This window comes from Nostoc sp. CALU 1950 (assembly GCF_051172895.1).
Lineage (GTDB): Bacteria > Cyanobacteriota > Cyanobacteriia > Cyanobacteriales > Nostocaceae > Nostoc > Nostoc edaphicum_A.
Genome location: NZ_JBDNJQ010000008.1, coordinates 1 through 57671 on the forward strand (window position 1 = coordinate 1; position 57671 = coordinate 57671).

Annotated in this window: 50 protein-coding genes and 1 tRNA gene; 24 read left to right on the plus strand and 27 right to left on the minus strand. The window is 41.1% G+C overall.

The annotated features are described in order from the left end of the window. Together ABF638_RS03910 and ABF638_RS03915 are read left to right on the plus strand one after the other, a co-directional pair. Positions 1–1491 (plus strand): cobaltochelatase subunit CobN (locus tag ABF638_RS03910; protein WP_435020447.1); only part of this gene is annotated, 1491 nt, incomplete at its 5' end. A 9-nt stretch (positions 1492–1500) separates the two neighbouring features. Further along, entirely contained in the window at positions 1501–2631 is a 1131-nt protein-coding gene (locus tag ABF638_RS03915; RefSeq protein ID WP_069074622.1) for a peptidoglycan-binding domain-containing protein, read from the plus strand. Between the two features lie 130 nt (positions 2632–2761). Here ABF638_RS03915 and ABF638_RS03920 read toward each other — a convergent pair whose 3' ends face one another. From ABF638_RS03920 to lipA, 4 genes are all read right to left on the minus strand, one after another. Next, complete coding sequence (locus ABF638_RS03920) at positions 2762–3217, minus strand: Fur family transcriptional regulator (protein WP_012407750.1); 456 nt, start codon at positions 3215–3217, stop codon at positions 2762–2764. Between the two features lie 518 nt (positions 3218–3735). Continuing rightward, complete coding sequence (gene sigC, locus ABF638_RS03925) at positions 3736–4986, minus strand: RNA polymerase sigma factor SigC (RefSeq protein WP_435020450.1); 1251 nt, start codon at positions 4984–4986, stop codon at positions 3736–3738. Positions 4987–5675: 689 nt separating this feature from the next. Further along, positions 5676–6605: an NAD(P)H-dependent glycerol-3-phosphate dehydrogenase gene (locus ABF638_RS03930; RefSeq protein WP_181932194.1), complete on the minus strand. Its 930-nt coding sequence runs from the start codon at positions 6603–6605 to the stop codon at positions 5676–5678. A gap of 57 nt (positions 6606–6662) precedes the next feature. After that, entirely contained in the window at positions 6663–7541 is an 879-nt protein-coding gene (lipA, locus tag ABF638_RS03935) for a lipoyl synthase (protein ID WP_435020453.1), read from the minus strand. Positions 7542–7687: 146 nt separating this feature from the next. On the opposite strand from lipA, the gene ABF638_RS03940 reads away from it, so the two are divergent. Together ABF638_RS03940 and ABF638_RS03945 are read left to right on the plus strand one after the other, a co-directional pair. Beyond that, a tRNA-Pro gene (locus tag ABF638_RS03940) sits at positions 7688–7761 on the plus strand. A gap of 229 nt (positions 7762–7990) precedes the next feature. Further along, positions 7991–8305 (plus strand): YkvA family protein, encoded by a 315-nt coding sequence (locus tag ABF638_RS03945; RefSeq protein WP_435020455.1) that lies wholly within the window; start codon positions 7991–7993, stop codon positions 8303–8305. A gap of 115 nt (positions 8306–8420) precedes the next feature. Here ABF638_RS03945 and ABF638_RS03950 read toward each other — a convergent pair whose 3' ends face one another. Both ABF638_RS03950 and ABF638_RS03955 read right to left on the minus strand, forming a co-directional pair. Further along, positions 8421–8798, minus strand: a complete 378-nt coding sequence (locus ABF638_RS03950) for a GxxExxY protein (RefSeq protein WP_435020457.1) — start codon at positions 8796–8798, stop codon at positions 8421–8423. Positions 8799–8863: 65 nt separating this feature from the next. Further along, positions 8864–12070: a glycoside hydrolase family 15 protein gene (locus ABF638_RS03955; protein ID WP_435020459.1), complete on the minus strand. Its 3207-nt coding sequence runs from the start codon at positions 12068–12070 to the stop codon at positions 8864–8866. A 662-nt stretch (positions 12071–12732) separates the two neighbouring features. On the opposite strand from ABF638_RS03955, the gene mgtE reads away from it, so the two are divergent. The 5 genes from mgtE (at position 12733) to ABF638_RS03980 (ending at position 18501) form a co-directional block, all read left to right on the plus strand. After that, positions 12733–14085 (plus strand): magnesium transporter, encoded by a 1353-nt coding sequence (mgtE, locus tag ABF638_RS03960; RefSeq protein WP_435020461.1) that lies wholly within the window; start codon positions 12733–12735, stop codon positions 14083–14085. A gap of 160 nt (positions 14086–14245) precedes the next feature. Next, positions 14246–15262, plus strand: a complete 1017-nt coding sequence (locus ABF638_RS03965) for an aspartate carbamoyltransferase catalytic subunit (RefSeq protein ID WP_435020463.1) — start codon at positions 14246–14248, stop codon at positions 15260–15262. A 684-nt stretch (positions 15263–15946) separates the two neighbouring features. Continuing rightward, on the plus strand, positions 15947–16798 hold the full coding sequence (locus ABF638_RS03970; RefSeq protein WP_435020465.1) for a hypothetical protein: 852 nt from the start codon (positions 15947–15949) through the stop codon (positions 16796–16798). Between the two features lie 65 nt (positions 16799–16863). After that, positions 16864–17856: a pentapeptide repeat-containing protein gene (locus tag ABF638_RS03975; protein WP_435020467.1), complete on the plus strand. Its 993-nt coding sequence runs from the start codon at positions 16864–16866 to the stop codon at positions 17854–17856. A 204-nt stretch (positions 17857–18060) separates the two neighbouring features. Next, positions 18061–18501 (plus strand): pentapeptide repeat-containing protein, encoded by a 441-nt coding sequence (locus ABF638_RS03980; protein WP_181932182.1) that lies wholly within the window; start codon positions 18061–18063, stop codon positions 18499–18501. A 61-nt stretch (positions 18502–18562) separates the two neighbouring features. On the opposite strand, the gene ABF638_RS03985 is transcribed toward ABF638_RS03980, so the two are convergent. The 7 genes from ABF638_RS03985 to ABF638_RS04015 form a co-directional block, all read right to left on the minus strand. Further along, positions 18563–19903: a TldD/PmbA family protein gene (locus ABF638_RS03985; RefSeq protein WP_435020470.1), complete on the minus strand. Its 1341-nt coding sequence runs from the start codon at positions 19901–19903 to the stop codon at positions 18563–18565. A gap of 231 nt (positions 19904–20134) precedes the next feature. Then, a complete protein-coding gene (locus tag ABF638_RS03990) occupies positions 20135–21607 on the minus strand; it encodes a TldD/PmbA family protein (RefSeq protein ID WP_435020472.1) in 1473 nt (490 codons plus the stop codon). Between the two features lie 380 nt (positions 21608–21987). Next, complete coding sequence (locus tag ABF638_RS03995; protein ID WP_435020474.1) at positions 21988–22812, minus strand: glycosyltransferase family 2 protein; 825 nt, start codon at positions 22810–22812, stop codon at positions 21988–21990. Positions 22813–22851: 39 nt separating this feature from the next. Then, positions 22852–24156, minus strand: a complete 1305-nt coding sequence (locus tag ABF638_RS04000) for an NAD(P)/FAD-dependent oxidoreductase (RefSeq protein WP_435020476.1) — start codon at positions 24154–24156, stop codon at positions 22852–22854. A 95-nt stretch (positions 24157–24251) separates the two neighbouring features. After that, positions 24252–24608, minus strand: coding sequence for an EamA family transporter (locus ABF638_RS04005; protein ID WP_435020478.1), 357 nt, complete (start codon positions 24606–24608; stop codon positions 24252–24254). Between the two features lie 27 nt (positions 24609–24635). Beyond that, on the minus strand, positions 24636–25025 hold the full coding sequence (locus ABF638_RS04010) for an EamA family transporter (RefSeq protein ID WP_435020480.1): 390 nt from the start codon (positions 25023–25025) through the stop codon (positions 24636–24638). A gap of 203 nt (positions 25026–25228) precedes the next feature. Beyond that, positions 25229–25546 (minus strand): hypothetical protein, encoded by a 318-nt coding sequence (locus tag ABF638_RS04015; protein ID WP_435020482.1) that lies wholly within the window; start codon positions 25544–25546, stop codon positions 25229–25231. A gap of 1074 nt (positions 25547–26620) precedes the next feature. On the opposite strand from ABF638_RS04015, the gene ABF638_RS04020 reads away from it, so the two are divergent. From ABF638_RS04020 to ABF638_RS04030, 3 genes are all read left to right on the plus strand, one after another. Continuing rightward, the gene (locus ABF638_RS04020) at positions 26621–26776 is read left to right on the plus strand and encodes a hypothetical protein (RefSeq protein WP_435020484.1); all 156 of its coding nucleotides are present in this window, start codon (positions 26621–26623) and stop codon (positions 26774–26776) included. Positions 26777–27215: 439 nt separating this feature from the next. Further along, entirely contained in the window at positions 27216–29375 is a 2160-nt protein-coding gene (locus ABF638_RS04025; protein WP_435020486.1) for a Tex family protein, read from the plus strand. Between the two features lie 13 nt (positions 29376–29388). Then, positions 29389–29736 (plus strand): 2Fe-2S iron-sulfur cluster-binding protein, encoded by a 348-nt coding sequence (locus ABF638_RS04030; RefSeq protein ID WP_181932172.1) that lies wholly within the window; start codon positions 29389–29391, stop codon positions 29734–29736. A gap of 35 nt (positions 29737–29771) precedes the next feature. On the opposite strand, the gene ABF638_RS04035 is transcribed toward ABF638_RS04030, so the two are convergent. The 4 genes from ABF638_RS04035 to ABF638_RS04050 all read right to left on the minus strand — a co-directional run bounded on the left by ABF638_RS04035 (position 29772) and on the right by ABF638_RS04050 (position 32639). Continuing rightward, entirely contained in the window at positions 29772–30212 is a 441-nt protein-coding gene (locus tag ABF638_RS04035) for a hypothetical protein (protein ID WP_435020605.1), read from the minus strand. A 44-nt stretch (positions 30213–30256) separates the two neighbouring features. Continuing rightward, positions 30257–31111 carry a DUF72 domain-containing protein gene (locus ABF638_RS04040; RefSeq protein WP_435020488.1) on the minus strand — a complete coding sequence of 285 codons (855 nt, stop codon included), beginning with the start codon at positions 31109–31111 and terminating at the stop codon, positions 30257–30259. A 238-nt stretch (positions 31112–31349) separates the two neighbouring features. Next, on the minus strand, positions 31350–31739 hold the full coding sequence (locus ABF638_RS04045) for a hypothetical protein (protein WP_435020490.1): 390 nt from the start codon (positions 31737–31739) through the stop codon (positions 31350–31352). A 57-nt stretch (positions 31740–31796) separates the two neighbouring features. Continuing rightward, entirely contained in the window at positions 31797–32639 is an 843-nt protein-coding gene (locus ABF638_RS04050; RefSeq protein WP_435020492.1) for a hypothetical protein, read from the minus strand. Between the two features lie 302 nt (positions 32640–32941). Here ABF638_RS04050 and ABF638_RS04055 point away from each other — a divergent pair, with 302 nt between their 5' ends. Further along, the gene (locus ABF638_RS04055) at positions 32942–33142 is read left to right on the plus strand and encodes a hypothetical protein (RefSeq protein ID WP_435020494.1); all 201 of its coding nucleotides are present in this window, start codon (positions 32942–32944) and stop codon (positions 33140–33142) included. On the opposite strand, the gene purT is transcribed toward ABF638_RS04055, so the two are convergent. The 5 genes from purT to ABF638_RS04080 all read right to left on the minus strand — a co-directional run bounded on the left by purT (position 33135) and on the right by ABF638_RS04080 (position 38856). Beyond that, the gene (gene purT, locus ABF638_RS04060; protein ID WP_435020496.1) at positions 33135–34298 is read right to left on the minus strand and encodes a formate-dependent phosphoribosylglycinamide formyltransferase; all 1164 of its coding nucleotides are present in this window, start codon (positions 34296–34298) and stop codon (positions 33135–33137) included. The two genes, ABF638_RS04055 and purT, sit on opposite strands and share 8 nt — an antisense overlap. Positions 34299–34362: 64 nt before the next feature. Beyond that, complete coding sequence (locus ABF638_RS04065; RefSeq protein ID WP_435020498.1) at positions 34363–34845, minus strand: pentapeptide repeat-containing protein; 483 nt, start codon at positions 34843–34845, stop codon at positions 34363–34365. A gap of 100 nt (positions 34846–34945) precedes the next feature. Continuing rightward, positions 34946–36802, minus strand: a complete 1857-nt coding sequence (locus tag ABF638_RS04070) for an ABC transporter permease subunit (RefSeq protein ID WP_435020500.1) — start codon at positions 36800–36802, stop codon at positions 34946–34948. Between the two features lie 44 nt (positions 36803–36846). Next, positions 36847–37797 (minus strand): ABC transporter ATP-binding protein, encoded by a 951-nt coding sequence (locus ABF638_RS04075; protein ID WP_435020502.1) that lies wholly within the window; start codon positions 37795–37797, stop codon positions 36847–36849. 204 nt (positions 37798–38001) lie between these two features. Further along, a complete protein-coding gene (locus ABF638_RS04080) occupies positions 38002–38856 on the minus strand; it encodes a mechanosensitive ion channel family protein (protein WP_435020504.1) in 855 nt (284 codons plus the stop codon). A 422-nt stretch (positions 38857–39278) separates the two neighbouring features. Between ABF638_RS04080 and leuB the strand changes: the two genes are divergently transcribed. From leuB to accD, 4 genes are all read left to right on the plus strand, one after another. Next, the gene (gene leuB, locus ABF638_RS04085; protein WP_435020506.1) at positions 39279–40367 is read left to right on the plus strand and encodes a 3-isopropylmalate dehydrogenase; all 1089 of its coding nucleotides are present in this window, start codon (positions 39279–39281) and stop codon (positions 40365–40367) included. 90 nt (positions 40368–40457) lie between these two features. Next, the gene (locus tag ABF638_RS04090) at positions 40458–40718 is read left to right on the plus strand and encodes a hypothetical protein (protein ID WP_181932161.1); all 261 of its coding nucleotides are present in this window, start codon (positions 40458–40460) and stop codon (positions 40716–40718) included. A gap of 109 nt (positions 40719–40827) precedes the next feature. Continuing rightward, positions 40828–41676 carry a prepilin peptidase gene (locus ABF638_RS04095; protein WP_181932160.1) on the plus strand — a complete coding sequence of 283 codons (849 nt, stop codon included), beginning with the start codon at positions 40828–40830 and terminating at the stop codon, positions 41674–41676. 574 nt (positions 41677–42250) lie between these two features. Next, on the plus strand, positions 42251–43201 hold the full coding sequence (accD, locus tag ABF638_RS04100) for an acetyl-CoA carboxylase, carboxyltransferase subunit beta (protein WP_435020509.1): 951 nt from the start codon (positions 42251–42253) through the stop codon (positions 43199–43201). Between the two features lie 111 nt (positions 43202–43312). On the opposite strand, the gene ABF638_RS04105 is transcribed toward accD, so the two are convergent. Further along, positions 43313–44752 carry an MFS transporter gene (locus ABF638_RS04105; protein ID WP_435020511.1) on the minus strand — a complete coding sequence of 480 codons (1440 nt, stop codon included), beginning with the start codon at positions 44750–44752 and terminating at the stop codon, positions 43313–43315. Positions 44753–44978: 226 nt separating this feature from the next. Here ABF638_RS04105 and ABF638_RS04110 point away from each other — a divergent pair, with 226 nt between their 5' ends. Next, the gene (locus ABF638_RS04110) at positions 44979–46199 is read left to right on the plus strand and encodes an ABC transporter substrate-binding protein (protein ID WP_435020607.1); all 1221 of its coding nucleotides are present in this window, start codon (positions 44979–44981) and stop codon (positions 46197–46199) included. A 118-nt stretch (positions 46200–46317) separates the two neighbouring features. On the opposite strand, the gene ABF638_RS04115 is transcribed toward ABF638_RS04110, so the two are convergent. The 3 genes from ABF638_RS04115 to ABF638_RS04125 form a co-directional block, all read right to left on the minus strand. After that, positions 46318–47565 carry a tetratricopeptide repeat protein gene (locus ABF638_RS04115; RefSeq protein ID WP_435020513.1) on the minus strand — a complete coding sequence of 416 codons (1248 nt, stop codon included), beginning with the start codon at positions 47563–47565 and terminating at the stop codon, positions 46318–46320. A gap of 159 nt (positions 47566–47724) precedes the next feature. Continuing rightward, positions 47725–48645, minus strand: a complete 921-nt coding sequence (locus ABF638_RS04120; RefSeq protein ID WP_435020515.1) for an alpha/beta hydrolase — start codon at positions 48643–48645, stop codon at positions 47725–47727. Between the two features lie 83 nt (positions 48646–48728). Next, the gene (locus ABF638_RS04125) at positions 48729–51179 is read right to left on the minus strand and encodes an ATP-binding protein (RefSeq protein WP_435020517.1); all 2451 of its coding nucleotides are present in this window, start codon (positions 51177–51179) and stop codon (positions 48729–48731) included. 292 nt (positions 51180–51471) lie between these two features. Between ABF638_RS04125 and ABF638_RS04130 the strand changes: the two genes are divergently transcribed. The 6 genes from ABF638_RS04130 (at position 51472) to petJ (ending at position 55680) form a co-directional block, all read left to right on the plus strand. Beyond that, positions 51472–52380: a carbohydrate ABC transporter permease gene (locus ABF638_RS04130; RefSeq protein ID WP_435020519.1), complete on the plus strand. Its 909-nt coding sequence runs from the start codon at positions 51472–51474 to the stop codon at positions 52378–52380. Then, positions 52377–53213, plus strand: a complete 837-nt coding sequence (locus tag ABF638_RS04135) for a carbohydrate ABC transporter permease (protein WP_435020521.1) — start codon at positions 52377–52379, stop codon at positions 53211–53213. Before ABF638_RS04130 ends, ABF638_RS04135 begins: the two co-directional genes overlap by 4 nt. 168 nt (positions 53214–53381) lie before the next feature. Then, positions 53382–53597 carry a hypothetical protein gene (locus tag ABF638_RS04140; protein WP_435020523.1) on the plus strand — a complete coding sequence of 72 codons (216 nt, stop codon included), beginning with the start codon at positions 53382–53384 and terminating at the stop codon, positions 53595–53597. A 133-nt stretch (positions 53598–53730) separates the two neighbouring features. After that, positions 53731–54222 (plus strand): photosystem II cytochrome c-550, encoded by a 492-nt coding sequence (gene psbV, locus ABF638_RS04145; protein ID WP_435020525.1) that lies wholly within the window; start codon positions 53731–53733, stop codon positions 54220–54222. Positions 54223–54672: 450 nt separating this feature from the next. Next, positions 54673–55092 (plus strand): plastocyanin, encoded by a 420-nt coding sequence (gene petE / locus ABF638_RS04150; protein WP_435020527.1) that lies wholly within the window; start codon positions 54673–54675, stop codon positions 55090–55092. A 243-nt stretch (positions 55093–55335) separates the two neighbouring features. Continuing rightward, positions 55336–55680, plus strand: a complete 345-nt coding sequence (gene petJ, locus ABF638_RS04155) for a cytochrome c6 PetJ (RefSeq protein ID WP_181932149.1) — start codon at positions 55336–55338, stop codon at positions 55678–55680. Positions 55681–56021: 341 nt separating this feature from the next. Here petJ and ABF638_RS04160 read toward each other — a convergent pair whose 3' ends face one another. Next, on the minus strand, positions 56022–57551 hold the full coding sequence (locus tag ABF638_RS04160; protein ID WP_435020529.1) for a hypothetical protein: 1530 nt from the start codon (positions 57549–57551) through the stop codon (positions 56022–56024). Positions 57552–57671 lie beyond the last annotated feature (120 nt).

Consider the following 57671-nt stretch of genomic DNA (forward strand, 5'->3'; position numbering starts at 1 on the left):
AGCACAGACGCGATGAATCGCGTCTGTGCTGGAGGTGGAGACACAATGAATCGCGTCTCCACCTGGATATGCGATCGCCTACTCCCAGCTTTACAAAAAACCCACGAAGAAATAACCCACTTATTACACGGACTAGATGGCGGTTACGTCCCCAGCGCTCCATCTGGCGCACCCACACGCGGACGCCCAGAAGTCCTACCAACTGGGAGAAACTTTTATTCTGTAGATATTCGCGCCATTCCCACAGAAACAGCTTGGGATATCGGTAGAAAAGCCGCTGAAACCCTCGTAGAATATTACACTCAAGAACATGGTGAATATCCCAAAACACTAGGTTTATCATTGTGGGGAACAGCCACCATGAGAACAGGCGGTGATGATATAGCCGAAGCCTTGGCTTTACTCGGAGTCCAACCTGTATGGGATGGTGCGGCGCGGCGAGTAGTGGATTTTGAAATTTTGCCCCTAGCTATTTTGGGGCGTCCCCGTGTGGATGTCACCTTGCGAATTTCGGGATTCTTCCGGGATGCTTTTCCCAACTTAATTGACTTATTCGATCAAGCAGTATCAGCAGTAGCAGACTTAGATGAACCGCCAGAACAAAATCCTCTAGCCGATGCAGTTCGTCAAGAAACTGATTTGTGGACAAGCCAAGGATTAACTTTAGAACAAGCTGCGGTGCGATCGCGCTATCGCATTTTTGGTTCTCGTCCAGGTGCTTACGGCGCCGGACTCCAAGGTTTAATCGAATCGCAAAATTGGACAGATGACGAAGATTTAGCCCGCGCCTACATTAACTGGAGTTCTTACGCTTATTCTTCAGGAAGCGGTGCAGGGGAGCAGGGGAGCAGAGGGGGAGAAATTCTTCCTAACTCCCAATCCCCAATGCCCAATGCCCCATGCCCAATGCCCAATACCGAAGCCTTCAAGCAACGCTTGGCGCAAATGCAAGTTGTGCTGCACAATCAAGATAACCGTGAACACGACCTACTCGATTCTGATGATTATTACCAATTTCAGGGTGGCTTAACCGCAGCGGTGCGTTCTCTACAGGGAAAAAACCCCCAAACTTATTTTGGTGATAATTCCATACCCGCCCAACCACGCGTCCGCCAACTGAAAGAAGAAATTGCACGAGTGTATCGTTCTCGTGTAGTTAATCCCAAGTGGATTGCGGGAGTTATGCGCCACGGATACAAAGGTGCTTTTGAAATGGCGGCGACGGTAGATTTTTTATTCGCTTATGATGCAACAGCCAAATGTGTCGAAGATTATATGTATCAAGGCATAGTAGAGGCTTACTTGCTCGACCCAGTTGTGTCAGAATTTATTCAGCAAAAGAACCCTTACGCTCTGCGTGATATTGCTGAAAAATTATTAGAAGCACACAAGCGCAATTTGTGGGAGGATGTAAATATAGGAACATTAGAAGCTTTGAGGAACCTAGTACATCAAGCTGAAGCAGTTATCGAAGAAAAATCAATGGTGTAGGAAACAAATATGGAAAATCTTGCGTATTTGCACCTAGCTTTCGCCTACGAAGACAGCACACCCAGTGAATTGGTATCCCTCAGTTCTTTGTTTAACAAAGCAGCTGCGCCAGACTGGAAACGGCTTTCTGGTAGGGCTTGGAAGTATATGTTGCCCCTTGCTCTGTCCTTGTCAATTCTTGGCGCTGTGAGCAGTGTCATAGCTTTGGAAAAAGGCGATCAAGGCCCTTCTGTCAGAAATCTCCAACAAAAGTTAAAAACAGCAGGTTTTTACCAAGCTTCTGTTACCCAAGTATATGACGTATCCACACAAGAAGCTGTGCGGCGATTCCAAAAGGCTGCTGGTTTACCAGTGGACGGCATTGTTGGAGCAAGCACCCTGCGAAAATTAGAAAGTTGGCAAGCCAAAAAGCCCAGTACTACGACTACACAAGCGAAAAAAGCTACTGTTGTAAGTACACAAGCCAAAAAGCCTAGCACTACTAGTTCAGCAACTAGCCAGCGCCGTAATTCCAACTACCTTTCTAAAGGGGATGAAGGTGAAAATGTCAGGGTTTTACAAGAACGCTTAAGAGTCGCGGGCTTTTATTACGGGAACGCCACAGGAATATTTGGCCCAATTACCGAAGAAGCTGTCAAGCGGTTCCAAGATGCTTATAAATTGAGCGTTGACGGTGTTGTTGGCCCAGCAACATTAGGTAAATTGCCCGGAGTTGGCATTGGTAGTGGAGAAGAGGCTCCCAAAAAGGTAGTCAATCGAGATAAACTTCGTGTAGGCGATCGCGGTGAGCCAGTTAGAATTGTTCAAGAACAATTGATCCAGGCAGGATATTTAGAGGGAGAGCCAAATGGCTACTATGGCCCCTACACTGCCGATGCTGTAAGAAGATTCCAAGCCGCTAATTACTTGGCAGCAAGTGGCGTTGCTGGCCCAACTACTCGAGCTAAGTTATATAGCTCAGTTAATACTGCTAGCAAAAGCGAATTTAATACCCTAGAAATCCAAACGCGTCTACGGGAGCGGGGTTTTTATAAAGGTAAGCTGAACGGTGTGATGGCAGATGACACCAAAAAAGCGATTAAACAAGCCCAGGAGTTTTACGGCATCAGTCTCAAGGATCTTAAGAGCGGACGCTTTTAACATCCGCTTTGGCGTTGTTAGTATCACTTACCAACTGGTTGCTTACCTCCAGTAACAGCAAATTAAAAACTGCTCAAAATTCCATTTATTTGGTTAATTTGAGTAGTTTCGTTTTTTATCCACCCAAGTGCTAAAGCGGCATCAGCGCCCGTTGGCACTTGGGACATACTGCATGGATGGTCATTTGACAGTCCAGCAGATGGAAACCTTCTTTTTGAGCAGTTTTCGACCCAATTTTTAAAATTGAGTCATTTTTAAACTCAATAGTTGAGTTGCATCTAACACAAATTAAGTGATGGTGGTGATGGGGATAAGGCTGGTTGATTTCATAATGCTTATGTCCCTCGCCCAGTTCTAGTTCCCGCAAAATTCCCATTCTTGCCATCAACTTCAAAGTCCGATAGATAGTTGATAGACTGATCCCTTCACCATCAGTTTCTAGCCGATGATAAAGATCCTCCGCACTCAGATGTTCACCTTGCGGAAGTTCTTGAAAAATGTGTAAAATTGTTTCGCGCTGGGGAGTTAATCGCCAGCCTCGTTCGTTCAGTTCTGCCTTGAGTGAAGTAGTTGTGTAGACAGTCATACTAATATTTCTCAACAAAGCTCGTTAATTGAGAATATAACAAATCTTGGGAGCAATTTGCAACAATCATTGCCTATTGAGAATTTATGTTAAATATTTAAGAACAATTCATCAAATCTTGATCAAAATTAAAGTAATAAGCTGTAATACATTTAATTTGCATACAGCTAATAGTTAGGATACTTGTAACGATTGCATCCCTTGACTTTGAATTTTGAACGAGTGAATTTTAAATTGCTTATTTGATCCCCACCTTCGATATATCTAAGCAAAGTTCTGGGGAAATTTTTGTACCATTAAATGAAAATTATTTGCTACAAGTCTCTAAAAGGCTTTTAACCTGGGGATCGAGTCAGTCTTTTGTCCCTAGTCATTTGTCAAGTGCAGTTTTCTAATGACAAATGACCCTGCGGGTGACGCTCCTACGTCGCTAACGCTACGCTAACGCCAGTGCGGTCTTGGGGGTTTGCCCCATGACCGCACTGGCTCACTAATGACAAATGACTCTTGATCATTGCCTAACTTAGAGACTCCAAATAGTCGCGGATGAGGTTGCGGCGTTTGGGTTGGCGTAGCTTTTGCAAAGCCTTGGATTCTATTTGGCGGACTCGTTCGCGGGATAAATCGAGAGCGCGGCCAATTTCTGCTAAAGAGTAAGGATGACCATCTGCCAAACCAAACCGCATCAAGATGACATCGCGCTCCCGGCTAGTCAAATCTGACAGAAGATGATGCAAATCTCTTTGTAAAGATTCTCGCATTAACATCTCTTCTGGGGTTACACTATCAGTTTCGAGTAATTCACCTAACTCAGTGTCTTTATCTTTCCCTACCTTGGTTTCCAAAGAAACGGAGCGAGGAACCCGCAACAAAACTTCTCGGACTTGGGTCGGTGTCATTTCTAACTCAGTTGCTAAATCCTCTAGAGTCGGAGTCCGACCTTTTTCCTGAGCAATTTTGCGTTGAGCCTTTTTGATTTTGTTTAACTTTTCGGTGATGTGAACCGGTAGACGGATCGTGCGACTAGAAGTAGCGATCGCCCGTGTAATTCCCTGACGAATCCACCAGTAGGCATAAGTACTGAAGCGATAACCCTTAGTTGGGTCAAATTTTTCTACAGCCCGCTCCAAACCTAATGTACCTTCTTGGACTAAATCCAACAATTCCAAACCACGATTTTGATACTTCTTAGCAACAGACACAACTAAGCGAAGATTCGCCTTAATCATGTGTTCTTTTGCTTGGAGTCCTTGGGACTGAACTTGCTCCAACTCTTCTACTGTCAACTTGGCGATTTCAGCCCAGCGACGTTTGCCATTTGCCAAAGTCGGCCTAAGATCGGCTAAAACTATATCAGCAGTAGCAGCCCATCTTTCCAAAGACGGTCGATGTCCCAGTTCCGAAGTAAGACGTTCTTGAACTTCAATTAACCGGAGATAGGGCGTAATCACTTCATCCCCTTCCTTGGCGGCTTTAGCAAGCACTATCCGCATCCGCAAGTAGCGTTGGACTTTTTGAGCTTCTGAAACCTCTTCATCCCGCCCTAACAAGCGAACCCGACCAATTTCTTGAAGATACAGACGTACTAGGTCTGTACTCCGGCGGTTAGTGTTAGCAGCAAAGTTAGCGTTGTCAACAGAAGCAATTTCTAGCTCCTGTAAATCATCTACCGATAACTCACTGTCATCAACCGTGAGATCCGAGTCCAAAGCCTGGCGGGACTTTTTGGTGTTGTAGGGGGCATCTGCATAAAAAGATGTTGCTGGCATAAAGATCGTCTCAATGGCTCCAGGTAACAATAGATTACGGTCAGCTTAGATTACGGTCAGCTATTCAACTGTTGCTATTGTTCCCGTGATTTACGATGAACTAACATGGTTGAAGGTTCCATTACAATTTTTTTAGAAATTAACTGTAAGGGTTTTATTGGATACAGTATTACTGAACTTAATCGGCTGCTAAACTTTTGATTGAACCAATAGCTATTTAAATCCATAGCTAGGCTTTCAATATTTCAACTACTTAGTTAATATTTTAACCACCAGGGTTTTAAACAGTAACTTTTGCAACACAGTATAAACATCCTTCAGTGAATGTCATCTTTATAATTGGCATAGTCACATTTACATGGTGACTAAAGTAATATCCTGACGATTTACTAATTTTTTCTAAGGATTATTCAGGTATAAGTAGAACTAATAGATATCAGGTAAGTGATTAGTATTAACGGCAAAATTCTATCTACACGGAGATAGAAAACGTAGATAAATTATCAAATCCTCTCTCCGTGTTCCAGCGTCCTCTCAGATGTCAGCCTTCTTCTGCTAATTTCAATTTGACAGACTACATAGTTAGTAATCTGTCAAGCTAACAAAAGCCTGGTATGTAGTAAGCACTGAAGTGCTTAACACAAGGACTAAAGTCCTTACTACAAAGTTATTTACACATCGATAAATTGCTAGTAGTTGTACTCTGGCTTGATATCTCGCAACATCAGTTCATCAAGTGCTTGTCCGGGTGTGATTTCGCCTTGAAGTAACCGATAAACTTGCTCGGTAATTGGGACTGCTATGTTTTGTTGCTTGGCTCGTTGCATTAAAACCCGGCAAGTGTTTACTCCTTCAGCAGTTCCTTGTAAATTTGCGAGAATTTCTGTAAGTGACTTACCACCGGCTAACTGATAGCCAACTTGGTAATTGCGACTTAAGGGACTATTGCACGTTGCTAACAGATCCCCTAGACCCGATAAACCATAAAAAGTTTCCGTCTTTGCGCCCCAATTGTTGCCGATGCGAACCATTTCTGTAAGTCCACGGGTGACTAAAGCAGCTTTGGCATTTGTTCCCAGTTGTAAACCATCGCACACACCGGCTGCGATCGCAATCACATTTTTCAGTGTTCCCCCTAATTCCACCCCCAAGGGGTCGGGATTGGTATATACCCGGAAACGATGAGAAGAAAATACTAATTGCACTACTTCCGCAGCCGTGGGAATATTACTGGCTACCACCGTGGCTGCTGGTAATTCCATTTGAATTTCTTTCGATAAATTAGGCCCAGACAAAACAACTACTGCATGGTTAGGGAATATTGTTTGCCAAATTTGTGACGGCGTGCAGGTGGTTTCGGGGTCTAAGCCTTTCGTCGCCGTCACAAAAATTGCCTCTGGAGAAAGGGGGAAAGACTGGACTTGGGAAGCAACATCCCTCACACCAATCATCGAGATAGCGGACAGGATTATTTGGACATCTTTTAAAACTGCTTCTAGAGTTTGGGAACCTTGACGCGACCACACGCGCACCTGATGACCATTTGCGGCGGCGAGATTTGCTAGAGATGCACCCCAAGCACCCGCACCAAGAATTGCTACAGTTTTTGGATTAGTCATTAATCAAAAGTCTCCCCATCCTCTTAGCTCACCAATCTAAAATCTAAAATCTAAAATCTAAAATTGGCTGCGGGGATAACGTTCCATTAATTCCCTGACTTGTTCAGCATGATATGAACTTCTTGTCAATGGTGAAGAGACAACTTGTAAAAATCCGATTTCTTCGCCGAATGCCTTCCAAGCCGCAAATTGTTCTGGGTTGACAAATTCGTTTACTTGCAAGTGTTTTTGACTGGGTTGGAGATATTGCCCAATTGTCAAAATGTCGCAATCGACAGTTCGCAAGTCTTGCATGACTTGACGGATTTCGGCATCAGTTTCACCGAGTCCAACCATGATCCCGGATTTAGTGTATGTGCTAGGAGAAAATTGGCGAGTGCGCTGCAATAATTCTAATGTGCGATCGTAGTTTCCTTGGGGACGCACCCGGCGATATAGGCGTGGAACAGTTTCCGTATTGTGGTTTAATACTTCTGGCGCAGCTTGTAGAATCAACTCTAGAGCATTCCAATTACCGCACAAGTCAGGAATTAGCACCTCAATTGTCGTGTTGGGTGAAACAGAGCGAACTGCATCAATACACGCCATAAACTGAGATGCACCACCATCAAGCAAATCATCTCGGTTTACAGAAGTGATTACTACATGATTAAGGTTCATGCGGCGAACAGCTTCCGCCAGTCGTGTAGGTTCTGTGGGGTCTAGTGGTTTAGGTTTTTTCTCAAAATCAATATCGCAGTAGGGACAAGCGCGTGTACAAGCCGGGCCCATAATCAAAAACGTGGCAGTCCCAGCGTTGAAGCATTCACCAATATTCGGACAGGACGCTTCCTCACAAACTGTATTGAGGGCTAAATCCCGCAAAATTTCTTTAACGTTACCGATGCGCTCACGCCCAGGTGCTTTCACCCGCAACCAGTCTGGTTTTACAGTCACAATCCGCTTTTACCATTAGAGTTATACAAATTCAATCGTAGCAAGCAAAGCCTTGGATGAAGTGATCATATATATATAGATATAGATGTAATTCTGCTATTTGCCGCAGGTTGTGATATTGTTAATCTACAATGCCATTTTTATGACGGGATGTGGCGCAGCTTGGTAGCGCACTTCGTTCGGGACGAAGGGGCCGCTGGTTCGAATCCAGTCATCCCGATTTTTTGAAAGTACAGTACCTTGAATTATGGATAGCGCCGTAATTTCTGGTCTAAGGCACTTTAAAATTTAAATATTTTAACATAATTATAAATACTCCCCCTTATTTACTTATTTTTCTCTTTTGACAAATTATAAGTAGCGTCTTCCAGACAAACTAGGGCGGTTATTCACACCGGGAATTTTTAGCATAATTTGTCAAAATTAAAGATAACTAGGAGGTTCAAAATATGAAATTTTCAATCCAATCACTTTATACCTGGTATCGCGATGTGCTTCGTAACCCCAAGTACCGTTGGTGGGTAATTTTAGGAACGTTGGTTTATTTGGTCAGCCCATTTGATATTCTCCCAGATTTTATACCCGTTGTGGGACAGATTGATGATGTTTTTCTTTTGACCCTGCTAGTTAGTGAGGTGTCTGGGCTAGTAATTGAGGGCTGGAAAGCTCGTAAGGGTGATATGGGTACTGAAGTACCTAATACTACTGAGGGTTCTACCTCTAGTGGAAGCACTATTGATGTTGATGCTGTTTCTGTTAAGTAGTTTTAATAAAACCCCTGCTTTTGGAATCTGAGGTGGGGGATATTTTTTTCAACGCAAAGGGGCGCGGAGGGAAGCGCGGAGGTTCGCGGAGGATGAGAGGGAGTAAGAGGAGGGGTTAGAGGTTGTTGGCTACGCGTTTGATGCCTTCTTTGAGGTGGAGGACGTTAAAGTTGAGGAGAAGACCTAGTTTGCAGTTTGCTAGTTTGAGATAGGTTAGGAGTTGGACGGAGTGAATTGGGTGGAAGGACTCTACAGATTTAATCTCTACAATTACTTGGTTTTCGACCATCAAATCTAATCGATAAACACATTCCAATTGCACATCTTGATAAACTAAGGGCAATGGAATTTGTTTACCAACATTCAATCCGGCTTTCTTCAACTCATAATCCAAGCACTCCTCATAAGCCGACTCCAACAAACCAGGTCCCAAAGCAGTATGCACCCTCATCGCACACCCAATAATCACCCCACTCAACTCATTCTCTCTCATCCTCTGCGAACCTCTGCGCTTCCCTCCGCGCCCCTACCCTGCGGGAAGGCGAAGCGCCTTTGCGTTTAAAAATCCTTCACAAATTCCGTCAAGAACCTGAACGCCTTCAAAATATAACTAGCGCAATCTCTAGGAGAAGTATTGTAAAACGATCGCCACGCACTCGCCTTATCTTCATCATAGCGATCGCTCCGTTGACTATGATTCTCTAACCATGCCAATCGCACTGCATGGCCAATTAACACATCCAACACGATATATTCTTCAATTTGCAGGTTGGGATTGTTGGCTGCGATCGCAGCTAATTCGATTAATGCTTCAATATTAACTTGGCGGTATTCTGGAGCCTCGATTTTATTCAGCAAATGCTCAACCAACAGAGCAAAATTTCTTTCTCCCGCTGTCATTTCCGACAGCATTATCTCACTATCTAAACGATTGCGGCGCTCTAGTTTATCGCCAATTACTAGACCCTTGCAATGTTGCATTAATAGCCAAATTTCCTTAAAAAATTCTTTTGGTACACGCCCTGTTGCACCTTCTGCTTGGCGAAACCGCCGCCAACCACCTGATGGGACTTCTATTCCTTCTGCAATCGCTGGTAACACCACCCAAGCAATATCACTTTCTTTTTGCTTGACGTGCAGTGATTCTTGCTGGCGTAATAGGTTACTCATGCCAGTATATCCAGTTAATACCTGACGCAAACGCATTTTCACTTCAAAGGGTGAAAGTTGCATTAAGTAATCGTAAGCTTCATCTTGAGTAACGTGTAATTCCCGCGCTAGTTCGCTGGTTATTAATAAGATGAGATAGCCGACTCTTAGCGTCAGTAGTCCCTGAAAGAGTTCGGATTCTGAGCGAATTAAGATACCAAGATAGATTAAAATCTCTTGAGTTAGGACGCGATCGCGAATATCCTCACGACAAAAATGATTAATTTTATCGGCAATTTCATCGTGGGACATCGGTACGGTAATCAAGGACGCTTCACTGTAAGCTTTACCCACAGCAATTTGCTTACCTCGCACCAAAATACTCGTGACTGCATCTGATAGGCTGATATCAACCATTTGGCGTAACCCAGCAGCCCGCCGTACCACTGCCCAAATACCTAAATCTCCAGCTTTGGTGTAAACTTCATCTAGTAAATCGCCTACGGTGACGCGATATCCTGGGCCGCCGTACCCTGTATCAAATTCCATTCCCTGTAAGCGAGTTAAGGTTTGCAATAACTCAATTTGTTCGTAGATGTTCTCTGATGAGCGCAAATGAGAAAGTAATAACCCAAAGTTGGTTTCACACTCCATTTGAAATTCTTGGGTATGTCCTAAGCGCCAGTTTTTCTCAGGATGATAGGCTAGATAATAGCAACGTGGGCTAGCATTTTTCACTGGCGATCGCGAGAATTCTGCATTGGGGAGAAAATCAATTCTTTGGATTCCAGCTGTCAACATTAGCTGATTGAGCCGCCCTAATTTAACTCGCACACCATTACAAACACCATCTTTTAGTTCTTGCATTAGTTCTAGCAATGCTTCCGAACCACTTTCTAACATGGTGTGCGTTAACATTAAAGTCAAGGTAGGACGCCCTAAATCGCTCCAATATTTTTGAATATAAGCTAATTCGCTTCTAATTTGATCTAACAGAAAATGGTAATCAATAGTTAGATAAAACTGCTGAGAGTCAGAGAATGAAGGTAAAAATACAATTGTTTCACCACTAATCCGAAAGATTCTAGATGTTGTCAAACTCCGCAGCCGCCGCACTGGCCGCCCAGTTAACCCAAGTTTGTCGTTACGTCCAATTTGCGTATAAATAGCTGAAAATTCTCCAGCTTTTCTCACCTGAATAGGTTCTACCTGTGCGGGTGTTTGTGCTTCAATTCCATGAACTTCTAGTTTCGTTTGTAAATCTTCGTCTTCTGCTAATAAGGCAATTTGTACCAAAGATTCCCTCTGTTTTCCCACACACAAATGTCTTCCTAAAGGGTCGATATCACCAACCGCTAGCAACCCTTCACTCAACATTTCACCGAGAAAATATAAACTCTGCGCCCACACCAAGGGAATATTTTCATTGGGTAAACGTGGTTGCGTTTGAGGTGCTAACTTTTCTGCTTCTATGTTTTCGTCTGGAACATAATAAAGTTCTGGCAATAAACGCAAACCATTTTGTTCAATGAGTAATGATTCTAAAAGCTCTTGGTATTTTTTAACTTGTTCTTGCTCACCGCGAAATAATCCATCTAGAACTAAATAAGTGAAAAATAATGGCCATTCGCATTCAATATGCTCAAATTGCTTGAGTTCCCACGGTTCGTAGTGCAAGCGCTGATGATCTTCTAAAACGGTTTGGTGTCCATCACGCAAAAAGCGTTTGCAGCCGTATTTACCTGCGAGTTTATTGATAATATCGTTTAAAGTGCGATCGCGTAACTCTAAATCTTCCACTGCAAAGGCAGGATAACTAATAATACTCAATAGCGCCGCATCAATTTCTTTGGAACCAGATTCTCTCGGTAACAGGGATTCTAGGGTAATCCGGGCGCGGGCAATTTCATCTGGTAGCACATGAATCACCGATGCTTGACTACCACGCACACCAAACAAATCCAGTCCGTTGATAGCTTCTAAAGCAGCTTTTGCCATGCCTACGGAACTAGCATTTAACTCAGCACTACCCCGATTAATTTTATTCCCACGTTCCCAAATGCCATAATCTGGTGTGCGGTAAGCTCGTCCAATGTAGTAAACCAAATTTTGGACAAAATTTACTTCATCAATGGTATAAATTATTTGCAATCCCGCAGCAGTCATTTGCCCCAACATCAGCAAAAATATAGATGTGGCATCAAGTTGCAAATGTCCCCATTCGTCATCACCAACAACAATGTCACCGGTCGCGGTATTATATTTGGCGTGCAATCCATCTAGTAGCGACTGAGTATGTTTAAATGTCTCTACTTTATGAGCCTGTCGCATCATCGCAAACAGCAACCCGCGCATCAGTTTGATCACACTGTGTTCTAGTTCATAAGTGCGTCCCTGATCGTCGTCAATCTTACGGTATGCAAGTCCTAAACCCCAAACTGCCAAAATGCTGTAAACGTTGTCTCGCACCCAGGCATCAGTATAATCGCCGTGGGCTGTAATCGCTGTACTCGCAGGTAATAAACCAGTAATCGGATTTTGCCGAGTCAGGATGATCGTTTTGATTTGCTGGTAGTAATAGTCCAAGCGAGTTAGCAATTTGGTAGATGTTTTCATGGTTTGGTTCAGAACAACTTGCAAAATTCGACCCTGTGACTGTGAAGTGAATTACCTAAATCAAGCCAGAACAAACTCTGTAATGGTTGATGGGACAACAGCTAAGGGTGGTGTGAGTTTATTATTATCTCCTGTTAATACGCCTCTGGGTACTTAATTTTAGCGATCGCCCAATTATTAGAGAAATGGCGATCGCTAAAGCTCAAACACATTACCGCAACCATGAAGTAAAACCTGCCAACCCATTTTTGATTCTCCGTCGTCCAGGTGACTATGCATGAAGTTGCTTGATACTAAAAATTACTTAATAGTGTTGTAAATATTTTAACTGTATAAAGTTTGTGAAAACAATCGTTGATTGGCAAGACACATAGCTTATAGCAGTAGTAAAATCTACTTTAAGTTACACGTAAATTACCTAAAATGCAGGGCAATTAAATTACTCATGACTGAGGAATATCACAGATGCTGAATGCTAAGATTCAGTATCCACCGGAGAGTGCTATTCCGGGTTAGGATGATGACTAGCGATGCCTTAATTTAGATATCGATATTGAATTGTTGAAATTTTATGGGCAATAGTCCACCAGATGGCAGTATCAACCTCCTCTGAGCTGGCGAGGAAGTCTCCCAGCGCGGGGGAGACTTTGGAGATATATCTCATGCTCACACAAGATATTCGTGATTTGCTGACTGATACTACCGATTTAAACCAGTTAAAATGGGATTTAAATCGCTTGCAACCTGTGGATGTGGGAGAATACATTACACAATTGCCTGAGAAACAACGCGCGATCGCATTTCGTTTACTCAACAAAGCTCAGGCAATTGATGTATTTGAATATCTGCCGACAGAGGTGCAGGAGGAATTAATTAATTCTCTGCATGATGTCCAGGTAGTGCAACTTGTAGAAGAGATGAGTCCCGACGAACGGGCAGAATTATTTGATGAACTACCTGCTGGGGTCATCAAACGGTTATTACAAGAACTTAGTCCAGAACAAAGGCAAGCAACAGCAACTATTCTCGGCTATCCAGAAGGCACAGCTGGGCGGGTGATGACAACCGAATATGTCCGGTTGCGCCAAGGGTTGACTGTAGGTGAAGCCCTAAGTAAAATCCGCCGTCAAGACCAAGACAAAGAGTCAATTTACTACGCTTACGTCACAGATGACAACCGGACGCTGGTAAGAGTAGTTTCACTGCGCCAATTGCTGTTTACCTTTCCCGAAGTTTTCATCAAGGATATAGCTAGCGATCGCGTCATTAAGGTGAGAACTGAAACCCCTCAAGAAGAAGTGGCGCGAATCATGCAGCGCTACGACTTAATCGCTATCCCCGTAGTTGACCGAGAAGACCGATTGGTTGGCATCGTCACCATTGATGATGTCATGGATATTTTGGAAGAAGAAGCCACAGAAGATATCCAAAAACTGGCGGGTGTCAGTGGTGATGAAGCAGCTTTATCTTCCCCCTTACTCACCATCCGCAACCGCTTGCCTTGGCTGTTGGGCATCATGGCAATGTATATTGGTGCCGCCAGTGCGATCGCACCTTTTCAATCTGTAATTGCCGCAGTACCAGTTTTAGCAGTAATCATGCCAATTTTTTCTAACACTGGTGGTACTGTCGGTATTCAATCATTAACAGTGACAATCCGCGGCTTGGGAGTGGGCGAAGTAACACCCAAAGATACCTTGAAAATTCTCCGTAAGGAACTTCTAGCTGGTTTAGGTACAGCCGTAGCTTTAGCCATAACGATGATGCTACTTTCCTTAATTTGGGCGCGGCCCCAAGAGCGATGGGTGGCTTTAATTGCCGGCATGGTAATGGCAACTAATACAATTGTGGCCGTTACACTCGGCACTTTACTACCAATGGCTTTGACACGCCTGAAACTTGACCCAGCCTTGGTTAGTGGCCCGTTAGTGACTACAATGCTAGATACAATTGGATTTTTAACGTTCCTCAGCCTAATTTCTCTAGCTTTAAACGTTTTCCATTTACCAACTTGAAAGGATTGGGCATTGGGCATGGGGCATGGGGCATGGGAAATAGGCAGAGGGGCAGGGTGCGGGGGGCAGAGGGAAAAACTCTCCTCCCCCGCTTCCCCTGCTTCCCCTGCTTCCCCTGCCTCCCCTGCCTCCCTTCTCTTGTCCCCACTCCCCAAATTCTATGCCTACTACTACCACTTGGAATCGTCATCACATTCTTTCCCTAGCTGACTTCACCACCACTGAATACGATACTGTTTTGCAAACTGCTGCCAGTTTTCAAGAGGTGTTATCACGGCGGACGAAGAAAGTGCCAACCTTGCAGGGACAGGTGGTGGCGAATTTATTTTTTGAATCCTCTACCCGCACTCGCAGCAGTTTTGAACTCGCAGCCAAACGCTTAAGTGCAGATACGCTGAACTTCGCCGCAGCCACATCTTCTATGACTAAAGGAGAAACAATTCTCGACACGGCGAAAACCTATTTGGCTATGGGAACTGATATTATGGTAGTCCGCCATCGAGAGGCAGGAGTACCAAATGCGATCGCAGCTGAAATGGATCGTCTAGGTGTAAAAGTTAGTGTCCTCAATGCTGGTGATGGTCAACATGAACATCCTTCCCAAGCACTGCTAGACTTATTTACCATAACTACTCTAATTGACCCATCTAGTCCCCGACTAGAACTTTTAAAGGGGAAAAAAATTGCCATTGTTGGAGATATTCTTCATTCTCGCGTGGCGCGATCGAATATTTGGAGTTTAATTGCCAGTGGTGCCGAAGTGCATCTCGCAGCACCACCCACCCTCTTACCCAAGTTATTTGCCGAGTATATCTGTGAAGAGTCAGAAGTCAGGAGTTATTCCCCCAATCCCCAACTTTTTCTCCACTGGCAGCTAGAACCAGCTTTGCAGAATGCTGATTTTGTCATGACTTTGCGCCTGCAAAAGGAACGGATGACGGCTCATTTGCTGCCAAGTTTGCGAGAATATCATCAACTATTTGGCATTACACGCGCAAAGCTACAACTTTGTAAACCTAACTTCAAAGTTTTGCATCCAGGCCCAGTTAACCGTGGTGTAGAAATAAGCTCTGAGTTGATGGATGACCCAGAATTTAGTCTCATTCAATCGCAAGTTACCAGTGGTGTCGCCGTTCGCATGGCTCTGCTGTATTTATTAGGTAGCGGCAAGGCTTAAGGAATTTAACAAGTCAGTTTCTAACTTGGGTGCATCGGCTTAGAGTATGAATCTTCTCACTCTAAGCCAATGCACTTGCAATACTTGTCGGTTAAGGGGAAAAGGGGAAGGGGAAAGGGGAAAGAAAAAACCTTTAACCTTTAACCTTTAACCTTTTCCCAAACCCTATTCCGAGTTAAAAATGCTTAACCGAGCAGTATTGGATGCACTTGCTACTCGGAACTGATTTTATACTGTGTGCCATTAATTTTACTTTTTTACTTAGTACTAAGCACTGTTTCTCTGAGAGGCAATGACCATAAGGATTTGGCTGTTATGCCAACCCCAATCAGCAACGCCAAACGAGGGCAAAATGGTTGGACATGACTACACAACTTAGATGAAAAGGGTATAACATAAGACCAGCCCTTTTAAAGTAAGTAGAAATTATCGAAAGTAAATTCCTCTCTAAACCTCTTTTCTATGTCTTCTCTGTCTTAGAAAGCCTGATGCCTGCGACAGACTGCGCCAACCGAGGTTTTCCCTGCCCTGAGATTTTCTACTGTGCCTCCGTGGTTAGATAAATAACTTATAAACTAATTTCTACCCAGAGAATGCTCCAAGAAAAAGAGATTTTACGAGTCACCTTGAAAGGGCTAGTTCTACCATTTTTGACTATTTGATACCTGTGCCGGAGATTTGCCGATGAAAACTATATCTAGCCTTGATACAGTAACTAAACATTTAGAAAAGCATGAAAACTCGAAACGGATTAAAAAATTAATCTACTCGGCTTGTAAAAATATTTGGGAGAATGATGAAGAGACGCTAGATAAGTTTAAATTACAAGAATTAATTCAAGAATTATGCAGGCTAAATCCAAGTATAAATAATTTAAATTACAGTTTATCTAAAGTTGTAAAAACCCTTAACAAACAAGATGAATATGCTTTAATAGCCAGTGTTATTTCTCATGAAATGCAGAAGCTATATATAACCCCTGATGAATCAACGGGAATATTATTAAATCAACCTCGGAAAGAGGAACAGATATTTTATAATTCTGGACAAATATCATCAATTTCTATAGATAAATCCCCAAAAAGTCAAACTAAACATCAATATAATCAGTTTGATTTACGGCAAAATATTATGAAGTATACGAACCCACTTAGGGCTAAGATAGTCCTATTTTCTGCACTTTACAAAAGATTTACTTTCAATGAAGAAGACTGGTTGAAATTGAAGGCTGAAAAACTTGATGATTTATTGCTGAGATTATTTGATACTTGTCCAACTATTACAGAGCTTGAATCTAAACTAAATAGTGCTGTTATATCTCTAGGGAAACCGGATGAAAACATTCAAGCAGCTAGTGCAATCATCCAATCTATGCGAGGTTTGTATGGCAATATATCATCCAGCCCTAACGGATATCAACCATTTAATACTGATTCATCTCCAGAAACAAGAGCACTAGTTAATCCTCATCATCAAATTGCATTTAATGATGACAATAATACCTGTCAATTTATAGTACCCCCTACCAAAGAATAATGGCAGTTTTTGACTATTGCTGATCGGAAATTTGGAAAGATTGTGATAATTGATAGGGGAAAAATATGGATGCCAATGAACTTCTTAAGCGATATGAAAATGGAGAAACAAAATTTATTGAGGCAAACTTAAATGGGGTAAATTTGTTTGGTGCAGACTTAATCGGTATAGCTTTGAATAAGGCAGATTTAGGTAATGCCATCCTAATTTTTAGCTATCTAAATCGGGGAATTCTGAATAAGGCAAATCTAGTTTGTACAAAGCTAAGTGGCGCGAACCTAAATCAGGCAAGTTTAATCAGTGCCAACTTGCATGATGCTAATTTACATGGTGCAACTTTGCAGGGTGCTGATTTGCGTAATGCCAATTTAACTTTGGCGTATATGCTGGATACTAACTTGATGGATGCCGATTTGCGTGGTGCAGATTTGAGTGGTGCAAATCTAACTGGTGCGTGCCTGCGTGGTGCTAACCTGCGAGAAGAAAAGAGAATGTACTCTGCTACTCTGCGGGGTGCTAACCTCCATAAGGCTGACCTGCGGGGCGCTGATTTAACTGGTGTAGACTTATCTAAAGTTGATTTGAGTGGTGCTAACTTGAGTGAGGCAACGCTACGTTATGCCGATTTGAGTGATGCAAACTTGAGTGAAGCGATTTTGTATAATGCATCTCTGGCAGATACTAACATCGGGGGTGCTAATTTGAAAGGTGCTAACCTGATGAATGCTAGACTAGAACGTTCAAATCTCATTGATGCCGAACTTACAGGTGTTAACTTGTATGGTGCAATTATGGCAGATGCTAAACTGACTAGATGCCAGATGAGTGGAGTAAACCTAAGTTTTGCAAGGCTAAATAGAGTTGATTTAAGTCGGGCTAACCTGCGTGGGGCTAACCTCACTGAAGCAGACTTGGTTGATGCCTATCTTGCTAGAACAAACTTGACTGGTGCTAATTTAAGTAAGGCAAATTTAATCAGAGCAGAAATGAGTAGTACAAATCTGACGGGTGCAGATTTGCGTGGTGCTGTAATGCCTGATGGAACAATTAACGAGTGAACATATATAGCGGTTTGCAGTTGTTGCAGTTGAGTCCAAAGTCCAATAATATTTAATCCCATCGGACTAGCTTACTGAAGAATACTTATTCTCATAGAAATTATGTATTCCTCCGATCGCATGAGGACAAAATTCTGGCATTTTGGGACAGTGGAACCACAGAAGTTAAAAATTGAATAACTTCTAGAAATGTCGGAGGTAAATATGAAACCAATCTTTTTGACGGCAGCAGCCTTACTCAGCACGCTATCTTTAGCTGCTCCCATTTCCGTCAAAGCAGAAAACTCCGCCCCTGTCCGCCGCTTGTTAGAAACTAGAGAATGTTTCGGATGTAATTTAACAGGAGCAAATCTCAAAGGCGCTCATCTCATAGGTGTTGACTTGAGAAATGCAAATTTAAAAGGGGCTAATCTCGAAAATGCGAACCTAGAAGGTGCTGATTTAACTGGTGCAAATTTAAAGTCTGCTAATCTCACAAATGCCTTTGTTAGTGGTACTAGCTTAAATGATGCTAATCTCACCGACGTTGATTTGAGTAATGCTCATTTATATAATACTGAAGTAGATGGTGCAGTTTTAGCCAATATTGATTTAAGCGGTGCTGATGTGTTTAATACTGCCATTAGCGTCGGTGGTGAATATTAATCTATGCCAAAGTGATGAGTTAAGAGTTATGTTCAACTCCTAACCCTGCACTTATTAAGTTTTACTCACCGGTAATCGACAGTTCATTAACCCAGATTTTCGGACAAACTCCCCCTGGCGTTAACTCTGGCTCTTTTTCTACATAAATAATTGATTTCAAGAGTTCTAAGAAATCGCCAGCAACAGTTGCTGACTCAATACTCGTCCTCACACCTTTGTTAACTAGCCAACCATCAAACGGCAAAGAGAAGGAACCTTGCAAGGATTTAACTCCAGCATGGAGGGCTTGCAAATCATCGATAAGAATCACATTTTCAGCCGTTTCTAAGCTAAAATCCTGCTCAGGAGTTGCTGTTGAAAATACGTGATAAAAATTGGGACTGACGCTGACTTTTGCACCAATACTGGCATTACCTGTTGGCTGGGTATTTAACCTTTTAGCAGTGCCTGCACTATGAAGAAATCCTGTTAAAACGCCATTTTCAATTAGCGAAATCTGACGAGTCGGAGTTCCTTCACCATCAAAAGTTTCTGCACCTACATTAGCTGGGTGCAACGCATCATCATAAACTGAAATTAGAGGGGAAGCAATTTGCTTACCTAAATCATCAGGAGTAGATAGACTTTGATTGTCTAAAATACTTTGGGCATTGAACAAGTTAGAAAAAGCACCCAATAGACTTAAGAACGCTTCAGCTGAGAAAACAACCCGATATTTACCAGTTTTGATTTTTTCATAATCCAAGTGGCTGATAGTTTTATCGGCGGTTTCTTTGATGCAACCATTAATATCTAGATTATCTAAACTCTGGTTGATTCTAAAAGCTCCTGCACTGCGCGGTTTTTTCCCTTCTTCCTCAGTTTTACTGTAAAGATAAACTGATGCTAAGGAGTGAGATTCAGTTCTCACCGCGCCGTCACTATTGAGATAAAATCTGTCAATATCTCTTTGTGATAAACCGTTATAAGGTACACCTTTAATTGCTGGATGAGCAGCCAGTAATTCTTTTTCAGCTACCAACAATTTTTCTATGAGTTCAGCAACAGGTGCTTGAGGTGCTTTATCCTGGGGCTTATTTGGAATAGGAATAGTAGCCTCTGGACTAAAATCAGGAACATTTTCTTTAACACCAAAGAAACTGGCTTCGTAAGCAGTTTTTAAAGCTAATTCCAGTCCCTTGGGGTCTACATCTGTAGTGCTGGTGACACCCATTGTATTATCTTCATTCCAGACACGAACAGTAACACCAGAGCGATTTGAAGCTTTGACTTGTTTTGGCTCACCTTGGTCTACTTGCACGCTAGTATCATCTACTGTTGAGCCATAAATGTCGAATTTTTTAATACCAAGCTTACCAGCATTGTCCTTGGCAGAATTTGCAATCTCATTTATATTGGGCATAGTCAATTTTGGATTTTGGATTTTAGATTTTGGATTGGAAGCGATTCTATTTTGAATATTAGATTTGGGATTTTTGATGTTCTTGCTTGTATTTCTCTCGTAGAGTTCTGACTGAAGCAACACTCAAATAATTTAGGATTTTAGATTGAAGCTACGGAGCAATCAGTGAATTTGAGTATTTTGGATTTTGAATATTGTAATCCAAAATCCAAAATCTAAAATCTAAAATTCTTATCTTCCACCAACGGTAATAGAATCAACTTTGATATGGGGTTGTCCGACTGTGGTGTAAATACTGCCACTGACGGAACCACAAAAACCTGGTGCAATTTCCAAATCTTGGGAACACATGGAAATTTTATTCATGATTTCCTTGGCTTCACCGATGAGAATTGCTCCCTTTAGCGGTTTGGTGATTTTGCCATTTTCAATTAAATAAGCTTCATCAACACTAAAGTTAAATTGACCTGTAGCACCAACGCTACCACCGCCCATCTTTTTACAGTAAATACCTTTATCAACAGAGGCAAATAATTCATCAATGCTGTATTCGCCAGAATCAATATAAGTATTACGCATCCGGCTAGCGGCGGCAAAGGTATAGTTTTGGCGGCGTCCACTTCCAGTTCTGGGGTGTCCGGTGCGTGAGGAACCTGTTCTATCTGCTAAGAAGTTTTTGAGAACGCCTTTTTCAATTAATAGGGTTCTTTGAGCCGGCATACCTTCGTCATCCATGTCAATTGTCCCGAAGGCATTTTCAGAGCGCCCTTCATCCCAGGCTGTCAAACTTTCGTGGGCAATTTTTTCGCCTTTTTTGTCAGCAAAGGGAGAGGTATTGCGTTCTATTTGAGTGGTTTCTAGCAAGTGTCCGCAAGCTTCGTGGAAGATTACGCCACCAAAGTGATTGGCCATAATGATGGGGTAAGTACCCGATTCTACGTAATCTGCATAGAGCATTTTTCCAGCAGATTCTGCTATTTTCTCGGCGGCTTGTTGAGAATCCCAAGTTCTCAAGAAGTTGGCATCGCTAGTATTACCCGCGCGATCGCCAATTGAGCTACGATTAGCACCATCAGCACACAATAGGTTAAATCCTACTGATTGTGTGAGGCGAATATCACGAGCAAAAGTACCGTCACTGGCGGCGATTAGAACTTCTTGCCAATCCCGGAAATAGGTAGCACGGCGTGATTGGACGTGACTAGCTTTTTGCTTCAAGTGGGCAGTACCATCAAGGAGGATTTCTCCCATTTCGCGGATGGAGCTACACACTGGTAGCCATGCATCTTTGCCTCTTTTGGTGGCGTAATCTCTGAGTAATTCTAGGTTGATTTCTGGGATAAAAGCTTTCGGAGTGGGTAGTTGCAATCCCAAGATAGAAAGGCCTTTTTCTAAGGCTGCTTTCAAACCGGAAAAAGAAAGGTCATTGGTGCTGACGTAGCAATCAGCTTTACCACGAAATACTCTAACTCCCGCGCCTGTAGACAGACTGGGTGAAATACTAGTGATGGAGTCGTCTTCTGCAAGACAACTAATATAGTTGCGACGCTCTAAAAATAATTCGATGAAGTCAGCACCAGCGGCGCGTCCTAGTCCCAGGAGAGTAGCCAGAGGGGCTTCCCAGGTTTCATCGAAACGCTCTGGTGTGGAAGAATATTGGAGTGTGGGAAGTTGATTCGAGAGAAGTAGAGTACTTGTAAGCATGGATAGCCTCGTCTGCTGGCGTAATTCAGAGATTTGACTGAAAAATTCTGGTGTGTTTAGTCTAACAAATGAGTCAAAGCCACAGTTGGCAGAAAGGCGTGTGGATTTCCCTCCAATTCAGCAAGTCCTTGGAAAACTCACCCGCAGACTAGAAGTTTGGGGCTATATAAACAAAGCCCGCAAAGGCGGGCTGAGATTTTGAAACTTGAGGGTGTCGGTGTAAAAATTTAGTTATCACTAAGGGAGTCATGAGCTAGGAGTGGAATGGGATAAACCCCACCTGTACCAGAAGATAGAAACTTCTTGACGACTAACTCATATTAAATATGCAATCTTGTTTGCTGTTTAGCTTAATTCAATCCAGAGTATCACTCTCAGATTTATTTACGATTTCCCATTTTCAATGGAACTCTTGCTGTTCCTTGCTCATTGACAGTCTGACCTAAATTTGAAGTTGGGGGTGTCGATGTTAGATTCTTAAACAGGAGTTTTAAGGTTCGAGTAATAGTTTTGAGAATTTTCATTTTGCTGGCAGTTGGCTTTTGGTCATATCTCAAAACCATTGGAATTTCTGCAATTTTAGGTTTGAGTACTTTAGCTTTCAGCAGTAAATCTATCATGCAAGCAAATCCACTTTCAGTAAATAGATTTTCCCCATAATACATATCCAGTTTACTGACAAAAGTACGGTTATACAGCCTGTAACCACAAGTATAGTCTCTTACACCGGGTACGCGGGCGGCAATTCTAAACAGCCAGCTGGCTCCATAACTCATTATCTCTCTAAATCTTGATAAACCTATGACTTTAGAGCCTTTTCGATATCTAGATGCGATCGCAATATCATAGCTACCAGCTATCATTGTGTCATACATCTTGATTAAGAGTTCTGGTGGTTGAGTGTTGTCGCAATCCATCGCAGCTAAAAAATCACCTTCTTTAGAGATTTCTAAGAAAGTCATGAAACCTGTTTTAATTGCTTGACCTAAACCAGCATTTTTGGGATGTTGGACTAATTTCAGTAATATACCCAGTGATTCAGATTCTTCTAAAGCTGTTTCGGCAGTCGCATCACTACTACCATCATCAACAAGAATCAGTTTTATCTCCATATTAGAGATTTGCTGTAATGTCTGAAATCTTTTGAACAAGGGGCGGATTGATGCTTGCTCGTTGTATGCGGGTAAAAGAACAAAAAGACTCATAAGTACCTCGTGTAATTTTCAAAATATCATTTTCAAATTTCAAGAATTCAGTAATGTTGATTTCTTGAGAAATTCATCAACTTGTCGCACAACTGCGTTGTTATTGACACTATCATTAACCAACTGTGAGGTGTTGACGACGAAAAAATCATCGTTTTCTGTACTCACTTGTGGAACAAGGCTTGAATAATTTAAAACTTGTAGTGGCTGAACTTTAATAGCTCGATTCATGTGTGCTGCTACAATGTCATCTGCTTTTAGTTCAGGGAACATCAAGCGTATACCCTGGAAGAATACTTGGCGCAATTCATCATCTGGCTGTTTTAATAACGGGTCAGTAGAAAGTATATATTTTGGCAGGAATGTCATGTGATATCCTGCTGTTTCTTGCAAAGAAACTAAATTGCTCATACCGATGACTCCGGTAAAAGGAATATTCTTATCGGCAATATTTACTACGTAATAAGGCACTAGAGCCTTGCGAGTAATCAGTACCATGCAGACTACACCCAGGTATTCTACTGTTTCACCAGTGTCTGAAACTTTCACCAGTTCGTTAGCAGCAACCTGTTGCAGAATATTAACTGGGCCAGTAAAAATGACTTTATCAAAATGTTCTTTTTTACCCTGATATTCTACCCACATTCCACCTCCTGGATTAGGTGCAATATATTCCACTGCGACACCTGTGTGGATATGACCTCCAGCCGCATAAATTAATTTTTCTATATGGTCAAAAACAGTTTTGTAACCACCTGAGACATAACCAAGTTGTTCTTTATTTAATGAGGAATCTCGTGCTGAAAATAGTCGTTTGATATAAGCCCAGATAAACACTGCTGATATTCGCTTATAGTTCTCTCCTAATTTGGATAGCAGCAAGGGTTTCCAGAGTTTTTCGTATGTGCTTTTTCCACCGAGTTTTAATAGCCAATCTTCAACTAAAATCTTCTCTAAGCGCCGCCAGTTATTCAGGCGTGAACCATATAAAAGGGTAAAAGCTAATCTGATTTTCCCTATCAGTCCAAACAGAGGAAAGCGGAGAAATTCTATACTGTTACTAATAGAATAAAATTTTTGATTGTCGTAGAAACCTGTTAAGCTACGATGCCAACGCAGTTTATCTCCAAGACCAATATCTCTAAGAAAATTTATTAAATGAGTATCAGAAGGGAGGATAACGTGATAAAAACGATCCCAGGTAAATAACCCGTAATCATGATAGGTAGTAAGTCCACCAAGTTGCTTGTTGTTATCAAATACAGTTACTGTATGTCCTTGATTTGAAAGACGTTGAGCTAATACTAGCCCAGTTATACCCCCGCCAATAATGCCTATATTCATAAATTTAGATTTTTGTAGGAATGTTTTTGATATTTATACTCTCAAAGGTTTTTAATTTTTAATATTAATAACCTTGGTTGTTGTCCATACAACTATTAGTTCACAACCAGAACTACACCAGTGATGATAATGGAAATTCCTAACCACTGGCTAAAGATAACCTGCTCTTTTAGAAGATAGTGAGAAGCAATCGGTATAAGTGCATACATTAATCCAAGAACTGGAAATGCTTGACTCAAAGGAATTGTCCGCAATACATAAAGCCACAATATAGTCATAAATGTATAGCAGATAAACCAAATCCAAAAATAACGAGAGAATAACAAATTTTGGATAGATGCACTTGCTCCCTTAGTTGGGCTAGAAATGTGAAGTCCATATTTTAACGAAAGGTTAGCTGTTGTTCCCAATAAAACCACAAGCATTAAAAGCAGCCAAGTAATGATGTTCATTTTTCAATATTTTTTGTACAATTTATTCTAGTTTGATGTAGACTTTTTAAGTGGAATCACAACTAAAAGAACACCCAGAAAAATAGTAATGACTCCCGCTATTCGAGTTAGTGTAATCTCTTCATTAAAAAAGTAGTATGAACCGAAAAGTATCCCGACATAATTTAAACTAGTCAGTGGATAAGCAATACTTAATTTTACAGTTCGCAGAGCCAATATCCAATTTACTACTCCCAAGCAATAAACAGTAATAGCTAATGCTAATTTTTGAATAAATTCCCAAGTTAATAGTCCCTCATTTGGATGACTCATGGTATGCTTCATCAGCAATTGTCCAGAAATACTAAATAAAATGCTGATAAACAGGATAGTATAAGGAATTATTTTAAAGCTGGAAATTGGCGAGATAGATTTCATAATACATTTGCCTCAATCGATATAGTAGGTATGAACCAGACAGTAAACAGCCCGTTGCTTTAAACGTTTTGTTTTGGATTTTGGTCACACCTTCTGTGCAATTCAACCTCTACTTCAGTAAATAGACAACAAAATTAGCAAGGCTATGTTGAAGGGACTGATATCAAAATAACCGTTGAAGCTTAATGTCCTAGAGTTAGCAGCTAAATACTATGCGGCTTCCATGATGGTTGCTTGATGATGGCAACATTTGTATGATTCGCAATAGAGCGCCAGTTACGCTTCAAGACTACTTTTAGTGCGATCGCAATATCTAGGGTATAAAGGATGCAGATGTAGTGAAGGTTGAAGGCTTTGCCATAAATTACCTCTGAACAAAGTTTAGCAGTGTGCGTAGACCTAGCCCGTCGTAGACATTGCTTATGCTTAACTTTGATTCGACCTACATGTGCAACAAATGGAGCTAAACGTATAAAAATGGATTGCCAGAATTTTTGATTAATCCATTTATTAACTTTCATTAGTTGTATCCTGCTGTAGATATCTTGTTGAAGAAACTACTGAACTTCTCAAGCCATTAACTTAACTGGATTGATAAACGTTCTTAATTGGTTTCAGGAAAGTTTATTAATTTACTGACATACCATAGAACTTATTCTGGCTCATAGATGTATCTATAACCTCGGCTGGGAACTAAGCCGATTCATAACAATTTTTCTCAAATCAAGTGTGTATATATGCTCTTTTTAGACATGGGCACACAAGAAATAACTGAAGTCTGTTTGGCTGCGTAAATTGTAGACTTGATAAATCACTCTACGGTAATACGCTTTACAGGTTTCTGGGGAATTTTACTGAATGTCCAAATAGAGCTTTTGACAACACTAACAACTAATGCAAACTAGCGTTGGCTAATCAACTCGGAGTTGACCTTGATTGCATTGTATTTGATATATTTTTAGATTTATCGAGTATTAGGTTTGCTTGATTTCTCTTGGTAATTTTAACTAGGTTTTTTTCTCCAAGTTTATTGTTACATATAATCACTTACTAGAATACCACGAGAAAAGCGTGTTGCAAATTTATCGCCATACTTCATCAAAAATTTATTTACCGAAAATATACTTAAACAAAAACTTCATAAAATCAAAACTTTATTTTATATGAATTTTTATTTTGAGGATTTGTACATTTATGAAGCACTTTCTGGATACTAAGGATTTGCAGAATTAGGGAATTAGTATCAAACTTGATAAGTCCCAAGCTAAGAATTTCCGAAAGCAAAATTTAAACTCGAACAATAGTGCAAGCCTTGGCAAGGCGTATCACAAAGTTACCCAAGATTACAAAAAAATATAGATGGCAATCAAGAGGATGAATCTTTGTGGTTGTGATTATTCAGTTTCTCTAATTTGTTTTCCTATTGTTTGGACTCATTATCCTGCAAAAGTCTGTTGGTAATAATGAAGACAATGATTAACAATCCAAACTGAATCTGCCAAGGTGCTAATACTAAACTTAAAATCAAGCTAATAGCAGCAAATACACCTGAAAGATATGCAATCTCATCAGTACTCTTTTTGAATAAGTAGCCAGTGGCTAAAGCAGTACACAATGGTATCAAGAAAAACAAAGGCATTTTACTAAACTCTGGACTAAAAGTTGTTGTGCTTATAAAACAAATTGAAATTGTTTTTGTAATTGTGGTTTATCTTACATCCAATCAGGTTTTAGCCACAACAGTCGTTTGAAATAAATATTATAGAAAATAAAGACTATGCAACGTTGTATATTACACCAATGGGAATAATTATTGCGATAGATGAAGCACACAAAAACTTGGCGAAGAACTCCTTCTTCTGTTGTTGATGGTGTGCCAAGCTTACTTTAAGTAGTAAGTTAAGAGAGGCTGCGCGTAGCTTGCTTAGTCTGTAGAGAGTACACAATGCCTTTCGTGAAACTCGTTGTGGCGCTCTCTCGACTCAGTTTAGCTGCGCTATGCTATACAAATTCTTGTTTATCTATAGGGATTGAAAGGGTTTAAAACTTGCGTAGGTGGGTTTTGTCTATTTCGCCAATTCCACTCTTGTGAGTAATCATCTGGTAAATTGGCTGAAAACTTGGGACTTGCGCCAAGATAAGGATCTAGCATATTACCTTTAGAAGTAGCATTTTCATTTTAGACACCTAATGCTGAACATTCCTCAACTACTGGCAACTGAAATAAACCTCAAACCCCATCAGGTGCAAAACGCGCTGGAACTTTTGGCGGAGGGTGCAACAATTCCCTTTATTGCACGTTACCGCAAAGAGCGCACCGATGAGATGAATGAAGTGCAACTACGTGAACTGGCTGATCGATATACTTATTTAACAGAACTTGAAGAACGAAAATCTGTAATTTTAAGTGCGATCGCTGACCAAGGTAAACTTACAGATGAACTTAAAGCCAAAATCTCATCATGCTTACAAAAAACCGAACTTGAGGATTTATACTTACCCTATCGACCAAAGCGACGCACCCGCGCCACCATCGCCAGAGAAAAAGGACTGGAACCACTGGCGGAATTCATCAAGTCGCTAAATGTCAAAAATGCTGCAACTGCTTCCCTGGAAGAAGAAGCGGCTAAGTATATTTCTGAAACCAAAGGAGTAAAAACAGCAGAGGAGGCGCTCAAAGGTGCTGCTGACATTTTGGCGGAAGAAGTAGCTGAAAAAGCTGAATTACGCGCATATATCCGCGATTATCTTTTCGACGAAGGGGTATTTGTCTCCCGCATCAAAGATGATTATCCCGAAGGTACAACCAAATTTGAGATGTATCGTAACTATCAAATTAAGGTAAAAAATATTGCACCCCACAATATGCTGGCCTTGTGTCGGGGTGAAACTGAAAAAGTATTAAGCTTTGAAATTGCTTTCGATGAAGATACGGTACTTTACTATCTTGAGTCGAAAGAAATTAAAACCAAAGTACGGACAATTCGGGATTTTTATCAAGCGATGTTGAAGGATGCATTTAACCGCTTAATGAAAGTATCTCTAATGGGAGAGGTAATTTCTGAGAATAAAATCTACGCAGATATAGAATCAATCAAGACATTTGAAACTAATCTGCGGGAGTTGCTACTATCTGCACCAGCAGGGATGAAACCAACACTGGCGATAGACCCTGGATTTAGAACTGGGTGTAAAGTTGCAGTCCTCGACCAAACTGGAAAATTTTTGGAATATCAAGCAGTATTTCCTCACCAAGCGGCTGAACAACGACTCAAAGCAGCACAAACTGTCAAAAATCTGATTGAAAAGTACAAAATTGAGTTAATCGCCATCGGTAATGGTACAGCGTCTCGTGAGACAGAGGAATTTGTCACACAAATATTGCAAACCATAGAGCGCAAACCAGTTAAGGTGATGGTGAATGAATCTGGCGCATCTATATATTCTGCAAGTAAAGTAGCGCTGGAAGAGTTTCCCGATTTAGATATTACCGTGCGCGGTGCTATTAGTATCGGCCGCCGTTTGCAAGACCCATTAGCGGAACTGGTGAAAATCGATCCCAAATCCATTGGTGTGGGACAATATCAGCACGATGTCGATCAAAAGTTGTTGAAAAAGAAATTGGATGACACCGTAGAAAGCTGCGTTAACTACGTCGGCGTAGACTTAAACACCGCCTCCAAAGAACTTCTAACTTCCGTCTCTGGGATTACGGCAAGTGTTGCCAATAACATTGTCGCTTATCGCAACCAGAATGGAGCCTTTAAAAATCGCCGCCAACTTTTGAAAGTTCCGAAGCTGGGGCCGAAGGCCTTTGAACAAGCAGCGGGTTTTCTGCGGATTCGCGGCGGTGACAACCCATTAGATAATACAGCAGTGCATCCAGAAAGTTATTCTGTAGTAGAAGCGATCGCATCTGATCTAAATGTGCCATTAAATCAGGTAACACAAATTGCCGAAAAACTCAAAAAGACCAACCTGAAGAAATATGTTACCGATAGCGTCGGCGAACCCACACTGCGCGACATCCTCAGTGAACTAGAAAAACCAGGTAGAGATCCTCGTGCTGAGTTTAAGTATGCCACCTTCAAAGAAGGAATTAAGGAAATTAGAGACTTAAAAACGGGAATGGAACTAGAAGGAATCGTGACAAACGTTGCCAACTTCGGTGCTTTCGTCGATATCGGCGTACATCAAGATGGTTTGGTACACATATCCCAACTTGCTGATAGATTTATAGATGATCCCAACAAAGTTGTCAAAGTCGGACAAGTAGTCAAAGTGCAGGTGTTAGAAATCGACGAGAAACTTAAACGGATTAGTCTATCGATGAAAGCAGTTAAACAATAATTAGAAACAGCAGATGGTAGTTTATCAAGTTCGATTCATCAATCCTACACTTGGGTTAGATCGCACCATTCAAGTACCAGACGATCAATATATTTTGGATATAGCAGAAGAAGCTGGTATCCGCCTACCGTCTGGGTGTAAACAAGGCGAATGTTCTGCCTGTGTCGCCAAACTCATTAGCGGTGAAGTTGATCAAAACGAGCAAAAATTTCTGCGTCCAAGTGAAATACAGGCTGGTTATGTTGTTACTTGTGTAACTTACCCTTTGTCTCATTGCACTTTAGAAACCCATCAAGAACAAGTCTTATATAAATCAGCCCTTTACTATAAGCCTGAATCTGGAAAAAGTGATAAGTGTTGATCCGAACTTGATATAACTCCTAACATCTGCCTTCTTCAAATAGCTCTTTGCTGCACATGTCGCCCATCAAACCCTTGCTTAATCCAACTCAAACATTCATATTCAGACTTGAATAATTTTGGAGCTGCAATATTATTCAATAAGTCTGGTGGATAATGGTCATAAAAACATTTGTTTCCTTCTTGGAAGATGATAATCAAATTATTTTTGTAAATGTAGCGAGACTTAAAATTATCCGATTGGGGAACAAACTCGGAATTTTGATCGATATGTTCTTTAGCAATATCAACAATATTACTAACACCACTTCCATAAATTCCTGCTGGATTTTCCGCTTTATGAAATTGGCTTTTATGCCCAATTTCTGATAGCAATTTATATGAATAAATCTCGTAATTATCCGCCTTGCCAAAAACAAATGGAATGATGAGATATCCTTTGTACGAGACTGAATTCTCATAAAGAAAACGGCTCATTTCAACCTCCTTTGGTGGAACTACTCTTAAAAACTTCGCTGAAATCACCATAAACTGAGTTGATTGGGGGGATGCTCTAGGTTGTTCCAAGGTAGAGGTGGAACTGGTGTATCACTTTGTTCCAATAGCTGTTGGAAGTGACGCGCTATGCTAGGCGATCGCGCTTCTATTGGACAATGAACAAAGAAATAAATTCGCACTCCCATCTGCAACCATTGCTGAATCTGCTTTACCCACTCTTCCATAAATGGCTGATTCACTGATAAATTTGGATGAGAAATAAACCGAATCAGCGTAAAAGGCGCTGTCACGCTCAATTGCAATGGTAATTTGGGTTTACGCCGTTCCGATAGCAACTGGGGGTCATCATCTCCAGTGTAAATGGGGCGCGAGTCTAAAAGTACCCGTCCCACACCGAGCCTTTCTAAAAGCGCCGTCAAATTACTAGCATGGGGTTCCCTAAACCAGTCGGGATGCCGAACTTCCACCGCTAGGGGTACTTCTGTACGCGGCCAAGCTTCCAAAAAGTTGGTCAAATCGTCAAGTAATACAGGTGCATAACTGGGTGGTAATTGGGCAAACATTGGGCCAAGATGCTTACCTAAAGGCCGCATCCCCTCCAGAAATTTTAAAGCAGCCGGAATATAAGGTTGTAGCAACCCTTGATGGGTAATATCTCGCGGTAATTTCAGGCAAAATTCAAAACCTGCTGGTGTTTCGGCAGCCCAACGGGTTACAGTTTCTTCGTTAGGTACGGCATAAAAGGCGGTGTTACCTTCTACAGTCGTGAAACGACGACTATAGAGCTGTAGAAAATCGGCAGTGCGAGTTCCTTGGGGATAGAGTTCGCCTACCCAACCTTTATATGCCCAAACAGCACAACCGATAAAAAAGTTCACAGTGCCTAAAAGCCTTGATGTATCTATTCAATTTTACAGGCAGGTTGTAGAGATAGATCAAGCTAGTACCGCAAGGCGGAATTAAAAATTAAAAATTAAAAATGAATACAGCATAAGGGTTTCGTTGATTTGGAATGATTGGTTTATTTCCGCCGTGTTGTACTAGTTAAGGAGGCAGGCGGCACTTACTCCCACTGTTTCTGCTTGTGCGATCGCTACTGTAAGGTAAAGTTGAAGATTACAGAAACAACCTACGCAAAAAGCCTAATAAGCGGATAGCCAAATCTATGTATACCTGAGTTTTACGTGCAGTCTCGATTTCTTCTAATATTTGCTGCATCTGTGCCCGATTTTTCGGATTGATTCCGATGATACTAACATTTATAATCGCTGCTCTTACCTTATTGAGAGTAAGTTGGCATTCACTAACTGCTAACTCAAACTTGTTTACTTCCTCCCAGTTTTTTTGATGTTGTGCGTTGACAAGTTCAAATTGAAGCTGGAACAGAATATTTCGTAATTTTTCTTCTGTATTATTGAGTTGTTCTAAGTCGATTTGTTTGTCAGTAACTTCTTGAAGCTGAGAAATTATTTCCGCAAAAGGATCTAATATATTATTGGTGGTCATGATTTATATATTCAGTTAAGTTGTGAACATTGTTCATGACTAGTTGCACCCTAAAAATCATTGACATAATTGAGAGATTGGTGGTTGCACCTGTCTGTTTCTCAGAGATATTTCTTTCAGAAATTCCTTCAAAACTTCATCTTCATTGATCTCTTTTTCAAGAGTGTTAATCTTTGTAAGTGTTGAACTATAGTCGTTCCCAGTGAAACTGGTAGCTACCCCAACAATCTGAGTAACTCTAGCAGCAATAACTTCAAAGTTAAGATTAGGGTAGTCATCAATTAGTTCTGAGAGTTTTCGTCCAGTGTCAGCTGCTACCAAAAGTTTAGAGATAGATTCATTCAAACTTTGTTGCTCATAAAAATTAACTTTTCGCCAATTATCTATCTGTTCAACAACTTGGCGCTTAATTTCTTCTGCTTCTGGTTGTGAGGATATATTTAAATTTCTATACTGTTCACCAAGATGCTTTAGCTTGGAACTGATAATCACCCGTTCCGAATCCCTTGGTCTTGGTGGTCTTTCCTGAATTCTTTTAGCTAAAAGTAGCATTTTTACTGTTAAACATCTTGCCGGCTGGGCAGTTTTAGCAACTATCCTTTTACTTTCATAATCAATTGTTTCCAGCTTGTTAAATACCTCGACTGCTACATCATATTCTGCTTTCAAAGCATCGAGTGTTTCATCGACATCCGATGACTGGGTATTTAGTTGATTTTCTCCAGTGATAATTCTATTGATTTCTCTAGGAATTCCGAATTTAATATTGGTATCAGTTAGTAATCGTTCAATAACTAAATTATCATCTACAGGTAAATTATTCAGTTGATAGATTTCCTTCACCGATGTAATAGCATCAGCCGCTCGATCGCGAAAACTCTCGGCAGTTACTCGCAGCATTGTTCTTTTTTGAGGCGTACAACTGCTGACAGTGAAACTGATAGTACAAGCTACTATACAAAATTTCCATAGGCTGAATTTCTGGGTATGGAAAACTCTCATCAACATACTTAGCTGTGTCCAGATATAGTTAATACTTATTTGCCACTATTCAACAATCCATTATGGAAATGATTAAAGATACTATTCACTAACCGTAGAGTATCACGGAATGCTCATAGTACTGGTTAAATTAAATACTTGTAACAGATGCTTTTTCGTGTCAGGCAAAAATTTACAAAACTTTTCATCATTGTGTCTTAATGATGGGCGAGGTTTATTCGTTCAAGAATTTTCCTCATACCAAAGAAAACGTTCTAAAATTTAGCTGGCTTCTACCTAACTTCTTAAGCTTGTTCCTGTTTGGCTCCACTGTCAAAGCTACTGCGATCGCTAATTGGCATTTTGCTCGCGATCGCAATTATGTAGCACTCTGTTTGCTAGAGTGGCGTGATATTAGATAATTGTGATTTTATTTGCGGCTCTAGTAGCTTTTTCTCTAGCCTCTTGGACAGTTGCACCTTTCGCTAAAGCTACGCCCATTCGCCGATAAGGATGAGCATTCGGTTTTCCAAATAATTTAATATCTACATCTTTTTCTGACAAAGCATCAGCTACACCAGCAAAAGCAATAGAATCAGATTTTTCTGATGCTAAAATTACCGCACTAGCTGATGCCCCTAACTGTTCTATATAAGGAATTGGCAAGTCTAAAATAGCTCGCAGATGTAGTTCAAATTCATTGAGATTTTGTGAGATTAATGTCACCATTCCCGTATCGTGGGGTCTGGGAGAAAGTTCCGAAAAAATCACTTCATCTTTGGTAATGAAAAATTCAACACCAAAAATTCCGGCTCCTCCTAATGCGTCAGTGACTTTTATAGCTATTTCTTGCGCTCTTAATATCTTCTCTTCAGAAATTTCTGCCGGTTGCCACGATTCTTGATAATCTCCTCGTTCTTGGCGATGACCAATAGGAGAGCAGAAAATTGTCGGTGCATTCCACTGCTTAATTGTCAGTAAAGTTATCTCAATTTCAAAGTTAATAAATTCTTCTACGATGACCTTTTGACTGTCTCCTCTAGAATTAGCGATCGCATAATTCCAAGCCTTCTCAACCTCACTCTTATCCTGCACTACAGACTGACCTTTACCAGAGGATGACATCACAGGTTTAACAACATTACTAAATCCAATTTCATTAGAAATCGCAATCAATTCTTCTAGAGTTGTCGCATAACCATATTTAGCCGTTCTGATGCCCAATTTTTGATGCGCCAGTTCCCTAATTCTGTCGCGATTCATTGTATAGTTAGTAGCAGCCGCAGTCGGTATAACGGTAATACCTCGCTGCTCAAATTCGATCAGTTTTTCTGTTCTGATGGCTTCAATTTCTGGTATAATAATATTTGGCCGATGCTTTGTCACTACAGCTTCTAAATCATCAGCACTGAGCATAGAAATAACTTCATAAGCATCAGCAACTTGCATCGCTGGAGCATTGGCATAGCGGTCAACAGCAATCACATAATTACCAAGACGTTGAGCTGCGATCGCAACTTCTTTGCCTAGTTCTCCTGAACCCAGCAACATCAATTTTTGGGGCAACTTAATACTCATTAACTTATCCAGTCAATTTCAATTCAATCATCTTATAATTTTTTGTGTTTTAATTACCATCTGCTCAAGAATTAAATCTAGCTCCGCGTAGTTGTAATTCTTGACGTTGGAGATGAGTTAAACCAGTACCTACGCCAAGTTGACACTTATCGACTAGAGTCTCTAACCAAATAGTCTCATTAAGAGTTGTACCTTGTAAATCTGCATTTCTCAAGTCAGCTTTGGTGAAATTTGCAAATAAAAGGTCTGCATTGATTAAACTACTGCCTTGTAGATTTGCCCCTGATAAGTTAGCTCGAATGAAGTTTAGACCATCTAAAATTAAACCAGATAAATCGGCTCCGATAAGATTAGGAAACTTTAGCTGACTTGGATATTTAAAAAACCGCATTATACAGATGATATTTGCTTCATTTAGTCGCATTTTAGTTAAAAATTCATAACGAGCTATGCCCAGTTGCCTAAGAATTTGTAGACGCTGTGGGGGACTTTGTTCTAAAAACTGGATGGCTGTGTAGCGGAGGTCTTGAGTAGAGATATTTAACATGACTTTCAGATGCTTGTAATACTTATACCAATGCTACATGAAAAACAAGAACCCCGACTTCTCAAAGAAGTCGGGGTTCTAAGGTGTCTCAACTACTTACTTAACGTCCCGCCAATAATGCTTTTGTCGCAGATTCACCTGCCAACCTCACCTGCCTTGTCAACTGGAAGTTTAACAACGCTAAAACACTCAACTGAGCTAGAAATGCCATAAAAATTGTTGTCGCGCCAGAGTATTCTATCGCTGCCCAAGGAAAAGTTGAAAACAGCCATACAGTAGAGTATTTCCACGAGGAAATGCCGAGAAATTCTAGAATCATGGGTGGTAGGAACGTTACTGCACTTATAGTACCTATTGCCCAGAAAGAACGTTTAGGAGTTTTCAGTAAAAGTATCAATTGGGCGATGGTAGCGTAAATCATCATTAAACTGATAGACAAAGCTATAGTTAACAGTACTTTCAACCTGTCAAAATTATCACCTGCCCAATTTGGGCTATGGTCTGTATCAAAAACAGATGTAAGTGAAATCCAAACTAGCCAGGGAATAGTAATAATTGTCAAATTAATAGCGATCGCTACGAGTGCAGGGCTTTTTTCAGCCCAAATTAGATCCTGCCAAACACTCTTGTGACTAGAAACTCCCTGATGTCGATATCTTGCCCAATCTTGTACATCTTGACGGTGAGGGGAAAGAATTGCAATTAAGCTTAAAACCAACATCAAGTTGTATAGAACCAGAAAAATTAAATTTTGCCCTACCTGATTATATAAGGTAGAATTACTGTTCCAATGTTGTAAGCTAAATCCCCACATCATCACTTGGCAAAAAGCTACCAATAAATAACTTTGTTTCTTGCTGATTATTAAGGCTTGAGGATTACGAAAGCAACGTTTAAGAGCTTGGAAAATTCCGTAACTGCACAATCCCAAGTTCAATAAATGAAAGCCAACAACACTAACAATATTTGCCCCTAATGGTAAATAGAAGAACTCCAAACTTTTCAGAGGAGAAGCCTTGGACAGATTGAACAAATTAGGAAATAGATAATTTGTTGTATCCCAAGGGCTAAAGAGTCTAAACCAAGTAGTTGAATTATTTAAACTATTGCTATAAGACGATGCCAGTACCATCGTTGTGAACAAGAAAAGCAAAACTGCACCACTACCTAACCAAGGCTGAAAACCGCTAAACCAACGACTAACTAACCCAAATAGTAGTGCAGCACTGTAGAAGAAAATACAACTAGCAGCAAGAATTGCGTAATAGCTAAAAATATAACTAGATGCAATTCTTGCAGAACTTCCAGACCACAGATGTAAAGGAATTGCTGCTAAAATAACGAGATAAATTAAACTCGGAACTCCTAGTAACTTGCCAGTCAATATACTTGTTTCTGATTGAGGACTGAGACGGATGAAATTCAGTGTGCCGCGAGTTTCTTCTTTAGCTAAATCATTAATCAGCAAATAAGTTCCCGCCACTAAGAGGGTAAATACAAAAATTACACTCAAAGAGAGGAATATATATTCCCAGTGATCTCGCCACCATAGCTGCCAATCAATTTCGTTTTGGGGACAATAATTATTTGATAAATACTCCTGGAACTTATGAAATGTAGTTGTGGCTTCCTCGTGTTGTGTGTTCAGGTTAGTGAGGATTGTTGGATCGGCTGGCTTAATCTGCCGATAATTATTTAATTGTTGGGCGAATAAATTTTCTTGCTGACCAAGTTTATTGTATTGCTGATTGTAAGTTTCACGCAAACCACAGTATGTACCAATTAGCGAGTATTTATCATCTGGCATTTCTCGTAACTGATATAAAAAAACTACCAGTTGTAGAAGTAAGGATGTTGCAACTGCGATCGCGACATTAAAAAATTTTAGGCGTCCTTTGAGTTCTCGAAATAGTTGCGGATTCCAATCGCCGATTTTGTCTATTAAATTGAGCATCATAGGAAAAATTCTCCAAAAATGGAAAAGTGATATTTATTGACGCATCAAGATGCTTGTTTGTGACCTAAGTTTAAGAAAATAGTTTCTAAGTCTTCTTGTGTGCAGTGAAAATCAGTCAGAGGAATGCCCGCTTTAATTAGCGATCGCAACAACTCAGCACTATCTTCATCTTTGCCCGAAAAATTCACCCGCACGCTGTTTTTTCCTGGTATTACCTCCCACTCTTCTACTAAAGAATGATGTTTAAGTTCATTCAAAAGTGTCTCTAAGTTTCCCAAAGTTGATATCACAATTTGCTGATGGGCAAGACGTTGGTAAAGTTGCTGTAGGGAAGTACTTTCTACCAAAAAGCCAAGTTCCATGATTCCCACAGAAGTACAGAGTTCTGCTAAATCACTGAGAACGTGAGAAGAAATGATTACAGTCATCCCAGCTTCTTGCAAAGCCTTGATGATTTCGCGGAAGTGCATTCTAGCAATGGGGTCAAGTCCAGAAACAGGCTCATCCAGTAGTAGTAAAATCGGTTCGTGGATAATCGTTCGCGCTAAACTTAAGCGCTGTTTCATCCCCCGCGACAGCGTAGAAATCCGACTATTGCGTTTATTACCAAGTTGGATTAGTTCTAAAACTTCATGTAAACGTTGAGTGCGGCGTGGTTCTCGTAAACGATAGAGACGCGCAAAATAATCTAGGTAATCCCAGACTGTTAAATCTTCATACAATGGGTAGTCATCGGGTAAGTAGCCAAGACGACGCTTAAGTTTGGGATTACTCTTGTCACGGAGTAGGCGATCGCCATTAATATAAATCTCACCCGTAGTTGGTTCTTCAGCAGTTGCCAACATGCGGATGAGAGTTGTTTTACCCGCGCCATTCGGTCCAATCAGTCCATATACTTCCCCTGCCTGGATTTCTAAATCAATATCATTGACAGCAACATAGCGGTCAAATTGCTTAGTTAGTCCACGGGTGCAAATTGCTAATTCTTTTACCATCGCTGCTGGGGTGCGGCTTGTGATTAACAGCTAACCTAACTTTTTTTACAGCTTTTGTCAGTCTGGTTTCGGAAATTGAAACTGACTGTAAGGAAATTGGCGACATTAAAAAGTAGTTAAGGCATAAGCCTTAACTACTTTTTAATTCTTATTGTGCTATTTAGGAAAACTTTGCAAATAAAACCTTGACTTTTTACTCTACTATCAAGTTATTTCGGATAGTGGTGGAATGACGTTATTAATCCCATTACCAGATGAACCGTTAACTGTATAACGGTATTCGGGAATTGGATATCCAGCTTCGCTAAAGGTTTCACGGATAGCTTTATTAGTGTCGAAGTAAACCTGCCAGTAGTGGTCATTATTGCAATAAGGACGTACTGCTAGTACAGGCCCTGCAAAGTTGAAATCCTGAATTTCTACATCCGGTGCTGGATTTTGAAGGACATTAGGAATTTGGCTAATTTTCGCTTTCAAAAGTGCGATCGCTTCGTTATGTTTCACATCATGATGGAGTTGAGCTACCAAATCAACCCGTCGGTAAGTATTGGCAGAATAATTCTGGATATTGTCAGCAAAGATTTTATTGTTGGCAACAATCGTCAATACGTTATCAGGTGTATTAATACTAGTTGTGAACAACCCAAGTTCCGTAACAGTGCCTGTGACACCTGCTGTCGTGATGAAATCACCAACTTTGAATGGTCGAAAAACGATTAAAAATGCTCCGGCTGCAAAGTTGGCCAGTAGTCCCCCCCATGCTGCACCAATTGCAATACCTGCTCCTGCTAGCAATGCAGCAAAGGAAGTTGTTTCAACCCCAAAAAAGCCGAGAATTGCCACAACTAGAACAATTCTCAACGTAACGCCAATGATATTCAAAAGGTAGTTAATCAGTGTCGGATCAACCTGTTGGCTTCGGAAAGCACGTCGGGCTAGCTTCAATCCAAAATCAATCAAGCGTTGAGCAATCAGCCACAGAGCGATCGCACCTAAAACTTTCAGCCCAAACTGAGTTAAAAGTTGACTAGCAACTACGCTAATTTGTCTGAAATCCATAATTTTTTATTTTTTTGTTTGTGAATTATTAAACACAATAAACATACAATAAATGAAATAAAAATCTCCTATGGATACTTTTTTTTAATTTTTGGTGTGCTATGCAGTAAGGGACTTCCAACTAAAAAAATATCCCATCGCTTTATTGGCAGGGGAGCAAGGAGCAGGGAGCAGGGGGGAGCAACAGTCGTGTTGAGTCCAGAAATTAGGATAATTTATTTTTTGGAGTTCCCTAAAAAGCAAAGTGTTATTGAAGAATGTCTGGAAATTTTTGGACGAATATAAATAGTTTCTGGTGGGGTAGGCATCTTACCTGCCCTAAAAGTACAAGGGGCATTATATAAATAAATTAAAAACTCCATCGGTACATTTTGCTAGGTATGATATTTGATCTGTAAGCATTTACCTAGTAATAATCAGCTATGACCCAGAACTACCGCATTACACTACTCCCCGGCGATGGCATTGGCCCTGAAATTATGGCAGTGGCGGTAGATGTGCTGAAAGTCGTAGGGAAGCAATTTGATCTGAAGTTTGAATTCCAAGAAGCCCTCATTGGTGGTGCAGCAATTGATGCCACAGGTGAACCCCTACCATCCGCTACTCTCGAAGCTTGCCGTAACAGTGATGCTGTGTTGCTTGCTGCCATTGGTGGTTATAAGTGGGATTCCTTACCATCCAATTTACGCCCAGAAGCAGGTTTGTTAGGACTACGTGCAGGTTTAGGATTATTTGCCAATTTACGCCCAGCGAAAATTTTGCCCCAGTTAATCGACGCCTCGACTTTGAAACGCGAAGTTGTGGAAGGCGTGGATATTATGGTGGTGCGCGAACTCACTGGCGGGATTTACTTCGGTAAGCCTAAAGGGATTTTTGCCACAGAAACTGGTGAGAAACGCGGTGTAAATACAATGGTTTACAGCGAATCTGAAATTGAACGCATTGGGCGGGTAGCTTTTGAAGCAGCCCGGAAACGTGGTGGAAAACTTTGTTCAGTAGATAAGGCGAACGTATTAGAAGTATCTCAGTTGTGGCGCGATCGCATCACCCAACTTTCACAAGAATACCCAGATATCGAACTCTCTCATTTATATGTAGATAATGCTGCTATGCAGTTAGTACGCGCTCCCAAGCAATTTGACACTATAGTTACAGGCAACTTGTTTGGTGATATTCTCTCTGATGCTGCTGCCATGCTCACAGGTAGTATTGGAATGTTACCCTCAGCTAGTTTGGGTGCTTCTGGGCCTGGTGTGTTTGAACCAGTTCATGGTTCCGCCCCAGATATTGCCGGACTTGATAAAGCAAATCCTCTAGCACAGGTTTTGAGTGCGGCGATGATGTTGCGCTATGGTTTAGACCAACCAAAGGCAGCAGATCATATCGAACAAGCCGTATTGCAAGTTTTAGAACAAGGCGATCGCACTGGGGACATAATTTCCCCAGGAAAAAATCTCCTTGGTTGCCGCGCTATGGGAGACTCACTCATTAAGGCTATTGAACAAAAATAATTTTGTCGAGCAACTTGGGCAATTTGGCAACCTTTGCTATAAGTTTCGGGTAGACTAAAGGGAAATCTAGCAATCAAATAACAGTCGATAGTGTACGCATTACGACAAGGACAAGCAAATTTTACCGCCCCGAAGAACCAATCGCCTCTGATTGATCCCGCCGTAATCAGAGCCGCTGGGCAGATTTACTACACTCACTGTGAAGTACATCCCGAAATAGCTGGGCAACCTTCCGGTGTAGCAATTAATCGAATGACTCATCGAGGTAAGGTTATTTTTACCAACCAACCAGTTCTCTTACCTCAAGAATGTTTTGTGCCCTTGAGCCAAATTGAATCGCACATTTATTAGTCATTGGTCATTGGTCATTGGTCATTAGTCATTAGTCATTAGTTCTCGACAAATGACAAAAGATAAACGACAAATGACACAAGACAAATGACAAAGGACTAATGACTGTATGGACATTTTGTTCGCCATCCCGGCGAGTGTAATAGTCTTTGCTTTAGGTGCATCTATTGGTAGTTTTCTCAATGTTATTGTTTATCGGTTACCTGCTGGGTTGTCAATTCTTTGGCCGCCTTCTCGTTGTCCTAAATGCTTAAACCAGCTAAAAGCTTACGACAATGTACCAGTATTCGGCTGGATTTCTTTAAGAGGGCGGTGTCGATATTGCAAAAGCAAAATTTCTGTCCGTTATCCTGTGGTAGAAGGGGTAACGGGCATAATTTTTTTACTGATTTTTTTGGTATTTCAAGTTTCGATTTTAACAATAGGCTATTGGGCTTTTTGCAGTTGGTTATTAGCGCTATCACTTATCGATCTAGATACAATGACCCTACCTAATCCACTTACTCAGTCGGGTTTAGTGCTAGGGATTTTGTTTCAAATGGTGGTTGGTTTTTTACCAGAAGCTAGTTTAGTAGCATTGGTAAATCACCTGATGATGGCCATAGTTGGTGCAGTATTGGGCTTATGGCTGTTTGATGCGATCGCCCTACTGGGTTCAATTGCCTTTGGTAAAACTGCAATGGGTGCAGGTGATGCTAAGTTAGCAGCCATGATGGGAGCCTGGTTAGGCTGGAAATATTTACTCTTGGCTAGTTTTATTGCCTGTGCGCTGGGAGCCTTAATTGGCAGTGGTGTTATTATACGTAGACGCAAAGCCGCAAATCAAGAAACATCGCGACAAAAGTTAGGACAAAAGATGCCTTTTGGCCCTTTTCTGGCTTTAGGATCTGTGATTACCCTCTTTAGCGGTGAAGCCATTTTGTCTAGCTACCTGCGGTTATTTTTTCCAGCGTCTTGAATTGGAGTAGGGAAGAGGCAAGGGGGCAAGAAAGGAGAGTTTTCCCCTCTGCTCCTCAATGCCCAATGCCCAATGCCCCATGCCCAATGCTCCATACCCAATGCCCATTCATAAAAAATATTTATAATTCGTGACTGTAACCAACATTACCCCATCAGCCCTTCACATTTTGATAATATTCAGCTTGTGACTTGTATTACCCTCTTAACGACGATTAACCGTTGGCAAGTACAACTAGTGCAACAGATGCCGCTTGTTCAGAACCTAGCAATACGAATAATTGATTTGGGTAGGAGGGGGAAAGCATCTTATTTGGAGGTTGGTATTCTCATGGCGTTGTCAGTACGTCCATATAATTAAGTCTGCTGAAAAAAAGAGCAAGAGACTTGTATTGGCATAAGTATTTTCGTTAAGCTGGCAACCAAAGATCAAAATTAAGGTCTGAATTGCTTAAAAGCGTAGTTTAACGATGTAGTCATGAGTCATTAGTAAAGACAAATGACTCTTAACTAAGGACAACCCAATACGGTTTAACATCTTTTCGACCTCATACCCACTTAAAATAAAATAAAAAATGGCTAACAACGAAGAATCACGTGGTTTAAAGTCTCTATTTGATTGGTTTGCAAATCGACGGAAGTCAGGATCTACCAGCCTCGAACGCCAAGAACGTGAAATTGCTGATGGTCTGTGGCATAAATGTTCTAAGTGCGGCGTCTTGGCATATACAAAAGACCTGAAAGCCAATCAGATGGTTTGTGTCGAATGTGGTCATCACAATCGGGTAGACAGCGATGAGCGCATCCGTCAATTGATAGATCACAATACCTGGAAACCGCTGGATGAGCATTTGCGTCCAACTGATCCGCTGGAATTTCGCGATCGCAAACTCTACAGCGATCGCTTGCGGGAAACACAAGATAAAATTGGCTTAATAGACGCAGTTAGAACTGGTTTGGGTCAAATCAATGGTTTGCCCATTGCCCTTGGGGTTATGGACTTCCGTTTTATGGGTGGTAGTATGGGTTCGGTCGTGGGAGAAAGACTCACCCGCATGATTGAGCAAGCCACTCAACGACGATATCCTGTAGTTATCGTCTGCACCTCCGGCGGCGCGAGAATGCAAGAAGGTATGCTCTCTCTGATGCAGATGGCGAAAATCTCCGCAGCGCTACAGCGCCATAAAGACGCTCGATTATTATATATTCCAGTTTTGACCAATCCGACAACGGGCGGCGTTACCGCTAGTTTTGCAATGTTGGGCGATATAATTTTGGCAGAACCCAAGGCAACCATTGGTTTTGCTGGTCGGCGAGTGATTGAGCAAACCCTACGGGAAAAACTACCCGAAAATTTCCAGACTGCTGAAGATTTGCTCCAGCATGGTTTTGTTGATGATATCGTACCCCGTACCCAATTAAAGAACACCCTAACTCAGCTGATTGCTCTACACCAGCCTGTATTAACAACACCTCACATGGTTTTGTGGGAAACAATGTCCTTGACTTCTACCGCCGCAGAATAAAGTTTGGGGAATGGGGCACAAGAGGCAGAGGGGCAGAGGGGCAGAGGGGCAGAGGGGCAGAAGGGGCAGAGGGGAAAAACTTACTGCAACTTCCCTCTGCTCCCCTGCTCCCTAACTTCTTTGTGGCTCTTGGAGAAACATGAGTGGAACAAGGGCTACTAGTCGGAATAGACCAGAGAGGACAAACAAGCTTAGTAAACCTCCAGACTGAGCAAATTGGGCGATGAAACTGCCTATAGTTGTGCCTAAAGCACCACTTACTCCAGCGACGGCAGCTGCGATCGCAAAGTAGATAGACTGATTTTGAGTTGGTGCGATCGCTAATTGTATATTGTTGTTGCACAAGTCAATTGCCGCCCAAGTCCCCCCAATCAGGATGTGTAACAGTGGCAACCACAGCCAAATATCAAGGCGATTAACACTAATCCCTAGCCACAGCAGTGGTGTCGCTGCAACCAAAATCCCAATACAGATGAGGATGGGACGATTACCTATCTTGTCTGCTAATCTTCCCCACAGAATAAGCATCAGCAAAGTTGCCCCCGCTTGAAGGCTGTTGTAGATAGTCACGTAACTTACATCCAAATCCAGCGTATCCAGCATATAGAGGTTAAAAAAAGGACTGCTGAGGTTAACAGCAAGCGTCCAAAAGCTGAAATACAGCAGAAATATCAAAAAGTTAGAGTTTTTCCAAACACTGTTAGCTGATTGGTTTTGTGGTGGATCAATTGATTGAGCAACTTCAGAAGATTCATCTTTTGCAACCTCTGATTGAATCTCACTTGTTTGAGTTAACTTGCCATAATAAGTGTTTTGCGTAGCTTGCAGCCGTAGGCATCGCGGATTCATATCCACCTGGAAATATTGACACCCCAATCCCATAATTCCAAAGACAACGCTTACCAGTAGAACTAACCCATAACCTTGTAGAGATCCTCCATACCAATGTGATACAAGTAGACCGGCTATTGGTACGCAAACCAAATTAGTTAGACTAGCGGCGCTACTGCGTAGCCCAAAATACCTACCTCGCAATCGTCGGGGAACTATCATTGCCACCCAACTTAGCCACGATGCAGTTCCTAGTCCTCCCAAAAGATTGCTGAATAGAACAATCAAGAGTGTCAATATGACTAGCTGTTGAGTATCAACCACTCCCCAACTGGCGCTGGCAATACCAATTACTAAAATTAGCCATAGCAGCCGACCAATTCCGTGTGTCCGAAGCGAATATTGAAAACGGCTGGTGCTGCGTTCCGACAAATAAGCACCCAACGGCTGAATAAGATTGACCAACATAGGGATAGAGCAAAGCATCCCAAATACCACTGGACTAGCACCTAATTCCACCAATAAATTGCTGAGTAAAATCCCGCCAGTTCCAAGGGAGTAAACCGATGCTAAGACAGAATCCGCAGTAGAAGCTTTTAAACTAGTGCGAATAGTATCCTTGGGAATTCGAGAGTTTGGAGAGATTGCTGTTGGTGGTAAGGCAATCTGGGGAAATTCCAGAGTCAGTGGCGCAGTTGTTTCAACCTGAACAGAATCCATAATCTATGTTTATGGGTGAAGTACCCTGGATAAATCCGGTTGCAGAGGAATTCAGTATGCTTTATAGCATTGCTGATAATTTTTCGTTATTTTAGCTTGCAATTCTCAACAAAAATTTCAAATAAGTAAAATTTCACTCCTTAGCAACAGAAGGTATAAGTAAGAAGAGAGAAACTGTTATCTGTCTGTGATTAAGAAAAGATTATTTAATTTTTTGGGATTGATGATGGCGATCGCGATCGCTATTATTGCTTGTCAAAGCTTACAATTACCAAGCAAACCCTTAACATCTACCGCAGTCACTATTAAACTCAGTGGTTGGGGAGGTTCTCCCGTTGAGCAAAAGCTCTTGAGACAAGTACTGCAAGACTTTGAGGCACAACATCCAACCATTAAGGTCAAATATGAGGTAATTTCCGACCAATACATGGATGTAATCAAAACTCGTTTGGTTGGGGAAGCTGCGCCCGATGTTTTTTATCTAGATGCGCTGGAAGCTCCTTTCTTGATGAGTCAAAATGTCTTGGAACCGTTAGATAGTTATATCACTCCCAAATTTGACTTAGTAGACTTCGAGGATACCCTACTCAACAGTTTTAAATATCAGAACCAGATTTACGGTCTTCCCAAAGACTATTCCACCCTTGCTTTGTTTTATAACAAAAAAGCCTTCGCCTTTGCAGGCTTGAGTAATCCACCAGCGACTTGGGATGAATTACGTAACTACTCGAAACAATTGACAGGCAAAATTAACAAATACGGCTTTGGAGAAATTCCAGAATTGGCGCGTCAAGCTTATAAAATTAAAGCCTTTGGTGGACAACTTGTTGATCAAAATGGTTCTGCCACCTTTGCCAGTGAAGCAGGTTTACAAGGTTTAGAGTTGGTAGTAAACCAGTATCAAAAAGACCGATCCTCTGCCCAAAAATCTGATGTGGGGACAAACTCAGGTAGTGAAATGTTTGGTCAGAGTAAAGTGGCAATGGTGATTGAAGGTAACTGGGCAATTCCCTATTTAACTGAAACCTTTCCCCAAGTAGAGTTTGCTACTGCACCAGTGCCTACTATTAATGACAAAAAAGGCACGATGGTATTTACAGTTGCCTACGTAATGAATAAGCAAGCACAACACAAAGCCGAAGCCTGGGAGTTGATTTCTTATCTTACAGGTAAAGAAGGAATGCAAAAGTGGACAGGAACAGGGTTTGCTTTGCCAACACGTAAATCAGTAGCAAAGAATTTGGGTTATGACCAAGATCCATTGCGATCGCCATTAGTGGCGGGAGTGGATTATGCTACATCTTGGCAGGTGGGTAAATATCCAGGTGCGATCGTGAATAACTTTGAGAATCAGTTTATCAGCGCCTTGTTGGGGCAACAACCATTAAAGCAAGCGATGATGAAGGCACAGAATGAAGCTAATCAGCAGATTAAAGCGATGGATTGACCGAAAATCAATGCCTTTGCGGATGTCTATGTTTGCTTCGGTTAGTAGTTCTATCAGAATACAGGCACGAGAGCGATCGCTAACTTCCAGTGGCTAAGTATCGCATTGTATCCTTTTTTTATGGATCTTTTTTTTGCAATTCCATCAGCAGATAGGTGTTTAACTGGTAGTAGCGTTGGAGTGAGGCAGAGTAAGCAGCGCGTAGTTCTTCGTTAGCTATTTTGGCGCGTAAATCTTCAAATATTTCAATAGCTACTTGAATATGTGTTTGGGCTGGTTGTAAATTACCCTGACTGGATTCTAGGAGAGCTATATGAAAGAGCATTTTGGCTTCCTCTTCCCTGTCCCCAACTGCACGGAGTATTGTTAAAGCTTGGTTGTAGTATTTAAGCCCTTCTTGTTTTTCTCCTAAAGAGTAATTGTAGACAGCGCCAATATTACTGAGGATAGTAGCTTCCCTTCTTCTCTCGCCCACTGCACGGAGTAGGGGTAAAGCTTGGTTGAAGTATTTGAGCGCTTCTTGCTCTTCTCCTAATGAGATGTAGACAAAGCCAATATCGTTGAGGGTGCGGGCTTCCACTTTTCTGTCGCCCACTGCACGCCCTATGGGTAAAGCTTGGTTGAGGTATTTGAGCGCTTCTTGCTTTTCTCCTAAATCAGAGTAGACAATGCCAATATTGATGAGGGTGCTGGCTTCCATTCCCTTGTCCCCCACAGCACGGAGTATTGGTAAAGCTTGGTTGAAGTATTTGAGCGCTTCTTGCTTTTCTCCTAAATTGTCGTAAACTTTGCCAATATAGGCGAGGGTGACGGCTTCCACTTTTGTGTCCCCCACAGCACGGCTTATGGGTAAAGCTTGGTTGAGATATTTGAGCGCTTCTTGCTTTTCTCCTAATGAGCCGTAGACACTGCCAATATTGTTGAGGGTGCTGGCTTCCATTCCCTTGTCCCCCACTGCACGGAGTATTGGTAAAGCTTGGTTGTAATATTTGAGCGCTTCTGGCTTTTCTCCTAAATCGTCGTAGACTTTGCCAATATTGTTGAGGGTTTCGGCTTCCCAGGGTTTATCATCAACTTGTTGCCAAAGCTTCAGCGCTTCTTGGTATTTTGCGATCGCTTGTCGCAATGATTCTGCTGTCCCTTGTTGATAAAGTTTCAATCCCTCTTGAAAAACACGTTCAGCAGCAGCACGAGTGGCATTTTGTTGAGTGGTTCCTGGGCGCTGTGCTATCTGCAACCCTATGTTTCTTGGTGTCGCCCCCACAGCATCAGCAAGCATTACCGTACTCAGCAACAAAGTTAAACTGTAGTGGGTCACTTTTGGTAGAAACCACCAGCAAAACCCCTGATTATTTGCACTCCCCATGATTTATCAGTCTCAATAAGTGATTATTTACAGCCTATCCCGTCGGCATCAATTCCGATTATGTTCACACATGCCTCATCTCGAAGAGACATAAAGATTCTTGCAAGTCTTGGACGAATTTTTGAATCGTGTCGAAGGTAATCCCGATGGATCTATTTCTTACTCTTGAGACTCTACCTTTTGGATAAACTTCTGAATTGCTTGTAAATACGAGTTACTTCCAGGTTGATAAATTTGGACATGTTTTCCTTTTGGAATTAATAAAAGTTGTTTGGGTTCAGGGGCAGCATCATATAACTGCTGACTCATGTAGGATGGAACAATGCTGTCATCAGTTCCATGAATAAATAAAACGGGAAGACGTAGAGAACGAACTTTAGAAATAGAATCAAACTTTTGTGTTAGCAGCAACTCGATGGGAAACATCCGTAACCAATCTCTATATTTGATTTCCTCTGCCATTGATGTAAAGGAGCTTTGCACAATTAATCCACTAGCTTCTGGATGTTTTACTGCCAAATCTATAGCAACTGCTCCCCCCATTGATTCGCCGTAAATGATAATTCTCTCAGGAGGTATTTGTTGTATTTTTACTAAATAATTCCAGGCTATTTGACTATCTTGATAAAGCTGAGACTCACTAGGAAAACTCCCTTTACTACTACCAAAACCTCGGTAGTCAATCACTAATACAGAAAACCCCAACTGTCGCATTGCTTGAAGTCTGCCTATGTAATTGTAGTAACCTTTATTATTAGCAGCACCACAAAAGTATAAAAATGTTTTAGGTGATTTTAAAATTTTTACAGGCTCATTTGGAATTAAAGAAACTTTCTCTTTTGGTAATGGTGCTGGAATCCACCAGCCATGTATATATTCATTAGAGTCGGTAATAGGTAAACGCACATCTTTGTAAGGAAGAAAAAAGTCGGGTGAACTAGGTAGCGTTAAGATTTGTGGAGTGGGGCTAAATATCAAAGAACGCTGCCGAACAAACAAAAATAGACAAGTTGAAATGTAGGCGATCGCTATTGCTCCTAGACTTGTTAGCAGCAGTTTTCGATGATTAAAATATTTCATATTCCTAAAGTTATTTTCCAAAACTACCAAAAGGTGCAATGTCTACGACGGGCTACGCCTACGCCATTTTTATTAGCCCATTTCTAAAACAATCCCCATTCTAGTTTCAGAGTTTCTAACTTAGGATTTTTTACACTCATTCTTCTACACTCTTCTAAAAATTCTTTGACTTGTTCTTCATTAAGACTTAAGCCACCATCTTGTAGATTATTGATGTAAGTAATCACATCTGAAGTTGTTAAAGCCGAACTTATTTCTTCTAGAAGAATAGCATTTCTAACTTCACGACAAACCAACTCAATATCTGATGAAGTAAATCTCCCACTTTTATCTGCCAGGATTTCAAAGTTGACTAGCTGATTAATATCAATTTTTGACAAGTAGTATTGGAATAAATCTCTTCTCTCTACTTGATCGGGTGGAAAAACAGGAATCTTCCAATCCAATCTACCAGAACGCTTCAAAGCACTATCAATGCCACTCAAATAATTAGTAGCAGCAATGACAATTACATCACTATTTTGGAGATTATTTAGTTCTATGAGTAATTGGTTGATAGTTGCTTTTTGGTCTGTGTGTGCGTTGTCATTGTTACGATTAAAACCAATACTGTCTAATTCATCAATGAATAAAAGTGAAGGAGACTTTTTCTTGGCTTGAGCAAAGATATCGCGAATATTCTTTTGACTTTGCCCGATCCAAACACTGACAATATCGGCAGGAGAGAACTTAAAGAAATATCTCCCCGACTCATTAGCAAAGGCATTTGCTAGTAGAGTTTTACCACATCCTGGTAAGCCATAAAAAAGAATTCCACCAATTGAACTTTTGTATCCTTTAGATTGCAGCTTCAGGAGTCTAGTTAGTTTCTCTTTTTCTTCATTCAGCCCTTGTACTTGGCTAAAGTCAAGCTTAAATTCTTTGACGCGGTTAGTAGTTGGATATGCTTGGACTAAACTAGGTTTTTGAGCCACATACTCAAAAGATGGATAGTTGATAGAATCAAATGATACTGGGACTAATTGGTGTTTTTCATAATCAGGAGCCATGATTACAACTTGGAAGCGATCGCCATAATATCCAGAAAACTTATATTCTAATATTTCCTTAGCTTTTTTCAGTTGGTAATAGTTGCGTGCTATCTCAAAACCGGGGATTACCAACCAAAGACTTTCGAGTTTATTTGGCCATACTTTTGATTTTCTCAAAACTCTTTTAATTGAATCTAAAAAGAGATTATTATCCTGAAATTCTTGATATTTGAGAGTTTCTATCTCAACCAACACCTGATTTTTTACATAGACTTCTATGATTTCACTTTGGTACTCTTCATCATCATCCGATGTATTTTCATCTATTGTTTCCTCATCTCTGGAGGTCAACTCAACTTCACAGCCGATATTAGACAATCCATATCCGATACTTTCCAATGTTTTAATAGCAAAATATTTGAGATAGATATATTCTTTACTTTCCTGTTGCCACTTCAGGGTGTAAAAATGTTCAGCTTTCATCTTCAGTAATAACTGTGACTCAGCCTGTATCTGGGCTTTTTGTAATTCTAGAAAGTAATCTTGCAAAGATGTATCATCTTCCTCTATTTCATAATATGGAAGTTCCAGCAGTAGACGAAAATGGGCGTATACTTCCTCTTTATGTTCAATAGAGACTTCATTTGGATATTTACACCTGAGAGTAAAAGTAAAAGGAATTTTACTGGCAACTCTATCTACTAAGTATCCTAAAGCATCTTCTTGCTGATGAGCTTGGATTTCTAATACCGATGGACAATGAAATAAAATGAAAAACTGTTCAGAATTATATTTATTCGCATATAGGGATATCTGTTCAAACTGCTGATCAAATTTTTCAGAATCAAGCAATTCTAAACCAGTGTTGCCAAGTATAATACTGGTCATGGTTGAGCGATAAAACTGAAAAATACTAGCATCGGAGATAGAATTTTCTTGTTCATCTTCACAATCTTTATCTTCTGAAGCAATACTTGTAGGAATTTTCCTAGCGGCAGCTTTTGGTATACTATTATAGCCACCATACTGATATTTTCTAATTAATTCATAATTAAAGATTTTGACAACAATATCAGAGAAGAAATCTTCTACTTGTGGAATTAAAAAAATACCTACTGGCTGTTGAGAATCTAAACATGCCTGGAATCGTTCATATTCTTGTTCAGAGCCAAAATCAAACAAGTAGTAGAAAAAATCGTGTTTGACTGAAATTGCCTCTTTTAGTTTGGCTGAAATAGATTGAGATTCAGCAACTTCATTTATTGGTTCTACACCTTTAATAGAAATAGCTATTTTTGTATCTAAGGGAATATGCAAATTCAACTGAGGATTTGCACAAAGCCCCAATTCATCAAGAGCAGTATTAAAATCATCTATGAATGATTGACTTCTACGCTGGTAGCCAAACTGTTCTATGATAGTTTTGACTCGTAGGCTTTTTTGAGTTTTACCAGTTCTCTGGAGTTTACTTTTAATTGTACGTAAGTAGTCTGTATATGACATTTTGTGAGCATCCCAAGGAAACTAAATATATAGTTCCCTAACTTACATATCCAGTTAACTCACACAAGCAATGTCTTTATCAGGACTTACGCAAGTGTCACAAAAAATAAAATTTTTTTGCTTGTAGTAAGGGCTTCAGCCCTTATTTTGAGGACTAAAGTCCTCACTACAAACTTAAAATAATATGCCAGTTGCGTAAGTCCTATTTATTTTTGTCCGAGAGTACGATAAATAATCATGCACAATCCATCGCTACAGCCGGGTTAGTGCGAGATTAGATGGAGGTTCAGTAGTGTTTGAAATCAACAGGCGGCGGATTAACCCCAGGTGGAATATCACCGAAGACTTGGCTGGGTATATGTTTATGATGCCCACCATTCTAGTTTTGGGAACTTTTGTAGTTTTACCCATTCTCTACGCCGTTTTTCTTTCCTTGCAAAAAGTTCAACTTCTTGGCGGTATTGAGTACGAATTCATTGGTTTTCGGAACTTCACGCGATTAGCTGAAGATGAAAGAGTTTGGATTGCTTTGAGAAACACAGCCGAATATGTAGCCATTGTTGTACCAACTCAAACTATCCTGGCTTTAATTCTGGCGGTAACTCTGAATTCTGGAATTCGCGGTAAAAACTGGTGGCGTATCCTCTATTTTTTGCCGACAGTCACTTCTTCAGCAGTGCTGACACTCATCTTTATGTGGATTTATAACACTGATGGGCTACTAAACGATTTTCTCGCTTTTGTGGGGCTACCTACTTATAACTGGTTGGGTGATCCAGCAGTTGCGCTCAAAGGCATTATGATCATGAATATTTGGTCAACCGCACCGTTTTTCATGGTGATTTATCTGGCGGCGTTGCAAGATATACCCCAAACACTTTACGAGGCCGCGGAACTTGATGGTGCAAATGGATGGCAGCAATTTATCCACATTACTCTTCCCTTACTTAAGCCTGTAACCTTCTTTGTGGCAACAGTGGGGGTAATTGGCACTTTTCAACTTTTTGACCAGTCTTACATCTTCTCTGGCGGTACTGGCGGGCCAAACAACGCTACCTTAACTGTGGTGCTGCTGATTTATCAAGCTGTGTTTCGGAATTTACAAATGGGATATGCCGCTGCGATCGCATTTTTGTTGGCAGCAGTGATTATTGCCATCACTTTGATTCAGCGGCGACTTTTTGGAGGTGAACGCATTTGACTAACATCTCTGGCTTATCATGGCTCAAAGCCCTGTTGTATGTCTTGCTGACACTCTATGCCATCATTACCCTAATTCCCTTTCTCTGGGCACTTTCAGCATCATTTAAGCCGCTAACAGAAATTGTCAGTGGTGAACCCAACTTTCTCCCCAAGAATTTTACTCTCGATAACTACAAGCAAATCTTTCTTCAAGAACCGCTATTTTGGCGCTGGTTGTTCAACAGTGTAGCGATCGCCATTAGCGTCACGCTTTTAAACTTGTTATTAAACTCAATGGCTGGTTATGCCTTGGCAAGACTGCGCTTTGTAGGTAAGCGCTTTTGGTTCTTCTTAATTTTGGCTGTCCTGGCAGTACCAGCGCAAATCACCCTAATTCCAACATTTTTGATTTTGAAAGCGATCGGCTGGCTAAATTCTTACCAAGGCATGATTGTGCCTAGCATGGTGAATGCCACTTTTATCTTCATGATGCGGCAGTTTTTTGTTAACTTTCCTAAAGAACTAGAAGAAGCAGCTCAACTGGATGGCTTAAATACTTTTGGAATTTTTCGACATATTGTCTTACCTCTGGCAAAACCAGCACTAGCAGCACAGGCAGTGTTTGTATTCATGGGGAGTTGGAATAATTTTTTACTGCCTATAGTTATCCTATTTGACCCAGAAATGTTTACCCTTCCTTTGGGGCTGAACACCTTTAAAGGTCAATACATCAGCTATTGGAACTACATTATGGCGGCTTCTATGGTCTTCACTCTGCCCGCTTTAGGTATTTACGCCTTTTTTAACCGTTACTTTATTCAAAGCGTCACCTTTACCGGGGGAAAAGGTTAATAGTCATTAGTCATTAGTCAAGAATTAAAAATTCTTCCCCTGCCCCATTCCCAATGCCCCATGCCCAATGCCCCATTCCCTAAACAGTATTTTGGGCAACAAATTGCACTCCTAACGTGATATTGGTATTACAGAGACTCAATCTCTATCTATTAGTTAACAAGCATTATGGGTTTTGCAGACCTATCGATCGCAGAGATAGCAGCCGACTACAGCATTCCTGTAGAAAAAGTGTTTTCTCTGTGCAACCAACTGGGAATCGCCTACAAACACCAAAAGACCCGTTTGGCGTTAGAAGATGCAAAGGCAATTATTTCCCAAATATCGTCTGAAACACACCCAAAAGGTACTAGCGACTCGGTGGGTGATCATGAGGTCAACTGAAGGGTGATCTCGGCTTTGGCTAATCACTGGTAGCTAATGGCAAAAAACAATGAGTCATTAGCAATTAGCAGCTTGGAGATTGAGAATCGCTTTCTTAGCTGTGTTGAGCGTCAAAATTTTTTTAAGGGGAAACATGTTTAGAAGACTAATTGGCGTTGTTGTGGCCACTGTTTTACTCTCGTTTCAGTTGTTTGTCGGTAGCGCGACAGCAGTGGAACTGGACAAAGCTACCCGAACAGTGCCATTAAATACTCAAGGTGAGGTCACCGTACTCAGCCTTAAACAAGTCAAAGAAGGCAAACGCTTATTTAATTACGCTTGCGCCCAATGTCATGCTGGGGGAGTTACCAAAACAAACCAGAACGTGGGACTAACTCCAGAGGATTTGGCACTGGCAACACCCAACCGTAATAACGTTGAAGGCTTGGTGGATTACCTGAAAAATCCCACTACTTACGACGGGGAAGAAGAGATTTCCGAAATACACCCCAGTATCAAAAGCGCAGATATTTTCACAGCAATGCGAAATCTGACAGATGATGACTTGGAAGCGATCGCCGGTCATATTCTCTTGCAACCCAAAATTGTTGGTACTAAGTGGGGAGGTGGAAAAATCTATTACTAAATCCCGGAATTAGTACTGAGTCATTGGGAATTGGGCATTGGGAATTGGGTATTGGATATTGAAAATTGAAAATTGAAAAGAGGCAGAGGGGCGGGGTGTGGGGCAAAGGGGAAAACTCTTCTCCCTGCTCCCTTGCTTCTTCCCTATTCCCCATTCCCCATTCCCTAGTTTTCACAACAGCACAAAATGTTCCTGTTTAGCACACAAAAAAATTTGAAAAACCATAATATTCCTAAAGAAAAAATAAAAATCTCTTATTTAACTGTTTACCTTGATTCACGGGCTTTTTGGGCTATGGCAATCTAGTATTTATTACTGATTGCACAGCTTTTTGCCATAAATTGCTCCCCATTATTAAAAAAAAATTGTATCTATGACAGATTGTCATATTTGGTGTTGATTTTATTTAAAATAGAGAAAGAGAAAAAAATTAGATGTTAGGAGAGAGCTATGAAATTAATTTCGGCAAGCTGGCGACGCCTTAGTTTAGCTGTATTGACAATCCTTTTAGTTGTTAGCAGCTTTGCTGTTTTTACTCCCAGTGCTTCGGCTGAAACCTATCAGGTGAAATTGGGTAGCGATAAAGGAATGCTCGCATTTGAACCGAAAAAGTTGACTATCAAACCAGGCGACACAATTGAATGGGTGAACAATAAAGTTCCTCCCCATAATGTTGTGTTTGATGCTGCCAAAAACCCCGCTAAGAGCGCTGATTTAGCGAAATCTCTGTCTCATAAAAAGATGTTGATGAGTCCTGGTCAAAAGGAAACAACTACCTTCCCCGCAGACGCAGCACCTGGTGACTACACCTTCTACTGCGAACCCCACCGTGGTGCTGGCATGGTTGGTACAATCACAGTCGAAGGCTAGAAACATTGTCGTTGGCACAAGATGATTTCTCAGTGAAATTAGCTCATAGCAACACGCCACACTCCTAGAGTGACGCACAAAATGTATAAATGGCGGTAACGAATCCCATCCTCCCCTAAGACGCTAAACAACCTGTGGCGATGGAAGGGTGAACTCGTTACCGCCAATTTTGATCAAATTTGACTTAATCGGGGATTAATCACGTTTATACTCTTGCTGGAGGCTTGTTGCGAGGAAATTCTGTTGAGAATACTTTTATTAATCTTACTGTCGGCAATCGCTCTATTCAAATTGACATTCATTAGTCCAGCCCTCGCTGCCGAACCATCTAATGGGGCTAAAATTTTTGAGGCTAACTGCGCTTCTTGCCATATAGGTGGCGGTAACATCCTTATCAGCCAGAAAACCTTGAAAAAGGAGGCATTGTCAAAGTACTTAGAAAATTATGATAGCGACTCAATTCAGGCAATTATCCACCAAGTACAAAATGGTAAAAATGCCATGCCTGCCTTTAAAGGCAAGTTAAGTCATGAGGATATTCTTGAGGTAGCTGCTTACGTATTCCAAAATGCAGAACAAGGCTGGTAAATTAGCATACTGTCTAGTTCTTGTGGGGTAAGCATCTTGCTAGCTTTAGGTTACGGGCAAGCGAAACACTCACCCCACAATAATTTAGTTGAGTATTCTTTTATATATAAATCCTATTTGATTGCGTAAAAAAACTCAGTACACATCTTTTTTCTTTCTTATTCCCTATCCCTCACTACGCAAGTTAGTTCAGGAATAAAATCCCATTTTTATATGACGAACTAGCGATCGCCAGTTCGTCAACTGCTAAAAACGATATTCTAAAGATGAATGATAAATTTATAATTTTTATCATTCATTGCTTCTAGCTTGTTTATTAATCCAAAACCACCCACTGGTGATTATTTTTCTGGATTAGACTTTTGTCTGTTTTCTTTCACTTCGCGCAACCGTTCTACTAATTTTTGATCAGATTCAGCAGAAGATGTAGCCTGACCACTATTTACTCTCGGCAGCACTAATGGTTCGGAAGTGGTAGCTGCCGATGAAGGTGTGGGCTGATTATTTCTGATTCGTAGTTCAGATAATGGTTTGGGAGTAGTTGTCGGTGATAACTCAGGCTGATTGCTATTAACTCCTGGTGCAGCTAATGGTTTGAGAGTACCTGTTGATGCAGGCTTGGGCTGGTTATTTCTGATTTGCAGATCAGGGAATGGTTTAGCAGTAGCTGCTGGTAAGGGGGTAATAAGCTGATTGTTATTGACTCCCGGTGCAGATAATGACGAGGGCTTTTGCTCTTGAGTAGCCCCAGTGGTATTGCTAGTGTTGTTTTGGAAAACGAGGTTAAAGGGATAGGAACTGATTTGTTTATCTCCCTTGGGGGATTGCTTGTTGAAGTATTCTCTTGCTTTTGATTGCAATTCAGGGGAAACTAACTTGTCTTGAAATTTGATATCTAAGACCTTGCCATCAGGATCTACCACTAATACGCCCAAAACAGCACCTTCAAGATTCGGCTTATCTGTGGGTAATATTTGGCGGATGACTGATTTTTGTTCAGCGTTAGGGTATTCTTGCTGGACTTCTTTTCTCAGGTTTGCGTAAGAGTCTAGCTGTGCAATTGTCTGTTGAGTTCCCTTCAACGATAAATCGGCTGTCTGGGATGTGCTTACCCTAGTTCCGATTAAAGTATTCTCACTCCTTGGAGCTTGTTTGAGAGAATTTATCAGCTGGTTTTGAGTCATTTTAGACGCATCATTCGCCGATGGCGTCATTTGTGCATTCGTATTTACCTGTGCTGTTGCAATGGGGGCAGTGTTAGATAAGTTTGGAGATTGGGCATTCCGCAGAATATCATCAGGTACTTGTTGCGACTGCAATTCTGGCAACCTATTTACAGCAAGGGGCTGAGGTGGCTCGTATTTGCTGGCACTGTCACTCACACTAGGAACTGATGGAGAGAATTTGGGGCTGGTATTGAATTTAGAGGTGTCAACTCTAGAGGCATCAAATCGCAAATTGTCACTAGGAATCATCCGCAAAGACTGTCTTGTAGGCAAAGAGGAGACTCGATAGTTATTCGATGATGGGGGTAGTGGAGGCAGTACTAGCTGACTGGATGGCGGTGGCGCTAATGGAGGTAATCCAGTTTGGGCACTAAAGTTTGGAGCAGAAAGTGGCGCTATTGGAGGAAGTTGTTGTAAACCAATTTGGGGAGTGCTTTGGGGCAAGCGGTTTTGGTCGGCTTGGCTCAATGCCAAAAGTCCGACTGTTTTTGATGATGCTGTTTCTTTGGGCTTGTTAGACTCCATAGGCATCAATGGCACAATCATAGCGATCGCACCGTGAATGCCAAGAGAAGCTATAGCTGCTATCCCAATTGGCTGGCTTAAGATATCTGGTATATTTTTCAGCAGGGAGACGTAAGACATAGCTGTTATCGTTCACTCGACTCAGTTGCAGTTGACTAGCGATTTTCTCTTTCCGACTATATTGCAATATTTTGCAAGATATGCGTCCCTCTAAGGAAATAATATTTTCCTCTCTTGGCA

Excerpts from the sequence above, each read along its gene's own strand:
- ABF638_RS03915 (WP_069074622.1), top strand. The coding sequence starts at position 1,501 with ATGGAAAATCTTGCGTATTTGCACCTAGCTTTCGCCTACGAAGACAGC.
- ABF638_RS03920 (WP_012407750.1), bottom strand. The coding sequence starts at position 3,217 with ATGACTGTCTACACAACTACTTCACTCAAGGCAGAACTGAACGAACGA.
- sigC (WP_435020450.1), bottom strand. The coding sequence starts at position 4,986 with ATGCCAGCAACATCTTTTTATGCAGATGCCCCCTACAACACCAAAAAG.
- ABF638_RS03930 (WP_181932194.1), bottom strand. The coding sequence starts at position 6,605 with ATGACTAATCCAAAAACTGTAGCAATTCTTGGTGCGGGTGCTTGGGGT.
- ABF638_RS03945 (WP_435020455.1), top strand. The coding sequence starts at position 7,991 with ATGAAATTTTCAATCCAATCACTTTATACCTGGTATCGCGATGTGCTT.
- ABF638_RS03950 (WP_435020457.1), bottom strand. The coding sequence starts at position 8,798 with ATGAGAGAGAATGAGTTGAGTGGGGTGATTATTGGGTGTGCGATGAGG.
- ABF638_RS03955 (WP_435020459.1), bottom strand. The coding sequence starts at position 12,070 with ATGAAAACATCTACCAAATTGCTAACTCGCTTGGACTATTACTACCAG.
- mgtE (WP_435020461.1), top strand. The coding sequence starts at position 12,733 with ATGCTCACACAAGATATTCGTGATTTGCTGACTGATACTACCGATTTA.
- ABF638_RS03965 (WP_435020463.1), top strand. The coding sequence starts at position 14,246 with ATGCCTACTACTACCACTTGGAATCGTCATCACATTCTTTCCCTAGCT.
- ABF638_RS03970 (WP_435020465.1), top strand. The coding sequence starts at position 15,947 with ATGAAAACTATATCTAGCCTTGATACAGTAACTAAACATTTAGAAAAG.
- ABF638_RS03975 (WP_435020467.1), top strand. The coding sequence starts at position 16,864 with ATGGATGCCAATGAACTTCTTAAGCGATATGAAAATGGAGAAACAAAA.
- ABF638_RS03980 (WP_181932182.1), top strand. The coding sequence starts at position 18,061 with ATGAAACCAATCTTTTTGACGGCAGCAGCCTTACTCAGCACGCTATCT.
- ABF638_RS03985 (WP_435020470.1), bottom strand. The coding sequence starts at position 19,903 with ATGCCCAATATAAATGAGATTGCAAATTCTGCCAAGGACAATGCTGGT.
- ABF638_RS03990 (WP_435020472.1), bottom strand. The coding sequence starts at position 21,607 with ATGCTTACAAGTACTCTACTTCTCTCGAATCAACTTCCCACACTCCAA.
- ABF638_RS03995 (WP_435020474.1), bottom strand. The coding sequence starts at position 22,812 with ATGAGTCTTTTTGTTCTTTTACCCGCATACAACGAGCAAGCATCAATC.
- ABF638_RS04000 (WP_435020476.1), bottom strand. The coding sequence starts at position 24,156 with ATGAATATAGGCATTATTGGCGGGGGTATAACTGGGCTAGTATTAGCT.
- ABF638_RS04005 (WP_435020478.1), bottom strand. The coding sequence starts at position 24,608 with ATGAACATCATTACTTGGCTGCTTTTAATGCTTGTGGTTTTATTGGGA.
- ABF638_RS04010 (WP_435020480.1), bottom strand. The coding sequence starts at position 25,025 with ATGAAATCTATCTCGCCAATTTCCAGCTTTAAAATAATTCCTTATACT.
- ABF638_RS04015 (WP_435020482.1), bottom strand. The coding sequence starts at position 25,546 with ATGAAAGTTAATAAATGGATTAATCAAAAATTCTGGCAATCCATTTTT.
- ABF638_RS04025 (WP_435020486.1), top strand. The coding sequence starts at position 27,216 with ATGCTGAACATTCCTCAACTACTGGCAACTGAAATAAACCTCAAACCC.
- ABF638_RS04030 (WP_181932172.1), top strand. The coding sequence starts at position 29,389 with ATGGTAGTTTATCAAGTTCGATTCATCAATCCTACACTTGGGTTAGAT.
- ABF638_RS04035 (WP_435020605.1), bottom strand. The coding sequence starts at position 30,212 with ATGAGCCGTTTTCTTTATGAGAATTCAGTCTCGTACAAAGGATATCTC.
- ABF638_RS04045 (WP_435020490.1), bottom strand. The coding sequence starts at position 31,739 with ATGACCACCAATAATATATTAGATCCTTTTGCGGAAATAATTTCTCAG.
- ABF638_RS04050 (WP_435020492.1), bottom strand. The coding sequence starts at position 32,639 with ATGCTGCGAGTAACTGCCGAGAGTTTTCGCGATCGAGCGGCTGATGCT.
- ABF638_RS04055 (WP_435020494.1), top strand. The coding sequence starts at position 32,942 with ATGATGGGCGAGGTTTATTCGTTCAAGAATTTTCCTCATACCAAAGAA.
- purT (WP_435020496.1), bottom strand. The coding sequence starts at position 34,298 with ATGAGTATTAAGTTGCCCCAAAAATTGATGTTGCTGGGTTCAGGAGAA.
- ABF638_RS04065 (WP_435020498.1), bottom strand. The coding sequence starts at position 34,845 with ATGTTAAATATCTCTACTCAAGACCTCCGCTACACAGCCATCCAGTTT.
- ABF638_RS04070 (WP_435020500.1), bottom strand. The coding sequence starts at position 36,802 with ATGATGCTCAATTTAATAGACAAAATCGGCGATTGGAATCCGCAACTA.
- ABF638_RS04075 (WP_435020502.1), bottom strand. The coding sequence starts at position 37,797 with ATGGTAAAAGAATTAGCAATTTGCACCCGTGGACTAACTAAGCAATTT.
- ABF638_RS04080 (WP_435020504.1), bottom strand. The coding sequence starts at position 38,856 with ATGGATTTCAGACAAATTAGCGTAGTTGCTAGTCAACTTTTAACTCAG.
- leuB (WP_435020506.1), top strand. The coding sequence starts at position 39,279 with ATGACCCAGAACTACCGCATTACACTACTCCCCGGCGATGGCATTGGC.
- ABF638_RS04095 (WP_181932160.1), top strand. The coding sequence starts at position 40,828 with ATGGACATTTTGTTCGCCATCCCGGCGAGTGTAATAGTCTTTGCTTTA.
- accD (WP_435020509.1), top strand. The coding sequence starts at position 42,251 with ATGGCTAACAACGAAGAATCACGTGGTTTAAAGTCTCTATTTGATTGG.
- ABF638_RS04105 (WP_435020511.1), bottom strand. The coding sequence starts at position 44,752 with ATGGATTCTGTTCAGGTTGAAACAACTGCGCCACTGACTCTGGAATTT.
- ABF638_RS04110 (WP_435020607.1), top strand. The coding sequence starts at position 44,979 with ATGGCGATCGCGATCGCTATTATTGCTTGTCAAAGCTTACAATTACCA.
- ABF638_RS04115 (WP_435020513.1), bottom strand. The coding sequence starts at position 47,565 with ATGGGGAGTGCAAATAATCAGGGGTTTTGCTGGTGGTTTCTACCAAAA.
- ABF638_RS04120 (WP_435020515.1), bottom strand. The coding sequence starts at position 48,645 with ATGAAATATTTTAATCATCGAAAACTGCTGCTAACAAGTCTAGGAGCA.
- ABF638_RS04125 (WP_435020517.1), bottom strand. The coding sequence starts at position 51,179 with ATGTCATATACAGACTACTTACGTACAATTAAAAGTAAACTCCAGAGA.
- ABF638_RS04140 (WP_435020523.1), top strand. The coding sequence starts at position 53,382 with ATGGGTTTTGCAGACCTATCGATCGCAGAGATAGCAGCCGACTACAGC.
- psbV (WP_435020525.1), top strand. The coding sequence starts at position 53,731 with ATGTTTAGAAGACTAATTGGCGTTGTTGTGGCCACTGTTTTACTCTCG.
- petE (WP_435020527.1), top strand. The coding sequence starts at position 54,673 with ATGAAATTAATTTCGGCAAGCTGGCGACGCCTTAGTTTAGCTGTATTG.
- ABF638_RS04160 (WP_435020529.1), bottom strand. The coding sequence starts at position 57,551 with ATGTCTTACGTCTCCCTGCTGAAAAATATACCAGATATCTTAAGCCAG.